The following is a 54,789-nucleotide window of genomic DNA, read 5'->3' on the forward strand; positions in this document are numbered from 1 at the left end:
GTTCATGTTCTCACCGATCTTGGCGATCAGGTTGGTGATGGTCAGCTCGACGGATTCGCCGTTACCGAAGTCAGCGGCTTTCAGCGCGTCAACGTCAGCAATTTTCTGGGTCGCAGCGATGTCAGCGATCTTCTGGCCCATTGCCATGAAGCTGGCATCTTTGGCGACGAAGTCGGTTTCGCTGTTCAGCTCGATCATGACGGCAACGTTGCCTTCGGTGCGAGCAAAGATAACGCCTTCAGCGGCGATACGGCCAGCTTTCTTGGCGGCTTTGGCCTGACCGGATTTGCGCATGTTCTCAATTGCCAGCTCGATATCACCAGCAGCTTCTTCCAGTGCTTTTTTGCAATCCATCATGCCAGCGGCAGTGCGCTCGCGCAGTTCTTTTACCAGGGCGGCAGTAACGTTAGCCATGTCCAGTATCCTCGGTCTTGAATTGACAAGAAACAGGGGCCACAAGGGCCCCTGCTAACCAATTACATCAGCTTGGTTAATAAGGGCTTTACAGTCCTTATCAATTACTCAGCTTCAACGAAGCCATCTTGTTCGGCTTGAACAACGATGTCCTGAGCGCGAGCTTCCAGTACGGTGTCAGCAGCAGCATTCAGGTACAGCTGTACGGCACGGATAGCGTCGTCGTTACCCGGGATGACATAGTCAACGCCGTCCGGGTTGGAGTTGGTATCAACGATGGAAACTACCGGGATACCCAGGTTATTGGCTTCTTTGATAGCGATATGCTCGTGGTCGGCATCGACAACGAACAGAACGTCAGGCAGGCCGCCCATGTTCTTGATACCACCCAGGCTCTTCTCCAGCTTTTCCATTTCGCGAGTACGCATCAGCGCCTCTTTCTTGGTCAGCTTGTCGAAGGTACCGTCCTGGCTCTGGGTTTCCAGATCTTTCAGGCGCTTGATAGACTGACGAACGGTTTTCCAGTTGGTCAGCATACCGCCCAGCCAGCGGTGGTTTACATAGAACTGGTCGCAACGCTCAGCGGCTTCTTTTACGGCTTCAGACGCGGCACGCTTGGTACCAACGAACAGTACCTTGCCTTTCTTGGCAGCTACGGAGCTGATGAAGTTCATGGCATCGTCAAACATCGGAACGGTTTTTTCCAGGTTGATGATGTGAACTTTGCTGCGGGCACCGAAGATGTAGGATTTCATTTTCGGGTTCCAGTAACGAGTCTGGTGACCGAAGTGAACGCCGGCTTGCAGCATGTCGCGCATAGAAACTTTAGCCATTTTATACCTCTGTATTGGGGTTAGGCCTCCACACATCCCATATAACCGACCCGTTAAGGCACCCCGGCATATGTGTCGATGTGTGTGTGTTGTTTAAGTAAGGGTGATGAAATCGGGACGCAAGTTCCCCATTCCGGCGCGCTTTATACCATAACTTTGTTCAGGACACCACCGGCCGACACCCTAAACAGGTGTAAATATGGATCCCGCCAGAGGATGCTGCGACGCCGATTTGACGTTGTGATGACAATCACACTGGAAGTACGCGGGGGTTGCGGATAAAATTTTGCCCTGATTGCAAACGCATCTATTTTTCATTACCTGTCCTGTCTGCCCTCGCAGGCCCAGCGGCAGGCCGCAAGAGAGATCCCATGTCCATTAAAATCAAGGCACCGGAAGAGATTGAAAAGATGCGCGTTGCCGGCCAATTGGCCGCCGATGTGCTGGTCATGATTGCGCCCCATGTCAAAGCTGGCGTCACCACTGACGAACTGAACACCCTCTGCCACGACTATATTGTCGACGTACAACAGGCGGTTCCAGCTCCGCTCAATTACCATGGCTTCCCCAAATCCATCTGCACCTCGGTGAACGATGTGATCTGCCACGGTATCCCGAATCACAAGAAGCTGCGCGATGGCGACATCATCAACCTGGATATCACCGTTATCAAGGATGGCTACCACGGCGATACCTCGGCCATGTTTATCGTGGGTGAAACCACCCCGCTGCGCCGCCAGCTCTGCAAGGTTGCGCAAGAGAGCCTCTACGCCGCCATCAAGAAGGTGCGTCCGGGTGCCTGCATCACCGAGATTGGCGCTGTCATCCAGCCCATCGTCGAGAAGGCCGGTTTCTCCGTGGTGCGTGACTACTGCGGTCACGGCATCGGTGCCGAGTTCCACGAAGAGCCGCAGATCCTCCACTACCGCAACAGCGGCAAGCTGGAGCTGAAAGCGGGCATGTGCTTCACCATCGAGCCGATGGTCAACAGCAAGAAGTATCACTGCAAGGTCAATCCGAAGGATGGCTGGACCGTGACCACCAAGGATGGCGGCGACTCCGCCCAGTGGGAACACACCCTGCTGGTGACCGAGGATGGCTGCGAGGTGCTCACCTTGCGCCCCGATGACACTATCGACCGCTTCATCAAACACAGCTAACATCGAACCCCGGCCCTGAACTTCCAAAGCGCCGGGGTTTTTACTTCTGTTTCAGCCGTTTGCCTGCCACTGTGTGTGAGATGCCATGGACGCCAGCCTGCTTTCCCCCCATTTGTTACCCGATGACCAGCTCACTCGCGACAACTGCAAAGAGTACCTGAGCCGCTTTCTCGGCTGGCTGCACGCCCGTTTTGATGCCGGCGACAACATCATCGAGCTGGTCGCCACCCGCTCCGAATACATGGATCAGCTGCTCTGCCGATTGTGGCAGAAGTTCGGCTTCGACAAGAGCGACCTCACCCTCATCGCGGTAGGCGGTTATGGCCGTGGCGAGCTGCACCCCCACTCCGACATCGACCTGCTGATCCTCTATGACGGCGACGAACTGGACGAGGTGTTGGGACTGCGGATCGGCGAGTTCATCACCTTGCTGTGGGATCTCAAGCTGGAGGTGGGTCAGGCGGTGCGCAACGTGGCGGAGTGTCTCGAGCAGGGGCGTGCCGATATTACGGTCGCCACCAACCTCATTGAGGCCCGCTACATCACAGGTCGCCAGGAGGGCTTCCGGCAACTGAAAGAGGCCACCGGCCCCCAGCACTTCTGGCCAAGCGAAGCCTTCTTTCGCGCCAAGCGCCAGGAGCAGGCGGAGCGTCATCAACAGTTTCTCGGCACCGCCTACAAGCTGGAGCCCGATCTCAAGAGCAATCCGGGCGGTCTGCGGGATATTCAGACCCTTGCCTGGGTCGCCCGCCGCCACTTTGGCGCCACTACCTTGTTCGAGATGACCAGCCACGGCTTTCTCAACCGCGCCGAGTATCGCGAACTGCTCGACTGCCAGAATTTTCTCTGGAAGGTGCGCTTTGCCCTGCACATGGCGATCAACAAGGGAGATAACCGCCTGCTGTTCGATCGCCAGCGCACCGTAGCCCAGATGCTGGGATTCGAGGGGGAAGGCAACACTCCGGTCGAGCAGATGATGAAGCGCTTCTACCAGACGGTGCGGCGGGTCTCCGAGCTCAACGAGATGCTGCTGCAGCTGTTTGACGAAGCGATCCTCGGCAACACCGCCATGGATGTGCGCCGCCTCTCCGACGAGTTCCAGCTCCGTGGCCGCCTCATCGATGCAGTGGATGCGGAGCTGTTTAGCCGTGAACCGGCCGCCATCTTGCGCCTCTTCTATCAGATGGCCCAGCATCCCGAGATTGCCGGCATCCACTCGGCAACCCTGCGCCAACTGCGCGAGGCACGCCGCAAACTCAACTGCTGGCTGCAGGACTTGCCTGACTGCCGTCGCCTCTTTATGGCGCTGCTGCGCCACCCCAACGGCATCGGCCTGCCGCTCACACTGATGCACAAGTACGGCATCCTCGCCGCCTATCTGCCTCAATGGAACCTGATCGTCGGCCAGATGCAGTTCGACATGTTCCACGCCTACACGGTGGATGAGCACACCCACCGGCTGCTCAAGAACATTCACCAGTTCCCTAATCCGGCCAGTCGCCAGAGCCACCCGCTCTGCCACGAGGTCTTCACCCGGCTGCGCAAACCGGAGCTGCTCAGCATCGCCGCCCTGTTCCACGACATCGCCAAAGGGCGGCGCGGCGATCACTCGGAGCTCGGCGCCGTCGATGCGCTGGAGTTCTGCCAGCTGCACGGTCTGGATCGCTACGAGAGCCGACTGGTCGCCTGGCTGGTGCGCCACCATCTGCTGATGTCGGTTACCGCCCAGCGCCGCGATATCTACGATCCCGACGTGGTCACCGACTTTGCCCAGAAGGTGCGCGACGAGCAGCATCTCGACCTGCTCTACTGCCTCACCGTGGCCGATATCTGCGCCACCAACGATACCCTGTGGAACGACTGGAAGGGCACCCTGCTGCGGGAGCTCTACTTCGCGACCCAGAAGGCGCTGCGCCAGGGGCTGGAGAACCCGCCCGACATGCGGCTGCGCATTCGCGAAAACCAGCGTCAGGCCAAGCAGCTGCTTGCGCAACGGGATGTATCGGAAGAAGCGATCAACCAGCTCTGGGCCGATTTCAAGGCCGACTACTTCCTGCGTCACAGCCCGGAGCAGATCGCCTGGCACTGCCGCCACATCATCGAGCATGGCGACAATCCGGCACCGCTGGTGATCATCGGCAAACATCCGACCCGCGGCGGCAGCGAGGTATTTATCTACTGCCGCGATACCCCGAATCTGTTTGCCACCGTCGCCTCGGCGCTGGATCAGAAGAACCTTAACATCCACGACGCCCAGATCATGAACTCGCGCAGCAACTATGTGCTCGATACCTTCGTGGTACTGGAGCCAAGCGGCGAGCCCATCAGCCCTAACCGCACTGCCACCATCAAGAAGGCGCTGGAGAAGGCGCTGCAGGAGCCGGGCAAGCTGGTGCTGCGCAACAAGCCGTTGTCACGGCGCCACCGCCAGTTCAGCGTGCCGACCCGGGTGGTCTTCCTGCCACATAAAGGGGAGAGCCGTCACACCCTGATGGAGCTGACTGCCCTCGATACCCCCGGCCTGCTGGCCCGGATCGGTGCCGTTTTCCAGCAGTGCGGGCTGTCGCTGCACGCCGCCAAAATTGCCACTTTCGGTGAGAGGGTCGAGGACTTTTTCAGCCTGACCAGCCTCGATGGCGAACCATTGACCGCCGAGCAGCAAAAACAGCTGGAAGAGCGACTGGTACACCAACTCAACCCCCAGCAGTCGGTGCTGGATTAAGCGAAGAGTGATTCGAAAGAGGCTGGTTGTCGGGCGTTTTTTGCCATGCCAAACAACTGGTTGGCAAACACCGGATGAAGAAATGGCAGCTGGCCGGAAGAATTCCGGTCAACCCCTTAAAAACAGTCGGAAAAGTGTGATACAACAAACAGAATTTTTTAAAGGAAACCTGTCATGACCGAGTTGCAACAGATCATTGAAGCGGCCTTCGAGCGCCGCGACACCATTACTCCGGGCTCCGTGGATAGCACCACCAAGTCCGCCATCCTGCAAGCCATCGACCTGCTGGACTCTGGCAAGGCGCGGGTTGCCGAGAAGATCGCCGGTGAGTGGGTTGTCCATCAGTGGTTGAAGAAAGCGGTACTGCTCTACTTCCGCATCAACGACAACGGCATCATCAAGGGCGACGATGCCCAGTACTACGACAAGGTTCCCCTCAAGTTCTCCAACTACACTGCCGAACAGTTCAAGGAAGCAGGTGTGCGCGTGGTGCCGCCGGCAACAGCCCGCAAAGGCTCCTTTATCGCCCCCAATACCGTGCTGATGCCCTCCTATGTCAACATCGGCGCCTTCGTTGACGAAGGTACCATGGTTGATACCTGGGCCACTGTCGGCTCTTGCGCCCAGATCGGTAAGAACGTTCACCTCTCCGGCGGCGTCGGCATCGGCGGCGTACTGGAACCGCTGCAGGCCAACCCGACCATCATCGAAGACAACTGCTTTATCGGTGCCCGCTCCGAAGTGGTTGAAGGGGTCATCGTCGAGGAAGGTTCCGTCATCTCCATGGGCGTCTTCATCGGCCAGTCCACCCGCATCTATGACCGCGAAACCGGCGAGATCCACTACGGCCGCGTACCGGCTGGCTCCGTGGTCGTCTCCGGCTCCCTGCCCTCCAAGTGCGGCAAGTACAGCCTCTACGCGGCGGTGATCGTCAAGAAGGTGGATGCCAAGACTCGCGCCAAAGTCGGCATCAACGCTCTGCTGCGCTCCATCGACGAGTAATCAGCATTGCTGTGATGAAAAGGGCGCCTGATGGCGCCCTTTTGATTTTGGCGCCCCTGTCACAGGCAAGCCATGAGGCATCGGTTAAGATGGATGAGACAGGATCGTTTCAAACCGAGGAAGCCTGATGTACGAGAATCTGAAGAGCCTGGGGATCCAGGATCCCGCCTCCGTCGACAGCTACACCCTGCGCCAGGAGGCCAACCACGACATCCTCAAGATCTACTTCAAGAAGCAGAAGGGCGAGTTCTTCGCCAAGAGTGTCAAATTCAAGTATCCCCGCCAGCGCAAGACCATGCTGGTCGACTCCGGTACCCATGAGTACAAGGATGTCACCGAGATCAACGCCAACCTCAAATATGTGGTGGATGAGCTGGATAACCTGACCCAGGGCGTCCATCAGCAGGCCGACCCGGACATCAAGCAGAAGATCCTGCGCGACCTACGCCATCTGGAAAAAGTGGTACAGAACAAGATCAGCGAAATCGAGCGGGATCTGGAGAAACTCTAATCCCCTCGACTCGACAAAAGAGCGCCCAGGTGGCGCTCTTTTTATTGGCTGACTTTATATGGGTTTATCTGGTGATGACGTGCGATAAGGCGCCGCGAGGCACACCAGCAGTTGTGCCGACATAGGGCATCACGTTACACATCGCATCTTGGGCAAAGAGACTCCTGCCGAGATCGATCTACAGCGACTCGCACGCTCCATAACCACAAATAGCAAGAGGGAGGCTTTCGCCTCCCTCTTCAAACACGCTGATATTCAGGCAACAGAATTAGTTGCTCTTCATCCAGATGTCCATGTCGGTTTTCAGGTTGTCGGACTTGGTACCGAAGATGGCTTGAACGCCGGAACCAGCCACTACCACACCGGCAGCACCCAGCTTCTTCAGACCAGCCTGGTCAACCTTGGCAACATCTTTCACGCCAACACGCAGACGGGTGATGCAGGCATCCAGAGAAGCGATGTTCTCTTTACCACCGAAGGCGGCAACCAGAGCAGCAGACATCTCGTCTTTGCCTTGGCCAACGGTCTCTTCAGCAGTCTCGTCTTCACGACCCGGGGTTTTCAGGTTCATGGCACGGATAACGAAGCTAAATACCACGTAGTAGATGGCCGCGTAAACCAGACCCAGACCAACCAGCAGCAGCATGTTGTCGGCACGCGGTGATTGCACCACGAAGTCGATGAAGCCGTTGGAGAAGGTGTGACCGTGTACGATACCCAGAGAGTTGGTCAGCACATAAGCCAGACCAGCCAGTACAGCGTGGATTGCGTACAGAACCGGAGCGATGAACAGGAAGGAGAATTCAATCGGCTCGGTGATACCGGTCAGGAAAGAGGTCAGGGCAGCAGAGGCCATGATACCAACGATCTTGGCGCGGTTTTCCGGCTTGGCAGCGTGAGCGATGGCGAACGCAGCAGCAGGCAGACCGAACATTTTGAACAGGTAGCCACCAGCCAGCTGACCGAAGCCGTTACCGGCAGCGCGGGACGCGTCATCAGCAGTCAGGAAGCAGGTCATGATACCGTGAACAGTTTCACCGGCACCGTTGACGCAGGTACCAGCCTGATAGAAGAACGGTACGTTCCAGATGTGGTGCAGACCGAACGGGATCAGGGAGCGCTCAACCACGCCGTAGATACCGAAGGCCAGTACCGGGTTCTGGTTGGCAGCCCAGTCAGAGAAGGCACCGATGGCGCCACCCACTGGCGGCCAAATCACGGACAGGATCACACCCAGACCGATGGAGAGGAAACCGGTGATGATGGGTACGGCACGTTTGCCCGCGAAGAAGCCCAGGTACTCTGGCAGCTGGATCTTGTAGAAACGGTTGAACGCCCAGGCAGCGATACCACCGGCCAGGATACCACCCAGCACGCCGGTTTCGATGGTTTCAACACCCATCACAGGTGCCATGACCTTCAGGGTTGCGACCATGATGCCGTAGCCAACGATGGCTGACAGACCGGATACACCGTCGTTATTGGTAAAGCCCAGAGCAACACCCACTGCGAACAGCAGGGCCATCTGGCCAAATACAGAACCACCGGCTTGCTCCATCAATTGGGAGACAATTTCCGGCATCCAGCTGAAGTGGGCAGCACCCACCCCCAGCAGAATACCTGCGACTGGCAAGACTGATACTGGCAGCATCAGCGCCTTACCAACCTTTTGCAGATTAGAGAAAGCATTTTTGAACATTGTGTGCGCTCCTGAATGGATTGTCGTCCCTGAACGATCTATCTGGATGAAATAAGGACTGATTCATTCAGATATCTTCGAGTCGGGCTTGTTTATTTTGACCATCAGAATATAACCCAGCGGGTCATAAATTGCTGCTTTCGAAGGCGGGGGAATATTGAATTTGGAGGGAAGATCACAACTTGTTTAGCAGCTAAAAAACAACACTAATATAAGTTAATAATCCGCATTATCACTCTATTACAAAGACATATAAATAGCAGTTTCATTTTGTATTTCAATAATGCCATTTACATCAAACAGCAACTCATTGTAACTAAATGTAACTCGTGATTTTTATTTATTACAGTCTACCGATTAAAAAGGCCTCCAACAAGGGAGGCCTCAATAAATATATCTGACCAGTAAATGGTCGTATTACTCTATTTTTGCGAGCGCTTGACCGCATCAATAAACACGCTTTTTGCCTTGGTTGAACCGGCCCGCTCGGCCTCGTTCACCAGCTTCATCGCCTTGTCGATATCCCCCGCCTTGACCGCTTTTTCGATCTGGCTCTGATAGAAGGCTTCAGTTTCACTCAGCATGGCAGGAGCAGGTTTGGCTGCGACCGCAGCTGTTGCAGTTGTGGTAACGGCTGCGGTAGTCGCTATCGCGGCAGCCTGCTGACCCTGGCTCATGGCCACCTTGTCGGCATATTCGGGTTTGAATACCGCTTCAAGGCCACTCCCACGGGCCATATCTTTGACTTTGATCTGCACCAAACCCCACGGGGAGTGCGGGATCACCGGATCCTTGATATCAGGCTCAACGGTACCATTAGCGCGAGCAAATGCTTTTGATGGATGCAGGATTGTTGTGCTGCCTGAGAGCTTATCCGCGGGCGCATAAACGATCATGTATGTTTCGCTGGCCGGGTTGCCAGGCATGCTGCGGTCAACAAAAACACGTCCTTCGATACGGTCGTTATCGAGCAAGTGAGCAGGCTGATAGCTGAATACTGACTCACCCAGGACCCGAGTCACCTTGAACTCGGCATCCAGCATAATGACCTTGGGCACCATCACGGTTTTACTCACCTGTGATGCCAGGCTGATCGCCAGATTGCCGGTGTTGGTCGGCAAGCGATAAGCAGCAAAGTAACTCATCCCCTCATCAAACTGAAAAGTGGGTTGCTTGCCATCAATGGCCAGCAAGGTCTCACCTTCAGGCAAGGGGGCATAACTGAAATCTTTAAACGCCACACAGCAGCTTGAGGCTTTGGCCAACGCTTGCTTGGCTTGATCTGCATCGCTCAAGATCGAGCCATGTTCTTGCAGAGGAACAACCATGTTTCCGGCACAACCGGTTAATAGCGCAGTGATTACGGCTGCAATAGACATCTTTACCCGTTTCATTTTCCTTATCTCCATAATCCGGTGGCCGTGATCCGGCGAAACAAAACTGCCCCCATAAGGGGGCAGTCACTAACTTAGCTTAAACTTTTGCTTACCACCAAGCTTCTGCTTGCACACCAAACTGGTAGGTGTCTTTGGAGGTATTGCCTTCGAAGACTTTCTTGTCTTCGTCGTTAGCCAGGTAGGAGGCGAACACACGGATTTCCGGACGGGCCCAGAAGCTGGAACCAGCAGACCAGGCTTGAGCCAGGGTCAACTTGTAGCCGGCATCTTTGTCTTCGCTGCCATTGGTGGACTTGTTGTTGTCCTTGAAGTAACCGCCTTCAAAGATGGTCTTGTTGAAGTCATCCCACTTGTACATCGGGCGGATAACAGCGGACATGGTTTCGTACTTGTCGTTGCCATCCCACATTTCGTTGCCTACACCGTAGACCAACTGATGACCCATCTCCCAGGAGTTGCCCATCGGAACAACGCCCCAGTTGATGATACGGAAACCATCGGCACCGTCTTTGGCTTCAGCGCCGTACCAAGAACCATCACCGTAGAAAGCCATGGTCTTGGAGTAACCTTCGGTACCGTATTGCAGCACGGTTTTGTTGAAACCACCGAGGATGCCTGCGGTCAGTTCAGCAGTCAGCATGACGCCATCTTGCGGGTCTTTCTTCAGTGCTTTCTGATCATTGGTTTCATTTACCAGAGCGTAATCCACGCCCAGTTCCAGAGAGGCATCGGTCCACAGCGGGATGCCGGCATAACGCAGATCCAGAGTATTTACGTTCAGATCTTCGTTCTTCACGTAGTTTGGAGCTGCACTGGTTCCGGTATTGGTGTACTCGCCGAACACGTCTTTTGCGCTACGGTCGTTACGTACCCATGCGAAAGAGACTTTACCCGGACCAGCCTGGATGCCTTCGATACCAGCACCAGCACCGGAGATGTTCCAGTAGTAGAAGTCGGAGATGTGGATGTCATGGCGTTGATAGTAACGCTTACCAGCCCACAGGGTTGCTTCAGGAGCAAAGTTCAGCAAGCCTTTGGCTTGTACGTTGAACTGACGCAGAGCGAAGTCAGAATCACCATTGCACTGTTTGGCATCGAAGTTACAAACAGTACCGGTACCTTCCCAGTCGTTTGAACCGTTGGAAGCCATGGCAAACATGGAATCAACATAGAAAGTCTTGCCATCTTTGTTGAATACTTCCTGACCCAGTTGCACTTCACCGTAGGTATCATTTTCGTTACCCAGACGGCCAACTTTATTGACGTTGTATTTAACCATGTCGCCGTCGCCGGAAACACCGACGCCGGAACGGAAGTAACCGTGGAAATCTACGGCAAAGGCGGCTTGGGAAGCCAGGGCGGCAGTAACAGCTGCTGCAATCGGGAGCCACTTCATTTTCATTGTCATATTCCTTATTTCCCGCAGTGAGGAGTGTGATCCTGAATATTCAACTTCTTATCACCATGTAATCCTGTTGGTGATAACCGAGGTTGATTATAGGGAGCGTATTTCACGACAAATATGAAGCGACTCACAAAATGGCGACAAATCGCTCGGCAAACGATCGCCACAACACAAGCAGGCAAAAAATCGACCAACAAGGCAATGAATGGCCAACAAAACAACAAAACAAGCAATTAAAGCAAACATGAAAGCGTTACCAGCAATTAATTCGCGACTGAACCAAAGTCGTTATTTTACGATCGAATGACAAAAACATGACTGAGATCGCTTTCAAGATTGAACTTTTATTTGGAGAACGGGTCTGCGGTGCGCTTGAAACCATTACGCCGATGGAATGCCAAAAGGGGAAAATATCCCTCCGCCACTATCGACAATAAGAGTGGGAAATATGCTTGCTGAGTGAGATGACATTTGTGCAAATAACAATCCCCTGCCGGTTAAGGATCAGGGGATTGATATGGCTCTATTTCAGAGAATATTCAGGGCTGAATATCCCACTTTTTCAGCCAGCTGAGTGCCACCTGTTCGGGTTCATCGTGCACGGTAGCATCTAGCTCCAGCGGGGGAATCACTCGCGTGGCGCCCAGCTCTTGCAGCAATCCGTCCAGCCGACGGCCCGCGCCACAAAAATGGTCATAGCTGCTGTCGCCCATGGCAATCAGGGCATACCGCAGCCCCTTGAGCCAGGGCGCCTTGTCAGCCAGCTCGCTGGCAAAGGGCTGCAGATTGGGAGGAATGTCCCCCTGTCCTGTAGTGGCACTTACCAGCAATAAAAAACGGCCGGGGTCGATGTCCGCCAGCCGTGCTTCTTCGTGCAGAGAACAGTGATGCCCCTTGCGTTCCAGCTCATCTGCCAAGGTCTCGGCCACCAGCATGGCTGCGCCGTAGACAGTTCCTACCACGATATCGATCTGCGCCATTCTCCTCTCCCTGCTTGAGTCACTCTTTTGAGCAACTCTATCAGCAAGCTGGCGTCAGATGCCACCGGTTCAAGGCTGAGGATAAGGCGCTTAGTAGTCGCTCTCGCTGGCGGGCCAGCCCAGCTCGGCAAACAGGCGCAACACATCCTGACCGAGCGGCGCCTGGATCCGCATCGGCACCTTGAGCACCGGATGGGTAAAGCTCAGGGTGCGGGCCACCAGCAGCAGCCGTTCGCAGCCGAAGTGCTCGCGAAAGAAACGGTTGTGGCGCCCATCCCCGTGGGTGGTATCGCCCACAATAGGATGGAACAGATGATCCATATGGCGGCGCAACTGATGCTTGCGGCCGGTCTTCGGGAACAATCTGACCAGACTGTAGCGACTGGTGGGGTGCTTCTTGGAGACCGCGTGGGGCAGCTCGACCTTATGCAGGCGCCGGAAGGTGGTGACGGCATCCTGCGCCGGGCGATCCGGGTTGCTCATGGCATCGGCAATCTTGTCCAGCTGCTCCTTGAGGGGATAGTCGATCACCCCCTGCTCGGGCGCCCAGCCACGCACCAATGCCAGATACTCCTTGTGCACCTGACGTTGGGTAAAGGCTTCGGTCAGTGCGCGGGCAATCACCGGATCGAGCGCAAACAGCAGCACACCGGAGGTGGGTCGGTCGAGGCGATGCACCGGATAGACATGGCGACCACCGATGAGATCCCGGGTCATCTGCATGGCAAAACGGGTCTCGCCCTTGTCGAGCCAGCTGCGATGCACCAGCAGACCGGACGGCTTGTTGACCGCAACCAGCCACTCATCCTGATAGAGCAGAGTCAGCTTCAGGTCACTCTCTTCTCGAGTTTGCGCAGGCATCATTGTTCGATCACTTTGCCGGAGAGCAGCAGATCGAAGCGGGCGATCAGGCGCAGCAGCGCTTCTGCTTCGGCCAGATCTTCTTTGTAGACTTCGCTGGCCATGGGATAGAGGGAGACGCTGGTGGGCAACGGCGCCTGCAACATCACCAGTTGCTCCATGCGCGGGATCAGCACGAACTGCAGCCACTGATCAAAGCTCAGGGTATCGACACAAAAAGGCAGGGTGCTTGCCAGGGCTTCGTCACCGGGATGGTCAGCTTGCCAGCGCTCGAGGCGCTGCAACTCGGCGGTGAGTTCCCCCAACAGGCCAGCTACCAGCAAATATTGATTCATCTCGCTCTCTTCCTCATAACCACAAATTGATCCGCCGACCCGACAGGGCCAGCCAGGATGCCGGTACATTCGGTCGCGCAGCACCGGCGATTCAGCCAGCTCGTCGACATACACGGCAGCCAGCGCGGCCTGCCGCCGTTAAAAAAGGGCGATACTATACACCTCCCCCCGCATGGCTGCCATGTTGATATCTGCCGCAACGCGCGTCTGCTGCCACTGGCTATCCTCGGCAAGGGCCTTATAATCGGCCCGCATCACCATTAGCCGGATCTCACCATGTCTGTGACGCCTACTGCCATCAATACCTTGACCGAATTTCTGACTCAGGCTGGCACCCAGTTCCAGCTGTTTGACATGGGCCGCCAGGTGCGGCCACTGGCAAGCGATACCTTTGTCCGCATCGAACAGCAGCAGGAGCCCTATCCCTGGCCGCTGCAACAGCACGCTTGGCTGGGTGTGCACTTCTTCCAGCCGAGCGAGTCTCGCCACTACCTCTGGTTCCTCAAGTTCGCCCTCGATGAGCGCGGCCTGCTGATGTCAAATGGTCCCAAGCTGTTCATGGATCAGGTGGTGGAGACCCTGGGCTACAAGCTCACCGGCGATCTGGACGAGGAAAAAGCCCAGCGCTTGGCCGACAACCCCTACACCTTCCGCCCGGCGGAGGCAAAAATGGCCAGTCTGCACGCCAAGCTGGCGCGCCAGCTGGAGCAGGCCCCTTCTGCCTATTACGATGCCCTCTACCACTATCTGGCCGCCCCCAACGACACCGGTTGGCAGACGCTGGGACTACAGGGCTTTGCCGATCTGGCCGAGCGACTGCATGATGAACGCAATCTGGCGCTGATCTGCAAGGCGCTGCCCAAACTGCCGCAAGAGCCGCTCTACGCCCTCTGCCAGAGCCTTGAAAACGCCCCGCTGCCGCCGGCAGTACAAGGCGCTCTGCTCGAGCGGATCGGCAAGGAGCAGGAGTGCGCCGCCCCCAACCCTGAGACCCTGGCCTACCTCTGCCGCGCCATGGCCTCCTGCCCCGGCAGCACTTTGCGCACCAACAAGCTGCTGACCCTGCTGCAAACCCAGCCAAGCCCGGCGCTGCTGCTCGCCATTGCGGGCCGGCTCTGGCCCGATCTGAAAGATGCCAATCTGCTCAGCCACTATCTGGAACAGCTGGCACTGCAACCGACCCAGTTCTTCAATCAGATTTTTGCCGAGTTGGTCACTTTACCGGCCCTGCGCAATGATATGCTGGCCAGACTGCGTGACCCCGACCGCAGCGATGCGCTGGGCAAGGCCATCGGCCGTCTGTTTGCCTCGGCCTGATCCCTCGCCTCCCCCTCACGCCACGAGGCAACACGGCGGGAAATAGAAAAGGAGATCGGGAGTGCCGAGCAGGACTCCCGGTTATCGACATCACGATAAGGAAGCCCGCCTATGGGAGAGATGCTCGGAATTTTGTTGCTGATTGCCGTAGCCGGCCTGTTCTGGCTGCAACGCCAACAGGCAGAAGTGGCCTGGCAATACATGCGCCGCTACTGCCAGCACCATGATCTGCAACTGCTGTCACTGGCTCGCCATCGGCGGGAGCTGGCACATAATCCCCTGCGGCTGCTGACCCACTATCAGTTTGAATTCTCCAGCGATGGCGAGAGCCACTATCAGGGCACCCTCAAGATGCAGGGGCTGCACGTCGTGGGTGTTGATCTGCCCCCCCATCGAATTCCCTCTGCCTGATCCCCAATCTCGTCTCTGCGCCCGATAGCTGTGCCTGTCTATAATCTCAGGGATTAAACAAAGGGAGAGACGAGATGGAACCCCTTGTCCACGATCTGCCAGCCCTGTTTGCCCAGCTCGGGATGGCCAACGACGAGCTGAGCCTGCACCGCTTTGTGCACGACCATCACCTCGACAATGAAACCCTGCTGCCGGAGGCGACCTTCTGGAACGCCGCCCAGGCCAGCTTTCTGCGCGACGCCCTGTGGAACGACTCCGACTGGTGCGAGGCGATCGACCAGCTAGATGTGATGCTGCGCCAGCCCCGCTAGCCGCCCACCCCTTTCCTCCCCTGCCGGCTTTGGTTAAGATCCCGCCCCGATATCGATCCCTCCTTCTCACCCAGAGCATGCTTATGTCCGCCCACGAGATCATCCGAATTGCCAACGAGCTGGCCGCCAAGGGCCTGACTCCCACCACAGCCATGATCAAGGCCCGCCTCACCCAGCCCGTGCCGATGGCCGAGCTGCTGAAAGTGCTGAGCCAGTGGAAGCAGCAGCCCGTCGCGACCGCCGAGAGTGAGCTCCTGCCAGAGGCCGTGCCCCAGCCAGCGCCGGAGCTCACCCTGCAGCAACTCGCCGAACAGCTCGCACGCATCGAACAGAAGGTGGATCGCCTGACCGACCTGCTCCTCCAGCAGGGGCAAGGCTGAACCATGTATATCGTCGAACTCTGCTTTGAGTGTTACTGCGATACCTCCCTTGGCGACGCCGAGCGGGCCATCGTCAACTACCTCGACATGCTGCGTTATCAGGGCCAGATCCTCGGGCGGGAGTTCCCCACCAGCATGCATGAGGGCTATTTCGTCAGTCGGGTGGTCTGCCCGGAGCAGGATAGCCTGCACCCCGACAACCAGAGCGAGCAGGTCAAACTGGCCGAGCAGCAGCTCAATCAGGCGGGGTTGCTGGCGCCCAAACTCCAGCTGCAGGGGGCGGATCTGCTCTCCGACAGCACAGATCCTTGCGGCCAGCAGGGCGAGCGGCCGAGCTGGATGATGCTCTACACCAGCTTTTTGCATACCTGCTCGCCGCTGCGCTGTGGCGACCACTTCGCCCCCATTCCGCTCTACCAGCTGCCCGCGGTCGCCAACGGCGATCAGAAGCAGATCATCAAGTGGCAGGAGGATTGGGAGGCGTGCGATCAGTTGCAGATGAACGGCTCCATCGCCGAACATGCGGCGCTGCACGAAATCGGCGAAGTGGGCAGCCGCCTCTACCGGCGCGGCAGCGATCTGGCCAAACGGTTGGAAGTGCTGAGCGGCATCCCCACCTACTACTACCTCTACCGGGTGGGCGGGTTGAGCGCTGCCGAAGAGAAGGCGCGCCCCTGCCCCAGCTGTGGCGGTGAGTGGGCGCTGGCAGAGCCGCTGCACGAGATCTTCGACTTCAAGTGCGACAGCTGCCGTCTGGTCTCCAACCTCTCCTGGGATTTCAAGGATTAAGCGCGTTCCCTGTACACGATGCCATAAAAAAGAGCCTTGCCGCATGGCAAGGCTCTTTTCGTTCCGATGGGTAACCTTGGCTCGAGCAGGTGCTATTGCGGCAACGTCTCCAGCCGTTCCAAAAACGCTGGCAAGGAGGACGCCAGCGTCAGACGGCGACCAGAATCGAGCCACTCCAGCCACACCTGACCACTCTCGTTATCCAGCGAGATGAGCGTCATCTCGTTGCGGGTGGTGGCAATGAAGATGGAGGGGGTTCGTTTTAGCTTGCGCAACATCAGCAGATGGCCGATGAGGTTCTCCTTGAGCAGATCGAGATCCGCGTCGTTCCACGGCAGGATAAGTTCAAGGCGCAGCCCCTTGAAGAGGCAGGGGATAGGGCGGCTGAACCAGTGCCCGAACAGGGCAATGGCGCTGGGATGAATTGTCAGCTCAAGGGCATCGGCCATGGCCGTAAAATCGGCGGGCTCGGAGCGATAGTGAGGACGCCAGGCCACCCGACCATCGGCGGGCTCACCAAGCTGGCAGGGGGAACGCCAGTCCGCCTCCCACTCGCACAGGGGCAGGCCTCGTCTGGCCTCGCCATCCCGTTGCCAGCGGGCAAAAAAGTGCTCCAGGGCAGACAAAACTTGATCCGACATCGAAAATCCCCACAATTGCTGGCAAAGTCCGCTATTGCACCACCAAACCCGGTAACAGACAAGGTTGCCAGCCGACCTTGCGACCTTGGGAAACAGACCCCGGGATACCGAGAGGCCGACGCCCAAGCCAAACGGCTGCAACCATCCGGCCCGGCAATGGCCCATTTCATTCCACTCATCATGAGCACATTACGTGAGCAACCCTGTGAGCAAACAAGATAGATACGCCGGGGCCAGCGCCCTGACCGGCCTGAGTCTGGGCCAGCAATCCGATTACATTAGCCAGTACACCCCCTCCCTGCTGCAGCCGGTTCCACGTAGCCTGAACCGGAATGATCTCCAGCTGGGCGATGACCTGCCCTTTAGCGGTTGCGATGTCTGGACCCTCTATGAGCTCTCCTGGCTCAACGCCAAGGGCAAGCCGATGGTAGCGGTGGGTGAAGTGGCCATTCCGGCCACCAGTGCGAACCTGATCGAATCCAAATCCTTCAAGCTCTACCTCAACTCCTTCAACCAGACCCGTTGCGACTCTATCGAGGCAGTCGCCGCCATGCTGACCAAGGATCTGAGCGCCTGTGCCGGCGAGACCGTCAAGGTGACCCTGTTCCCCCTCGACAAGGCGCCGCACCAGATTGCCCAGCTGCCCGGCGAGTGCATCGACGAGCAGGATATCGAGGTAGACAATTACGAGTTTGATGCGTCCCTGCTGCAAGGGGCAGCCGGTAGCGAACAGGTAGAAGAGACCCTGCACAGCCACCTGCTCAAATCCAACTGTCTGGTCACCAGCCAGCCAGACTGGGGCTCTGTAGTGATCCGCTACAAGGGGCCGAAACTCGATCGGGAGAAGCTGCTGCGCTATCTCATCTCGTTTCGCCAGCACAACGAGTTCCACGAGCAGTGCATCGAGCGGATCTTTATCGACCTCAGACACTATTGCCAGCCTGAGCAGTTGACCGTCTATGCCCGCTATACCCGCCGCGGCGGCCTCGACATCAACCCGTTCCGCTCCGATTTCGAAGCCGTGCCCGCCAACCTGCGTCTGATCCGCCAATAAAGTCGAGCTGCGACAGAGAGGGCAGGTACGCTGCCCTCCATGACTTGCAAAAAGGTTTCAATCGATGCTTTGCGCAGCTGGGATAAGGGGGCTGGATAATAAAATCCAGACGAAACCCACTTGCCGGCCACCAGCAAACCACAGTAAACGCTGGACTCGCAGGGGGGGGCTTGGATAACATGCCAACACCTCTGCGCCGTCCTTAATCCAATGAATCAACTGTTTTTTCTGGCCATGATGATGTCCTCCCTGTCAGCTCCGAATCTGGATCTGGACAAGGAGCAACTCTCAATCGATCTGCAACAAGCGCAATCGATGGTACTGACCGATCCTGCCAGATGCGTCCAGATCACCACCGCCTTCCTGACGCGCGCAGCCAATAATCCCCAGCAAATCATCAGCAATCGCCAGGAGTTCGGTTATCGCGAGCCCATCCTGAGCTACAGCACGGCGGCCCAGACCATAGGCGCCCACTTGCTCAAAGGGGAGTGTCTGCTGCAACTGGGCCAATATCAGGCCACCCAGCAAGCGCTCGACAAGGCGATGGCGCTGGCAGACAAAGAGCGGCAACCGGAACTCAAGGCCCACGGTCTCTATCTCAAGATCCGCAGTCAGGCCCTCAAACCGGATAACCAGAGCACCAGCCGCGCCCTGATGGATCAACTGGACGAACAGTTGGCCGTCCCCACGCTCAAGCAGAGCCAGCTCCAGATCTATGCCCGCCTGCAACGCACCAGCTACGACATCGAGAACCAGCACTTCGATGATGCCAAGGCCCATCTGGCAGACGCGCGGATCTGGGCCGCCAAGACCCCCAATCCCCTCGCCAGTGCCTGGGTCAGCGCCATCAGCGGCGATCTTTATCGCGCGCTGCAGCAGCCACAGCTGGCACTGGGGGAATATATCGATGCCCAGCAACAGGCCAAAAGCCTCAATGACCCGCTCTTTCTCGGCCTGCTGTCGAACCAGATAGTGAAACTCTACCAGCAGGAGCAGGAGCCCCAGAAAGCGCTGCAGTATGCCAATGAGGCGGCCAACTACTTCCACTCCATCGGCAACCCTTCCCTGCTGTGCGACTCCCTGATGGTGCTGGCGCGACTCAACCGCGAGCAGGGCGACCTCAATATGGCGCTGGTCTACTTCTTCAATGCGCTGGATCTGCTCGATGAGGGGAGCAACCGACCGCAAGCATCCCTGCTCAAATACGAAATCGGCAAAACCTACCTGCAAAGCGGCAACCTCTCGCTGGCCAGCAACTACCTCAATGCGGCCCGCCAGTCCCACGAGCTGAGCGATGCCAAAGAGCCGCTGATCGATACCCTGCTGCTGCTCGGCGAGCTCTATCTGAAGAAACAGGAGGCCGCCATCGCCATCCTGCAGTTGGAGAACGCCCGCGCGCTGGCCAATCAGCTCGGCGATACTCGCCGTCAGTACGAGGTATTCCGCCTGTTGTCGCTGGCCTATGAGCAGAAGGGGTATCTGCGTCAGGCTCTCGACAGCTACAAGCGCTTCCACCGTCTTGGCGAGGAGGTGCGCCAGCAGGAGCAGGCCATGGAGCAGGCGGCGATCCGTGACAACTATGTTCAGGTCGAGCGGGTGCAACATATCAAGGAGCTGGAGCAGCGGCTTAACAACAGCCAACATCAGCAGGAGCGCTATCTCTGGTCGAGTATCACCACCAGCCTGCTGCTGGCGCTCTTTATCTACCTCTTCTTCACCCTCTGGCTCAAGCTGCGTACTGCCCGCCTGCAACTGAAACGGACCAATGAAGCCCTGCTGATCGAGCCACGCTCGGGGCTGGCCAACTGGCAGCGGCTGATGAACCGCTGGCCGCGGGAGATGGCAAAGCGCCAGCTGAAATCGGATCGCTGGTACCTCAGCGAACAACCCTCCAGCGAGTTCGATGACAAGCTGCACTATCTGCTGTTCCGTGTGCCTTTCCTGGTCAACACGCTGGAGCGCCACGGCTATCAGGCCAGCAGAGAAATCGAGCAGGCCTTCGGTGCCTATATGGACACCCTGACCCCGCAAGATGGCCGTATCTATGACTTGCGTGAAGGACACATGCTCTATGTGGTGCCACAGCGCCACGTCACCAACCTGCATCAACTGGTGGGAGACCTGCTGACGGCCATCGCTGCCTTCCCTTGCAACTATCCGCTGGATCGCCGGATCAGCCTCGGGATTGTCAGTCACCCCTTCCTGCCGAAGGCTGCGACCGCGCTCGATCACAATGGCCTGTTTGACCTCTGCTATCTCGCCCTGTCGGGAGCCATTCAGCTCAGTGAAAAATGCCAGCAAAACGCCTGGTTGGAGCTCGCGGCAATCGATTGCCAACAAGCGGCATTTTTTAATGGAGATGTGTGGCAATGCGGCCTGATGGCAATTGACAAGGGACTGGTAAAAGTCAATTCTTCTCATGAAAAGCAATGGGTTAATTGGCCCAGCCTTGCAAGGAAGCCGGCAGCCGATAACCACCAGGAAATAATGTAGATAACAGGCGAGGATCGAAACCAGGTTCGACCACTGTTGCTATCCAACACCAAAAACAATAATGACAACAGGGCGACCTGATAATGAATGACATCGCTGCCGTAGCAGGACAATTGGCAAGACTCAGGGAATCCCTTCAGCAGAAACAGCTGGAACTCGACGGCGTCCTGTCGTTTTCCGATGCAGAGCGTGCTCGCGGCATCCAGTTTATCAACAAGTTGATGCTCTCCTGCCGTGGTTTCGACCGCGAGCTGGACAATCGCTTCGCCAAGCTCAAGCAGAAACTGGATAACAATCCCGCATTTACCTCGCTGGACGCCGACCTGCTGGCCATTGAAAAACTGCTGCAGCAGCACAGCAATGCGCTGGAAGAGTCGATCACCCTGACCCAGACCGCCATCGAACTTGGTTCCAAACAGCTGAAAAACATCAAGGGCTTCCCGGAAGAGACCCGCAAGTCCCTCAAGGAATTTCTGGCAAGTCCCGCCGGTTACAGCATTGCCGATCACCAGAAAAAGGTGATCAAGCTGCTGGAGTTTTACCAGCAGGCGATCAAGATCCAGCTGCTGCCAAGCCAGCCCCTGTTGGCACCGTCAGGTGCAACTCAACAAGCAAGCGATACTGCCAGCAACGATGGCCAACCCGATGTCGACCCGTTTGATCTCAAGGATCACGCCCGCATCGCCGATGAGCTGCAGCGGCTTATCACCGAACTCGACTTTGCCGGCGCCATCGGCGAGAGCCTGAGCGACATTCGCCGCCAACTGCTGATCGGGATCAACCCTGCCCTGCTGGCGGAAACCTGCCTGCAGGTGATCGAGCTCATCATCGAAGGCACCCGTGAGGAGCGTAAAGCCTCCCGCGCCTTCCTCAGCTCCCTCAACGAGAGCCTCTCCGCAGTACATGTCGGGTTTACCGAATCCCTCGATGAGGGGCGTGCGCTGCAAAACGAAACCCGAGAGACCCGTGAGGCGCTGGTCAACGAGTTGCAGGCGATCGATCACTCCCTGGCCAGCCATAACTCCATCGATGCGCTCAAGCGCGCCATCTCCGGCCATATGGGCGCCATCAACCTGCTGCTGCAAGAGCGTGACAGCACAGCGGCGCGGGAGCGTCACCTGCTTACCCGCCTCTCCACCATGGAGTCCAAGCTGCGCTTGATGAAGGAGGAGACCGCCGAGTACAAGAAGCGGCTGACCATTCAAAAACACAAGCTGTTCCTCGACAGCCTGACCCAGGTACACAACCGGGCCGCCCTCGATGAACGGCTGGAGCAGGAGTACAAACGTTGGCTTCGTTACCGCACTCCGCTCTGCATGGCGATCATCGACATCGATCACTTCAAGAACATCAATGACAACTACGGCCATATGGCGGGTGACAAGGCGTTGAAAGTGGTCGCCAAAGCGCTGCAGAGCGCGCTGCGTGACACCGACTTCATCGCCCGTTTTGGTGGAGAAGAGTTCGTGGTGTTGTTGCCCAACATCAACCCGGACAAGTTCCAGAAGCCGCTGGAGACCCTGCGCCAGACCATCAAGAGCATCCCGTTCCGTTTTCGCGATGCCAAGGTGGAGATCACCATCTCCATCGGTGCAACCCTGTTCAAGGATGGGGACAACCCATCAGATGTGTTCGAGCGGGCGGACAAGGCGCTCTACCACTCCAAGCACACCGGTCGGGATCAAGTGACACTGGCCTGACAAGCGGCTAAAAAAACAGCGAACAGTCGTCGCCCTATTTCCCTCCACCCTCTGTTACCACTACTATCGATCTCAGGGGATGCAACATAGCGTCCCCTTTTCTCCCCAGGGAAAAACACAACGATAACAAGTGAGTAAAGGGGAACCTATGATTACGCACATCAATCCCGTCGGCAGCATGGATTTGCTGTCACAGCTTGAGGTGGATCGCCTCAAGCAGACTGCCTCCAGCGATATCTATCAACTGTTTCGCAACTGCTCGCTGGCAGTGCTCAATTCCGGTAGCCATACCGACAGCTCCAAGGAGATCCTGGAGCGCTTCAAATCGTTCGATATTCATGTGATCCGGCGCGAGCGCGGGGTCAAGCTGGAACTGTTCAATGCCCCCGAGCACGCCTTTGTCGATGGCGAGATCATTCGCGGCATTCAGGAGCACCTCTTCTCTGTGCTGCGCGACATACTCTATGTCTCCAATCAGCTCGAGTCCAACCGCCAGGTCAATCTGACCAACTCCACTCATATCTCCAACGTGGTGTTCGCCATTCTGCGCAACGCCAAGGTGATCCTGCCCGGCGCCGATCCCAACCTGATCGTCTGCTGGGGTGGCCACTCCATCAACGAGATCGAATACCAGTACACCCGCGCCGTGGGCAGCGAACTGGGCTTGCGTGAGCTGAACATCTGTACCGGCTGTGGCCCGGGTGCCATGGAGGGCCCGATGAAGGGTGCCGCCGTCGGCCATGCCAAACAGCGGGTACGCAACGGCCGCTACATCGGCCTCACGGAGCCTTCCATCATTGCGGCCGAACCGCCCAACCCCATCGTCAACGAGCTGGTGATCCTGCCGGATATCGAGAAACGGCTGGAAGCCTTCGTGCGCCTCGGCCACGGCATCATCATCTTCCCGGGCGGAGTCGGCACCGCCGAAGAGCTGCTCTATCTGCTCGGCATCATGATGCATCCGGCCAACGAGCGGCAACCGATGCCCATCATCCTGACCGGCCCGAAAGAGAGTGCCGACTACTTCCGTGCTATCGACGACTTCATCAAGGCGACCCTCGGTGAACCGGCGACCAAGCTCTACCGGATCATTGTCGGCGATGCACCGGAAGTGGCCCGGGTGATGAAAGAGGCGATGCCGAAAATCCGCGAATACCGCAAATCGGTCGGCGATGCCTACTCCTTCAACTGGTCCCTCAAGATTGAGCCGGAGTTCCAACTCCCCTTCGAGCCGGATCACGCCAGCATGGCCAGTCTGGATCTGCACCGCAACCAGCCGCCCCAGTTGCTGGCCGCCAACCTGCGTCGTGCCTTCTCCGGCATCGTCGCCGGCAACGTCAAGGAAGGGGGCATTCGCGCCATCGAGAAGAAGGGCCCCTTCAAGCTGCACGGCGACAAGGAGCTGATGCACCTGATGGACAAGCTGCTGGAGAGCTTCGTCAAGCAGCAGCGGATGAAGCTGCCGGGCAGCCAGTATGTACCCTGCTACGAAATCGTCCGCTAGGGTACAGATAGATCATCGACAGAGGGGCGCATCGGCGCCCCTCTTTATTGGCGCTATGCCTTCCCGACTGCCATCAATCCCCCATAAGGCGAGCGGTTTGTTACAATGGGGCGTCCCGACCGCCAAGAGTGCCCCATGTCAACTATCCGGCCACACCTGCTCATCATCGATGCCCTCAACCTCATTCGCCGTCTGCACGCGGTACAGGCCCAGCAGGCACTGACCCCTGCCCAGGCGCTGGTTGCAACCCGCGCCAACCTTATAAATACCTGCCGCAAGCTGCTGGCCAATAGCGAGCCGACCCATGTCATTGCCGTGTTTGATGGCGAGGTGCATAGCTGGCGCAAAGAGGTCTATCCGGCCTACAAGGAGGGGCGAACCCCCATGCCCCCCGAACTGCGTGAAGGGCTGGCGACCCTGCAGGATGCCTTCTGGGAGTGCGGTGTCGATGCCCTGCTCTCCGAGACCGATGAAGCGGATGACCTGATCGCCACCCTGGCCAGCGGCATCGCCAGCCATGGCCATCAGGCGACCATCATCTCCACCGACAAGGGCTTCTGCCAACTGATCTGCCAGCAGATCCGGGTGCGCGACTACTTCAACAAGCGCTGGCTGGATGCGGCCTTCGTCCAGCAGCAATATGGGGTAGCACCTAATCAGCTGGTCGACTTCTGGGCCCTGACAGGTATCAGCGGTTCCAATATCAAGGGGGTTCCGGGGATTGGCCCCAAGACCGCCACCCAGTTGTTGCAGCAATATTGCAATCTTGCAGCCATGCTCGAGGCCTGCCAGCAAGAGGATGCAGCCAAGCCACTGATCAAGCTGCGCCAACATCAGGATGAGGCCCTGCTGGCCCAGCGGCTGGTGCGCTTGCAGCGGGATATTCCGCTGGGATTCAACCTGCGGGACATCCGCTACCCGCCCCAGCCGGACTAAAGTGCCGAACAAAAATGCAGGCAAGGGCGTGAACCATGACGAGACTCACCCTCGCTGTTGATAAAAGTGAGTAGAATGTAAAGGAATGTGGTTGGTTTGCTGAGTAAATGCTATAAAGCAGCCCCATCCTCCCCTATACCCTGGAAGTGGAACCCTCTCATGTCCAAAAGAAAAATTACCGTGATCCCCGGCGACGGCATCGGCCCCAGCATCATTGAATCAGCCATCCAGATCCTGACCCATGCGGGCTGTGACTTTGAGTACGAATACGCTGATGCGGGTCTGGTTGCCCTCGAGAAGCATGGCGAGCTGCTGCCCCAGGCTACCCTGGATCTGATTGAGAAGAACAAGGTGAGCCTGAAAGGGCCATTGACCACCCCGGTCGGCGGCGGTTTTACCTCCATCAACGTCTCCCTGCGCAAGAAATTCAACCTCTACGCCAACGTGCGTCCGGTCATCTCCTTCAAGGGCACCAGAAGCCGTTACGACAACATCGACATCATCACAGTGCGTGAAAACACCGAAGGGATGTACTCGGGTGCAGGTCAGAAGCGCAGCGATGACAACAAGAGTGCCGAGGCGATGAGCATCATCACTCGTGAAGGGGCCGAGCGCATCGTCAAGTTCGCCTTCGAGCTGGCTCGTCAGGAAGGGCGCAAGAAGGTCACCATCATCCACAAGGCTAACATCCTCAAGTCGACCTCCGGCCTGTTCCTCGAAGTAGCCCGTGAAATCGCCAGCCACTACCCAGATATCCAGAGCGAAGAGATGATCGTCGATGCCGCCTGCATGAACCTGGTGATGTACCCGGAGCGTTTCGATGTCATGGTCACCACCAACCTGTTCGGCGATATCCTTTCGGATCTTTGCGCCGGTCTGGTTGGCGGCCTTGGTATGGCGCCCGGCGCCAACATCGGCGATGGCGCCGCCATCTTCGAAGCGGTGCACGGCTCGGCACCGGATATCGCAGGCAAGAATATCGCCAACCCGACCTCGGTGATCCTAGCCTCTATTCAGATGCTGGAGTACCTCGGCATGCAGGATAAAGCAGAGCGGATCCGCGAAGCGGTACGAGCTACCATCGAATCCGGTGATCGGGTCACCCGCGATCTGGGTGGCACGGCTTCCACCAGCGAATTCACCCAAGCCATCATCGATCGCCTGTAAGCTAACCAATTGATTTTAAAAGGGAGCCTAGGCTCCCTTTTTTATATTTCCGAATCCTTTGCCACTCCCCGAACAGCAACTATGTTCAATAGAGAAGAAGAACAGGGAGTGTTTTTCATGAAGGGATACGGGTGCTATCTGGTTTCGGGTTTGATGCTGGTTTGTGGTGCTGCAAGTGCCTTCGAACAGGCTCAATCAACCCAAACCGCCAAACTGCCGCAGCAGGAAAAACGGACTGCCACCGAGGTATGGCGTTCAAGCCTGGATACCAACGACCTGCTCAAGGCCCCCAAACCCCTGTCGTTTGGTATTGAAGTCTCCACCGACAACTTTGGTAATCAAAAGATCACCTCCTACCCGCAGCTTAATCTGACCCCGGAAAAGAGCATCAGTCTGTCGGTCGAACGCTTCAGACCCAAGGTCAAGTTTAAGGCTGGCGGAATGAACACCGCCCTCAGGCTGAGAGGAGACGGGATAAAGATGCAATTCAATCCGGTCGACAAAACCATCCCGCTGCAGATAGAGATCAAGGTGACCGACGACGAATCTTCCCTGCGCCTCGATTACCGTTTCTGATTTTTCGAGCCCTGAATAGCAAAAGACCGGCAGGGTTCCCTGTCGGTCTTGGTTTTTATCGTACGGGCTGAACGGCTACATCACGCCTTGGACTCGAGTTTGGAGACCCAGTACTTGTTGTAAACATGCACGGTGATCTCTTCTCGATCGTGATAGAGCTGCTTGGCCTGGATCACGAACGCGTTGTCGATCTCCTTGAGCATCTCGCGCAACACCTCGATATTGTGTACCGACTCGGCATAACGCTTCTTCATCGGCAGCTTGAGGTTGAACATCGCCTCCTGGCAGTCACCCTCACGGAACCAGTCCGCAATCATGTGAACAACCCGCGCCGGTTTATCGACCATGTCGCACACCAGCCAGTAGGTGTTCTTCTTGCTCGGACGCCAGACGAAACCGTCATCCCGGATGTGCTTGACCTGACCGGTATCCATCAGGGATTGGGCCATCATGCCGTTGTCGACCGCCGTCACCATCATGCCACGGCGCACCAGCTGATAGGTCCAGCCACCCGGGCAGGCCCCCAGATCCACTGCCTTCATGCCTGAGCAGAGACGCACATCCCACTCTTCCCGCGGCACGAACACGTAAAACGCCTCCTCCAGCTTGAGGCTGGAGCGGCTCGGTGCATCGGCCGGGAAGCGCAGGCGCGGGATCCCCATGTGGAATCCGGAGTTGTTGAACGAATAGGAGTAGCCCAGCAACACGTGATCATTGGCCATGAAGAAGGCGTGGAACACCGGACGGTTCGGCGTCTCCTTCTTGGTCAGGATCTCGTTGCTGCGCAGCGCCTGACGAAGCGGCACGGTGAACTTGCGGCAGAAGGCCGACAGCTCTTTCGCTTCGTTGGTATCCGCGGTTTCGACCCGCAGATCGCCGCAAATGGTGTAGTCACTCACCGCCTCAAGGATCGGGGAGATCCTGTCCGCGACATCCAGCCCCTTCAGCTCATGGGTGACCACCAGCATCTGGCGGATGAAGATGAGCTCCCGGAACGGCAGCTTGCGAGCCAGCAGGTCCGCCTGCTCCTCGTCATACAGTTCGAAGATCACATAACCGCTGTCGTCCTTGACCCGGGCGAAACCGTAGCACTGCATGTTACCGGCACGCTCGGTGATCTCTGCAGCCGCCTCTTTCTCAAAACCGGGGCGGCAATAAAGCAGCAGATTATTCATTTTTTCCTCCAAGACGACAGCCGGCCCAAATCAAAGCCGCCCATCCCAACATAAAACAGAGGCCACCGGCCGGGGTAATCAACCCCAGCCCCTTGCTGCCAAGCAGCACCATGGCGTAAATACTGCCGGAGAATCCGATGCTCCCCAGCACAAAAGCGGTGCCAGCCAGGTGGATCACCTTGCTGCGCACACCACACCAGCCCAGAACCAGCAGGGCCAATGCGTGAAAAAACTGATATTGCACGGCGGTATTGAATGCCGCCAGACGCTCGGGCGTAATGCCGGTCGCCGCCAATCCATGGGCGCCATAAGCCCCCAGCATGGTGGCCGTCAACCCGAAGAGACCGGCCAGTATCAGCCAATGTCGATGGATCTGCATCCTCACTCTCCCTCTCTCATCACGGCTGGCAATCAAACCAACCCTCTCGTGCTATCCGTGCCGGGTCACAAAATGGCTGATGGCCGCCGCTGCATGCTGCATATTCTCCTGCTCACTCACGCCACTGGCTTTACGCGGTTTGAAACCATGATCACCATCGGTCAACCAATGGACCGATACGGCGGGTGAGAAGGGGAAATCGGCCAGTTCGGCGCGACTACCGAAGGTATCGCGCTCCCCCTGCAACAGCAGGGTTGGTACTGCAATATGCTTGAGTACCTCGCCTCGCCAGCTGTCGGGCTTGGCCGGAGGGTGGAAAGGATACCCGAGAATGAGCAATCCTGCAGCATTCATCTCACCCTCGCCTTCACGATACAGTTCCGCCGCCATCCGCCCGCCCATCGACTTGCCCGCCAGAAACAGCCGTGGATGGGCAAACTCGCGGATCATGTCGCGCCAATGGGCGAGCAGCACAGGCGCCCTGTCCGGCGGGCGGCGTTTGCCATCCTGTGCACGCTTTGTCATGTAGGGAAAGTTGAAGCGCACCACTTCGATGTCGGGGCCAGCCAGCAGACGTGACAACTCGGCAAGAAAGGCATGATCCATCCCCGCGCCTGCCCCGTGGGCCAGCAAAATGCGAACGGGGGCATCAATTGCCCCCTCGCGGATCACCTCAGGCATCGGCGAGCCTTGCCCTGCGACGCGCCTCTTCCTGCTCCACCAGCTCCAGCATCCAGTCGCGGAAGGCAACGATCTTGCCCTGATCCGACTGTTGCTCCTGGCACACCAGATAGAAAGCATTTTTGCTCACCAGCACCTGCTCGAACGGGCAGATAAGGCGACCGGCCTCAATCTCGGGTTGTGCCAGCACGCTGTGGCCAAGCGCCACCCCCTGGCCGTGGATCGCCGCCTGGATCACCATGGTGGAGTGGCTGAAGATGGGCCCCTGATTGACGTTGGGGGCATCGATATCGAGCTGGCGGAACCAGGCCTTCCAGTCGCGGCGGGAGGTATCGTGCAGCAGGGTATGAAGAGTCAAATCTTGCGGCGTACGCAGCGGTTTGGGCCCGGTCAGCAGCAAGGGGGAACAGACCGGGATCAGGTATTCCGTATGCAGCTTGTCCGAGCGCAGACCCGGCCAGTTGCCGCGCCCGTAGTAGATGGCCACATCCACATCGTCGGTGAGCGACCCTTCGTCGAGATCGACCGCCTTGATCCGCACATCGATATCGGGGTGACGCTCGCTGAACTTGACCAACCGCGGCACCAGCCACTGGATGGCGAAACTCGGCTGCAGACTGACAGTCAACGCCCCCTTGGCACTGCGGGCCAGCAGCTTGTCGGTCGCCTCAGAAATGGAGGCAAAGATGTCCTTGATATCCAGAAAATAGCCCTGCCCCTCTTCGGTCAGCAACAAGGAGCGGTTTTTGCGGCGGAACAGCTTGATGCCAAGATACTCCTCCAGCGCCTTGATCTGGTGACTGATGGCAGCCTGAGTCACAAACAACTCTTCTGCTGCGCGGGTAAAGCTTAAGTGACGAGCCGCAGCTTCAAACGCCTTGAGAGCATTGAGCGGGGGTAAACGACGAGACATGACACCAGCCGACGATGAGTTTTTCTAATGGGGCGCATTATAATTTGTCGGTTGCGGGTCGACCAGTGAATAAACATAATTCGCCCAGCAATCAGTCGTCATATGGCTCACATTTTCTACTACGTGTTGGTTTACATGTGTTTTTAGTGAGTCTTTCGACTGCGATTGTGGTGTTGTGTTTCTTCCTCTGCGGGAAGAGGGGCTCAAATCTCACCGGTTTGACCCAGTCTGTCATCTGAATGTGTTTGGCGCCTCCAGCTGGATGGCGCCTTTTTTCATCCCTTCTATACCTTGAACTGCCCCACCAGCTGCTGCTGTTTATCCGCCAGCGCAGAGAGCTCGCGACCATTTTCGGCGGAGGTCGCAGCCTCGGCCCGAATGGTGTGGCTCACATCACGAATGTTGCTGACGTTGCGGTTTATCTCGTCCGCCACCCGGCTCTGCTCCTGCGCCGCCCGGGCAATCTGCTCGTTCATCTGATGGATGGTGGAGACCGACTGGATAATCTGCTCCAGCACCTGCACCGAGAGATCCACCTTGGCGAGCGTCTCGTCAGCCTGACCATGACCATCGCGGATCGCCTTGACCACGGCGCCGGTACCGGATTGCAGTTGGCTGATCAGAGTCTGGATTTCGACGATGGCATTCTGGGTGCGACCGGCCAGATTGCGCACCTCATCAGCCACCACGGCAAAGCCACGGCCCTGCTCACCGGCACGCGCCGCTTCAATAGCCGCATTCAGCGCCAGCAAGTTGGTCTGCTCGGCAATCCCCTGGATCACGATGAGGATGTCATTGATGTTGTCGCTGTTGGCGGAGAGTCGCTCCACCACCGGCTGGGCATCGTTGATGATGGTCATCAGCTTGCGCATCGCCTCCTGGGTGTCGGCAACGACATATTTGCCCTCTTGCGCCGCGGCATCAGTGGTGTTGGCAGCCGCCACCGCCGAGCCGGCATTCCCGGAGACCTGCAACGCGGTGGCGCTCAGCTCTTCAAATGCCGTCGCCACCAGATCGATCTCCTGATACTGGGCCTGCATGCCGCTGCTGGTGCGCTCGGCCACCTGCGCGGCTCGCTCGGCACTGTTACGCGTACCGGAGACGGTATCAATCACCTGACTGATGGTGGATTGCAACTTGTTGAGGAAGCTGTTGAACCACTTGGCCAGCTCGCCGATCTCGTCTTGCCGCTGGATCTCGATGCGCTGGGTCAAATCCCCCTCACCACTGGCGATATCCTTGAGGCGGGCAACTACAGCGCGGATGGGTGCCACAATCTGGCGCGCCATCAACCAGATAAAACTCAGGGCAACCAGCGAGATCAGCACCCCGATTGACAACTGCGAGACTACGCTGCGATTGGCTTCACTGGCCAGCTCATCTTGCAGTTGCTGGGCCGAAGCCAGTACTACTGCCCGTGGCAATTCAATGTAGATGCCCCATTTACGGTCGGTGCCACGCATGGATACCGGGACAAAGGTCTGCAACAGGGTGCCATCGCTGCTCCAGCGAGTCAGCTCCTGACCCTGACTGAGCCAGCCTTTCAGCTCGCTGGCCAGCCCCTGAGACTTCTGATCCAGCCCGCGTCCCATGGTCACATCGAACTCATCAGCTCCCGCCACGCGCCCCTCGTGACTGACCAGCAAGATTCTGCCCTTGCCCTCATAGAGCTCCTTGTCCATGGTACTGACCAGACTCTGCAAAGTGGCCAGCGAGATATCGACCCCGACCATCCCCAGCAAGGTCTCCTGCTCCAGGAGCGGGACCGTCACCGAGGTCATCAATATCTGTTTATCGCCCACATCGTCCAGATAGGGCTCCAGCAGGCAGAGGGCACGGGTGCGAATACTGCAGCGATACCACTCGTTTTCGATTCCACCAGCCTCGGTCGGGCTCTCATCGGCCAGTACATCCTCACTCTGCACTTCCGGCTCTATCTTGCCGTTGTCATAGGCCCAGTAACTGGAAAAACGCCCCTTGTCGTTGGAACCCAGCGCCGTTGAGCCCTGATAGTTGCTGTCTTCCCCATCCAGCTGATCAGGCTCGAACACCGCGTAGACACCAAGCAGATTGGTCGATGAGGCAACGGCATCGTGCAGTTGCTGATTGACGGCGCTGCGCAGCGCCTCCGAATGGACAAAGTTCTCGGCCGCATTCTTGCGCTGGAACAACACGCTCTCCGCCAGCAAACTGGCGCGGAAATAGGCCTCATCGAGATAGCTGGTCACCTTGGCCGCCTGCTCCGAGCCCATCGCCTTCATCCAGTTCTCGGCCGACTGCTGCGCCTCATGCATGGTGGCTTGCCGCACCTGCTGTTGCATCTTGTTCGCGTTGTAAATCGAAGAGGCAACCAGAGCGGCGGCTGTCACCAACAGACAGCAACCGGCGATCAGGGTAATCCGACCCTGGACAGAAAGAGCGCTCATGCCAATATTCCTACGTCATACAGATATGGATAGATTATCGACTTTATAAACAAAAACTTAACTATCTCACAGCAAATCCAGCGAGAGTTGATTAACTTCACCCTCTTTTGGCAAACCCACCACCAAGCCCAGCAGACGAACCGAACGCCCTTGCGCCCGCTGTAGCCCCTCTTTGAGTAGGGGAACGAACAAGGCTGGCTGATAGCCACCCTGACTGCGATAGACGGTGGTCTGGTGGAAGTCGGCAAACTTGAGTTTAATCCCCTGCCCCATCACCTGCTCGGCAGGGCACGCCAGCTGAAATCGCCGCTCCAGCTCCGGCAACAGTTGCTGCAATACCGTCAGGCAGGCGGCTTCGTCACAAACATCGCTCGCCAAGGTGGTCTCCACCCCGATGGTTTTGCGGATCCGGTGTGCCTGCACCGGCTGTTCATCCAGCCCCCAGATCCGGGTCGTCAGCATCTCTCCCAGCTTGCCAAAACGGCTGCACAGCTCTTGTGCCGACAAGGCCCGCGCATCCTCACAAGTGTAAAGCCCCTGCGCCTCCAGCCGCTCGGCAGTCTTGCTCCCCACCCCGGGCAGTTTGCCGAGGGGCAACTGGCAGACAAATTCAGCCACTTCGTCGGGACGAATGACAAACAGACCATCAGGCTTGCGCTGCTCCGAGGCGAGCTTGGCGAGAAACTTGTTGGGGGCCACTCCGGCCGAGGCGGTCAATCCCAGTTCGGAGACGATGGCTTGCCGGATCTCTTGCGCCATGAGGGTGGCGCTGCCGCCAAAACAGCGACTGTGGGTCACGTCGAGGTAAGCCTCATCCAGCGACAGCGGTTCAACCTGATCGGTATAGCGCAGGAAAATGGCCCTGAGCTGACGGGAGATATCCTTGTACACCGCCATTCGCCCAGGGATGAGTACCAGCGGCGGGCAGAGTTTTTTCGCCAGCGCGCTCGGCATGGCGGAGCGCACCCCGAACCGGCGCGCCACATAGTTGCAGGTCGAGATGACGCCGCGCCGCTCGGAGGACCCACCGATGGCAAGCGGCACCTCCCGCAACGCCGGATTGTCCCGCATCTCCACCGCGGCAAAAAAGCAGTCCATGTCGATATGGATGATCTTGCGCATACCACTGTATAAATAAACAGACATGGCATCATCTTACCCCAAGGATAACCGCAGCTCTATCTCTCTTGTTGTGGCTAAAATAGTAGACTCCAAGGAGACCTTTACTACCACAATGACAAGGAGCGTTCGGGATGAAATATCTTTGGCTGGGACTCTGTTTGCTGCCGTTGACCGGCATCGGCAAGAACAACCCGACGGCAGAGTGCCGCTGGCTGTACGACCGGATTGAGATACTGGAACAGGCCATCAAGAAAGGGGACACACTCGGCACAGAGCAAGAGTTGTCTCGCTGGCGTGAAGAGTTTCGCAAGAAGAAGTGCAAACAGTACGACTACTGAGCCGGACAAGATGGCGTGACCGACAACGGCAAATAACAAGCGGGCCCCGATCAAGATGATCGGGGCCCGTTTTTCAAAGCGTGACCAGCTGGATTCTGCAGCAGAGTGCGCTCAAGGCAGCACCATAGGGCCAGCGACAGTAGCCGCCACCTCATCCCCGCGCAGCACCCGAACCAGTTCGAGCGCAAACTCGATGGCACTGCCCGGCCCCTGACTGGTGATAAGGCGATGAGCCTCATCCCTGACTACCCGCTCATGTGACAGCTGCGATGTCGGCAGTCGGGGCTGAAAGCCGGGATGACAGGTGACGATGGCATCATCCATTAGACCGTGATGCTGCAACACCACCACAGGGGCGGCGCAGATGGCTGCGCGCCAGCGACCAAGAGCTGCCTGCTCTTTGAGCAGATCGATGGCCAGCGGGGTATCTCGGATCACTTCGCTGCCGGGCAGCCCACCGGGTACCACGATGGCTTCAAAGTCCCGACAGGTCAGCTCGTCGATATGACAATCGGCCACCAGCTGTACCCCGCGCGACGCTTTTACCTGCTGGGATCCGGCAGGGCAGCAAGAGGCCAGCACCACCTCGATGCTGGCGCGCACCAGGGTATCGACAATCGCAACCGTCTCTATCTCTTCCGACCCGGGGGCCACCAGCACCAGTACACTCACGTTCGCCTCCTTGCAGCTTGCTCTGCCATATAAAAGATCAGACGGCCTGACTCTTCTCTTTAATCGCCTGATAGAGACCCTGATTGACCGGTACGGCAATGCCATGCCGGGCAGCCTTGGCCAACAGGAAGCCGGTGATGGCCTCAATCTCGGTCTCGCGTCCCAGCTCCATATCCTGATGCATGGAGGAGTAATTGTCAGCGGTCAGCTCCACCACTGTCATCACCCGGCGCTGCAACTCCTCTGCCGTGGTCGCAACTCCTTCGGCGCACATCACATCCGCCACTTCCACGCAGATCTGCTGCAGGGCATCGGCAAAACGGGGGCCAACCAGCTCGCCATTTTTCAGCTTGTAGAGGGCCGTCAGGGGATTGATGGCACAGTTGATGGCCAGCTTTTGCCACTGGCGCGTCAATACCTGCTCATCCCAGCCAGCCTGCCCCAGTGCCAACGCCAGCTCGTCTGCGAGCGCGGCATGGGCCTTGGCGGCATCGTTGATCGGGCCAAGCCAGGTTTCCCCCTTGCCAGTATGACGGAAGACAAAATGGCCGCACTGCATGGCGCCATGGCTGGTGACACCGGCAATCACCGGATTGTGCGGGAACATCTCGACCACCAGCTCGGCAATCCCCATCCCGTTATGCAGCAGCACGATCGGCACGCCGGCATCCAACTTACCCACCAGCGGCGTCAGTGCGGCAATCACCTGACTGGCCTTGGTCATCACCAGCAGACGCTGGATCTTGCCGGGTTTGCTGACAAATCCGCGCTCGATATTGAGCAGCTGGACATGCCCCTCCAGCGAGGTGAAATCGATCCCCGGATGGAGCGTGGACTTATGATGTTCGCGCAACAAGACACGGGTGGATTGACCACTCTGGGTCAGCAGGGAGGCAAAAACGCCGCCGAGGGCGCCACAACCCAACAGTGACCACTTCGGAGTAACGGGTGGAATAACGGGCTGTCGGGAATTTTTTAATCCGCTTGGCATGGTGTGACTCTGTCAGGGTAAGGGTTGCAATCCTCTCAACCTGTTACCGGGGATAAGTGAAGATGTCGCTGGTGGACACTAACGGGTCCACCCGTCCTGTGCGCAGGGGATTCTAGCAGAGCAACCCCATCAAAATCAGCAAATTTGCCCGTTTTCTGGTAGATTTGCCCCCCGATAACGCAACATGAGGAGCTCCGGCTATGCCGTCATTCGATATTGTCTCTGAAGTCAAAATGAACGAGGTGTTGAACGCAGTCGACAACGCCAATCGTGAACTGGCCACCCGTTTCGATTTTCGTGGGGTAGAAGCCAGCTTCGAGTTGAACAAGGAAGAGGTAAAGCTGGAAGCCGATGCTGATTTCCAGCTCAAGCAGATGGTCGAAATCCTGCGCGGTGCCCTGCTCAAGCGCAACATCGAAAACAGCTCCATGGAAGTGGGTGACTCAGTTCACTCCGGCAAACGCTTCCACCTGACCGTCAAGTTCAAGCAGGGGATCGAGAAAGAGATCGCCAAGAAGCTGGTCAAGCTGATCAAGGACTCCAAGATCAAGGTACAGGTCGCCATCCAGGGTGATGAAGTACGTGTCACCGGCAAGAAGCGTGACGATCTGCAAGAGACCATGGCACTGGTCCGTGGCGCCGAACTGGGTCAACCGATGCAGTTCCAGAACTTCCGCGACTGATTTATCCACTCAGCCGTGGCGCACTTGATGACTCGCGCCACGCTATCTAAATCGCGGCCATAAAAAAACCGGAGCAGATGCTCCGGTTTTTTGTACCCCAAGTTTTATTAGAACTTGTAGGTAACAGAGAAGTAGTGGCCGAAACCGGTAGACTTGAACGCGTCAGAGTTGTCGATACCGTAGATTTCGTTGAAGTACTTCAGACCGTAGCCAACGGCATAACGGTCGGAATGCCAGTAGATACCGTGGAAGGTTCCCAGACCATCAGAATGACTGGTTTCTTTCATGCCCCAGGTGTAATCCAGATAACCTTGGTAAGAGACGAAGCTGCCATTGGAGAAGGTATAGAAAGGTTTGAACCAGTTCATGGAGAACTGTTGGCCGTTCCAGCCTTCGCCTTGACCACTGAAGGTTTCGTTAGCATGACGCTTGTACAGGTTCATACCAACTTTGCCAAACCACGGCACCATAACGTCAGCACCCAGACCTACAAATGCATCATTCAGGCCTTGTACACCACCGATGTTAAACAGGGTGGCAACGTAAACTTCTTGCACCGGACCAAAAGAGAGGTCTTGGCCAGTCAATGCATCCAGAGATACACGCGGAGCAAACTTCATGAAGAGGTTTTCTTGCTTGTGCTTGTCGCTGTGCTTGGAGTCAAAAATATCGAAGTAATCGACGTAACCATACAGGTCAAAAATGCCTGAACGACCACCAAACTCCATCTCGAAATAAGTATCGTTGTAACCATCCGGACCATGGGGCTTCTGATCGATGGTGTGCATGATATTGAACTGCATCCACTTGTAGTCATTCTTGTGGATATCACCGCTGTAGTCAGCAGCGAAGGCCGGGGTAGCGGCGGCAGCCAGCAGACCGGCAGCGATCAGAGTCTTGGTAAATTTGGCCATTTTATTGGTCTCTTGTGCGTTAGTTGAGGTTTTCCGTAGCCTGCCCACAAGGAGCGAGAGGGATTCTAATCAAATAAAATTGGGGGTGAAACAACTTCTCGGGAACTTTATCCGGAAGTGTGAATCTAATCACCCCCGATTCTACGCAAACGCTTGCTATTTGTCAGCCGTTGAGAGCAACTCACTCCCTTTTCTGGCGACAAGCACAATCAACAACAACACGGGCAAGCCCAATAAACTGGTTCCGACAAAGAAAGCACTGTAGCCAATCTGCTCCACAACCTGCCCGGAAAAACCGGCCAGCAACTTGGGTAGCAGCAACATTACCGAGCTGAACAGGGCGTACTGAGTGGCCGAAAATGCCACATTGGTCAGGCTGGAAAGATAGGTCACAAAGGCCGCGGTCGCGATACCGGCACTGAGGTTATCCAGCGAGATAATCAGGGTCAGCAGTTCCAGGTTGTGACCGACCTGATTGAGCAGGGCAAACAGCAGGTTGGTGCTGGCGGTGAGCAGCGCCCCCAAGAACAGGATGCGCAGCGTGCCGAAGCGCATCACTAGCACGCCCCCCAGCGCCGCCCCCACTAGCGTCATGATGACGCCAAACACCTTGGTAATGGTGGCAACCTCGGTCTTGCTGAACTGCATATCCACATAGAAGCTGTTGGACATCACCCCCATCACCACATCGGCAACCCGATAGCAGGCGATCAGAGCCAGGATCAGCAGCGCCGAGCTGCCATAGCGACGAAAGAAGTCGGCAAACGGACACCAGACGGCCTCATAGCCCCAGGCCCCCGCACTCGCCAGCAGCGCAGGCCACCCTTTTTCCAGGAGCTGCGCCTTGCGTTCGGCCTGTTGTTTGCCCTGCTCGGCCAGATCGATATCCGGCTCGTGGCAAAACAGCGTAGTGATGACCCCGAGTGACATCAGACCCGCCATCACCAGATAGGTAATCTGCCAGCCACGATAGTCATAGCCACTATTGCTACCAAACCATGCTGCCAGCGCCAGCGCACCGGCGCCCGCCATGATCATCGCCAGTCGGTAACCGGTCATGTAGGAGGCCGCCATCGCCGCCTGTAGCCGCTCGGGAGCAGATTCGATGCGATAAGCGTCGATAACGATATCCTGAGTCGCCGAGGCAAAGGCCACCAGCAGGGCAAACATCGCCAGCTGGGCCAGCTCGGTCTTGGGATCGCAGAACGCCATGCCGACCAACGCGGCGGCAATCAGCAGCTGGGAGAAGAACATCCAGCTGCGGCGACGCCCCAGCAGCGTGGAGAGCAACGGCAGCGGCATGCGATCCACCAGCGGCGACCACAGCCATTTAAAGCCATAGGCGAGCGCCACCCAGCTCATATAGCCGATATCGGTCAGGCTGACATCGGCCTCACGCAACCAGAATGAGAGAGTACCGAACACCAGCAGCAGCGGCAGACCCGATGAAAAACCCATGGCAAAGAGAATAAACACCCGAAATTCGAGATAGACGGCGAGGGACTCTCTCCAGCTTGGTTTGCGGATCATGTTCAACTACCTGACGACTTTGGAAAAGTGCGTCATTTTGGCAGGTTGATGGCAGATAGCCAAGGCGAGCAAAGAGATAGGTCAAAGAAGCCCGGATAGAGAAAAGGCCCATCCCGAACGGGATGAGCCTTGTATTGTGACCTGACGAGGCGAGGTGACGAACCGAGTCCGGCGAGAGTTACTTGCCCGCTTTCTTGTCGACTTTCTTGTCTGCCGGAGTTTCTGCCAGCAAGACCACCTTCTTCAGAATGATGGGACTGGTCGGCACATCGTTGGCACGCAAAATGGGGCTGTAACCGGTCTGTACCTGAGCCAGCTTGTCCAGCACCTCCATCCCCTGCACCACCTGACCGAACACGGTATAACCCGCGGCGCCACCGGCGTTGAGGTTATTGTTGTCGACCAGATTGAAGTAGAACTGGCGAGTAGCGCTGTCGACCGCCTGGGTGCGGGCCATGGCGATGGAGCCACGCTTGTTGGGCAGACCGCCGCGCGACTCGTTGACCACAGGCTCATAGGTTGGCAGTTGCTGGAACTGCTGGTTGTAGCCCCCACCCTGCACCACGAAATCCTGGATCACCCGGTGGAAGATGCTGCCGTCATAGCTGCCATCAGCCACGTAACGCAGGAAGTTCTTCACCGTCTGGGGCGCCTGCTTGGACGCCAGCTCCACCACGATATTGCCGTGGTTGGTCTCCATTCTGACTTTCGGGCCAGCGAACGCCAGCGGGGCGATCAGCATGGCCAGCAACCAGAGTTTTTTCATCATCAGACCCCTGCACCGTTCGGTTGACCTTTCAGGTAACCGCGCAGCGCATCATCCGCCATGATCTGCTGCAGCACGCTACCCAGTTGCAGGTTCAGTGTAGACTCCAGGTCGGCCATGCTTGGCTCGCTCGGGCTCTCCTTGCTGGAAGACATGTTGAACTGCTTGGTCAGACGGTTACCCTGGAAATCAGCGATCACCTGCAGGCTGACGCGGGACTTGGTGACATAGGTAAAGGTCTTCTCTTCCACATTGACTGCGGCGTTAGAGATGACCAGGGTCAGGTTGGTGGTGCCACTGTTGCCCACTTCCAGACCCTGGCTGCGCAGCCCTTCGGCCAGCCGCTCGGCCATCAGCAGGTTGAGCGGACGCTCGCTGTTGACCAGCACGGGGGCTTTCTCTTTATGTTTGATGGAGAATACGTAGGCAGCCTCACGCTTGTCTACCCCTTCCATGGTGATGCGATTGCCAGAGTAGTATTGCTGGTTGGCAGGGATCACCTGCGGATTGAGCAGCGCCGTCTCCGGCCAATGAGTGGCACACCCGCCCAGCATCAGGGCGGCCAGCAGCAAGAGTGACTTTTTCATCATGGTTTCCTTTGGCTTTAGCGTTTGATGGCTTTCAAAATAACGAATTTGCTGTTCGACGCAACGACTTGTGCGTTGGCAAACAAGCGCTTGAGTTTGTTGTGATAGTCCAGATGACGGTTGCCTACTATCCAGAGTTCACCCCCTTGAGGCAACACCCGGTGCGCATCGCTGAACATCTGCCAGGCGATATGATCGGTGATCGCCTGCAGCTGATGGAAAGGAGGGTTGCAGAGGATCCGATCCGCAGAGCCGACCGCCACCCCGTCGAGACAGTTATTGACCATAAAACGGGCGCGCGGCAGTGCATCGGGCTGATTATGCTCGACGTTGAGCTGTGCCGAGGCAACCGCCATATAGGATTCATCGATAAAGGTCACCTCCACCTCGCTGTCTTTGGCAAGCAGCGACAGACCCAGCACCCCGTTGCCACAGCCCAGATCGATCACCTTGCGGGCACTGTGGATGGGCAGGTTGTCCAGCATAAAACGGGCACCAATATCGAGACTGGTGCGCGAGAAGACGTTGGCATGGTTGTGGATGAGCATGCCACTCCCCTCCAGCGGCCAGACAGTCGGGAAGGGGTTGGCCAGCGCGGGTTGCCCGGCCTGCGGCTCGCAGTGAATGAGACGCGCCTTTTTCCAGGCCAGCGAGGTACGGGTAGGCCCCAGATACTTCTCGAACAACTTGAGGGTGGAGGTATGAATATCCTTCGCCTTGCCGGCAGCGATAACGCGGGTTGCCGGTGTTACCACCTCCCGCAACGCCAGCAGTTGCTGCTCCAATAGAGCCTGATATTTGGAGACCTTGATCACTACCAGCGCAGGGGCATCGGGCAGCGGCGCCAGCGCATCCTGCAAGCGGATCCCGCCTGCATCCAGTCCGTTTTCGGCCAGATTGGCCAGGGTCGCCCGCTCACTGATGTAAGAGTCGGTGACGCAGCAGGGGGAGTGCGGATGCAGATAGGCGGCCAGCGCGCCAAAGCCATCATTCATGATGATGACGGGGCCCGTCTGCTCGAGGGGAGACTCCGCCAGGGTGTTGATCAGGTATTCGTCAGCCGCATCCCAGGCTTGCAGGGTCTCCTGACTCTGGCGCGGATAGCGGTAGAGCGTGAGCTGGCAATGGGGAGTGTCGAGAAGGGTTTGCATAGGAAGAGTCCAACCTCGGCTTGATTCGTGTATACAGGCGCCAGGGGCGACGCAAAGTGGCGCTATTCTAGCGAGGAGCAGGAATTTCACCAGTTCGATGCGCATCAAGGGGGCAACTGACGGGTGATTTCCCTCTTACGGGGGCTTATTCCATCCCGCGACTGCCGATAGAATGGCCCGACATTCACTCTGGAAGCCGATCCGATGACCATCCAACAACTGATTGAAGCCAAGCTGACCGTAGCCCTCTCCCCCTCCGTGCTGGAGGTGATCAACGAGAGCCACATGCACCGTGTGGAACCGGGATCTGAGAGCCACTTCAAGGTGGTGATCGTCAGCGAGCAATTTGCAGGGCAGCGGCTGCTGGCCCGTCATCGTCAGGTCAATGCGGTGCTGGCCGACGAGCTGGCCGGTGCCGTTCATGCACTGGCACTGCATACCTACACCGAGACCGAGTGGCAGGAAAAAGGCCATGCCCCACGCACCCCGAGCTGCGTTGGCAAACCGTCGCTGTCCTGAAACCGGTTGTACCACAGGATTTCCCTCGAGAACCTGCCAACAAAAATTAAACATATTTCCCCCATTGGCCCCGAAAAGGCTACATCCAAGGGGGTATATTTCGGCATCAAGGCTTTTTGTTGATAGTGGAGACAAAGGCAAATACCCCTATCGAGGTATCGAAATAAAAAAACCTTTAAAACCACTACTTACAAGGTGTCGGGGGCTTATTCATTGCAGGTTAATTTTGTGATGGCACGGGGATTTTGCCCATTTGGCATGGCAGAAAATGCACCTTAAGTGGTAAACTCAAGCGCTTTTGAGTGAGCCTGCATGTTGAATAATTGTTGAGCCTGCCCACCTGGCGCAACCACAACACCGACTCATTCAACCACCCGTCGTGATGTATTTCTCGGCGCTAACCAACCTCTCCCGTAACGGTAGTGCAAGTAAGTATGATTACAATCAAAAGAGGACTGGACATCCCCGTGCTGGGTGCGCCAGAGCAAGTAATCTACGATGGCCCCGCCATCACCCGTGTTGCGACACTGGGCGAGGAGTTTGTGGGGATGCGACCTACTATGTTCGTCAAAGTAGGTGATCGCGTCATCAAAGGTCAGGATCTTTTTGAAGACAAGAAGAATCCGGGCGTTAAATTCACAGCTCCTGCCACCGGTGTGGTTTCAGAGATCAACCGTGGTGCCAAACGTGTTCTCCAGTCTGTGGTCATCGACCTCGACGGTTCCGATGAACAGGTGACGTTTGAGCATTTTGCCTCTGCCGAGCTGGCCAAGCTCGAGCGCAGCAAGGTGCAAGAGATCCTGGTCGCATCAGGTCAGTGGACTGCGTTGCGTACCCGTCCGTTCAGCAAAGTCCCCGCGGTAGCGTCTGCCCCGCGCGCCATCTTTGTGACTGCAATGGACACCAACCCGCTGGCAGCCGATGCCGAGCTGATTATCAAGGAACAGCCGCAGGCCTTCCTCGATGGTCTGGCCGTACTGACCCGCCTGACCGACGGCGCCGTCTACGTCTGTAAAGGCGAAGGCAGTCTGCCCCACTCTCCGCTGGCTCAGGTCAAGGAAGAGATCTTCGTTGGTCCGCACCCTGCCGGTCTGCCTGGTACCCATATCCACTTCCTGGATCCGGTCAGCAGCACCAAGGTGCAGTGGCACATCAACTATCAGGATGTGATCGCATTCGGCAAGCTGTTCACCACCGGTCAGATCTTCACTGACAAGGTGATCGCGCTGGCTGGCCCGAACGTGCTCAAGCCGCGTCTGCTGCGTACCCGTCTGGGCGCCTGCATCAGCCAGCTCACCAACAATGAGCTGCGTGCCGACGAAAACCGTATCATCTCCGGTTCTATCCTGAGTGGTGCCAAAGCCGAAGGTGTTCACGACTACCTGGGCCGCTACCACAATCAGGTTTGCGTGCTGGGTGAAGGTCGCGAGAAAGAGTTCCTGGGCTGGATCAACCCCAGCGCCAACAAGTTCTCTATCACCCGTACCACCCTCTCTCATCTGATGAAGGGCAAGCTGATCAACTTCACCACCACTACCAACGGTAGTGACCGTTCCATGGTGCCTATCGGCAACTATGAGCGGGTGATGCCACTCGACATCCTGCCGACCCTGCTGCTGCGGGACATGGTCTCCGGCGATACCGACGGTGCGCAAGCACTGGGCTGCCTGGAGCTGGATGAGGAAGATTTGGCGCTCTGTACCTTTGTCTGCCCCGGCAAGACAGAGTACGGCCCGATCTTGCGTGAGTGCCTGACCAAGATTGAACTGGAAGGTTAAGCGATGAGTTTCAAGCAACTTCTTGAAAATATGGAACACCACTTCGAACCGGGTGGAAAGTACGCCAAGTACTATGCCCTGTTCGAAGCGGCGTACACCCTGTTCTACACCCCGGGTAGCGTTACCCGCAACGCCTCCCACGTTCGTGATGCGCTCGATCTGAAGCGCATGATGATCATGGTGTGGCTGGCCGTGTTCCCGGCCATGTTCTGGGGCATGTACAACGTTGGTAACCAGGCGATTGCCGCCATTGCCCACATGGGCTCGGCTGCTGGTGCCAGCAGCTGGCAATATGCCCTGGCTACCATGCTGGGCGCCTCCCTCGATCCGGCTGTTGCCGGTATCGGCAGCAAGATGCTGATCGGCGCCACCCACTTCTTCCCGATCTACATCACAGTCTTCTTTGTCGGTGGTTTCTGGGAAGTGCTGTTCGCCATGGTGCGCAAACACGAGATCAACGAAGGCTTCTTCGTAACCTCCATCCTGTTTGCCCTGATCGTGCCGCCCGAGCTGCCCCTGTGGCAAGCTGCGCTGGGTATCACCTTCGGTGTGGTGATGGCCAAAGAGGTGTTCGGTGGTACCGGCAAGAACTTCCTGAACCCGGCGCTGGCTGGTCGTGCGTTCCTGTTCTTCGCCTACCCGGGCCAGATCTCCGGTGACGCCGTGTGGGTTGCCGTTGACGGCTTCTCCGGCGCGACTGCCCTGAGCCAGTGGGCCCAAGGCGGCCAGATGGCGCTGATCAACGGTGCAACCGGCCAGGCTATCAGCTGGATGGACGCTTTCCTGGGTAACCTGCCGGGTTCCATCGGTGAAGTCTCTACCCTGATGATCCTGCTGGGTGCCGCCATGATCGTCTACATGCGCATCGCCTCCTGGCGTATCATCGCCGGCGTGATGATCGGTATGATCGCCACCTCCCTGCTGTTCAACGTCATCGGTTCCGATACCAACCACATGTTCAACATGCCGTGGCACTGGCATCTGGTACTGGGTGGCTTCGCCTTCGGTATGGCCTTCATGGCGACCGACCCTGTCTCCGCAGCCTTTACCAACAAAGGCAAGTGGTGGTATGGCGCCCTGATCGGCGTAATGGTCGTGCTGGTTCGCGTGGTCAACCCTGCGTTCCCGGAAGGCATGATGCTGGCCATTCTGTTTGCGAACCTGTTTGCTCCCCTGTTTGACCACTTCGTCGCTCAGGCAAACATCAAGCGGAGGATTGCTCGTGGCGTTTAATAAAGATTCAACCCTCGGCACCGTCAGCGTGGTCACCGGCCTCTGTCTGGCCTGTTCCATCGTGGTATCCGTTGCCGCTGTGGGCCTGCGTTCTACCCAGCAGGAAAACAAGGCGCTGGACAAGCAGAGCAACATTCTCGCCGTAGCCGGTGTGGATGTAAGCGAAGTGGCCAAGCGCGACCTGGCCAAACTGTATGGCGAGAAGATCGAAGCGCGTCTGGTGGATCTGGCAACCGGTGACTTTGTTGACGGCGATGCCGACAACTTCGACACCAAGCAGGCAGCCAAAGATCCGGCCCGCAGCATCCGTCTTGCCGCCGCTGACGACAAGGCCAGCCTGCGTCAGATCTCCAAGCAGATCCCGGTATTCTTCGCCAAGGATGCCGAAGGCAAGATCGACAGCATCATCCTGCCCATCTACGGTCAGGGTCTGTGGTCGACCATGTATGCCTTCGTCGCCGTTGCCGCTGATGGCCAGACCATCAAGGGCATCACCTACTATGACCACGGTGAAACACCGGGTCTGGGTGGCGAGATCGAAAACCCGGCCTGGCAGGCGCTGTTCAAGGACAAGAAACTGTTCGACCAGAATGGCATGCCGGCGCTGCGCGTCATCAAGGGCCATGCTCCGGCGGGCTCCGAGCACGAGATCGATGGTCTCTCCGGTGCCACTCTGACCGGTAACGGCGTACAGCATACCTTCGACTTCTGGATGGGTCCCAAGGGCTTCGGTCCTTTCCTGGCCAAGGTTCGTGCAGGAGAAATCAACAATGGCTGACAAGAGCGAAATGAAGAAGTTGCTGTTGACGCCTGTGCTGGGCAACAACCCCATCGCCTTGCAGGTGCTGGGTGTCTGTTCTGCACTGGCGGTTACCAGCCAGATGAAAACTGCGTTTGTAATGACCCTCGCGGTCATGGCGGTCACCGCCTTCTCAAACCTGTTCATCTCCCTGATCCGCAACCAGATCCCGAACAGCGTCCGGATCATCGTGCAGATGGCGATCATCGCCTCACTGGTTATCGTGGTTGACCAGGTGCTCAAGGCGTACGCCTATGACATCTCCAAGCAACTGTCGGTCTTCGTGGGTCTGATCATCACCAACTGTATCGTAATGGGCCGCGCCGAAGCGTATGCCATGAAGAGTGCCCCGCTGCCCTCCTTCCTGGATGGTATCGGCAACGGTCTGGGCTATGGCGCCATTCTGCTGAGCGTCGCGACCGTGCGTGAACTGCTGGGCTCCGGCACCTGGTTCGGCATCGAGCTGCTGCCACTGGTGAACAACGGTGGCTGGTATGTGCCCAACGGCCTGCTGCTGCTGCCGCCGAGTGCATTCTTCATCATTGGTCTGATCATTTGGGGCGTACGCACCAAGGATCCCAAGCAGGTGGAGGCGAAGGATTAAGGTATGGAACACTATCTGAGTCTGTTGATTAAATCGATCTTCATCGAAAACCTGGCACTCTCCTTCTTCCTGGGGATGTGTACCTTCCTGGCGGTGTCCAAGAAGGTAAAGACCTCTATGGGTCTTGGTATTGCCGTTATTGTGGTGCAGACCATCGCGGTTCCTGCCAACAACCTGATCTACAACTACGTGCTTAAAGATGGCGCTCTGGTATCCGGTCTGGATCTGAGCTTCCTGAGCTTCATCACCTTCATCGGTGTGATTGCAGCACTGGTACAGATCCTGGAGATGGCGCTGGACAAGTACTTCCCGGCACTCTACAACGCGCTGGGTATCTTCCTGCCGCTCATCACCGTGAACTGCGCCATCTTCGGTGGCGTCTCCTTCATGGTGCAGCGTGACTACAACTTCATGGAGTCTGTGGTCTACGGTGTGGGTTCAGGGGCAGGCTGGATGCTGGCGATCGTTGCGCTGGCAGGTATCCGCGAGAAGATGAAGTATTCCGATGTTCCGGAAGGCCTGCGCGGTCTGGGCATCACCTTCATCACCGCCGGTCTGATGGCGCTGGGCTTCATGTCCTTCTCTGGTATCTCCCTGTAATCGGCTTTCCTGCAATCAGAAAGGAACGATAGATGGAAATTATTTTGGGTGTGGTCATGTTTACCGTGATCCTGCTGGCACTGGTGGCAGTCATTCTGTTCGCCAAGTCCAAGCTGGTGACCGCGGGCGACGTGACAATCAGCATCAATGGTGACCCGGCCAAGGCTGTGACCAGCCCGGCCGGTGGCAAGCTGCTCGGCGTGCTGGCTGGCAGCGGTATCTTCGTCTCCTCCGCCTGTGGCGGCGGTGGCTCCTGCGGCCAGTGCAAGGTACGGGTGAAATCCGGTGGCGGCGACATTCTGCCGACCGAACTGGATCACATCAGCAAGGGCGAAGCCCGTCATGGCGAGCGTCTGGCCTGTCAGGTTACCGTGCGCTCCGACATGGATATCGAACTGCCGGAAGAGATCTTCGGGGTGAAGAAGTGGGAATGTACTGTTATCTCCAACGATAACAAAGCCACCTTCATCAAGGAGCTCAAGCTGCAGATCCCCGACGGCGAGAGCGTACCGTTCCGCGCCGGTGGTTATATCCAGATTGAAGCCCCGGCTCACCACGTGCACTACAAGAACTTCGATATTCCCGAGGAGTATCGCGGTGACTGGGATCGCTTCAAGATTTTTGAGCTGGAGTCCAAGGTCGATGAGCCGATCATCCGTGCCTACTCCATGGCCAACTATCCGGAAGAGTTCGGCATCATCATGCTGAACGTGCGTATCGCGACCCCGCCGCCCAGCAACTGGACTGCCCCTCCGGGACAGATGTCCTCCTACATCTTCAGCCTGAAGGCTGGCGACAAGGTGACCATCTCCGGTCCGTTCGGTGAGTTCTTCGCCAAGGACACCGATGCCGAAATGGTATTCATCGGTGGTGGTGCAGGTATGGCGCCGATGCGTTCCCATATCTTCGACCAGCTGCGTCGCCTGAAGTCCAAGCGCAAGATGAGCTTCTGGTACGGTGCCCGTTCCAAGCGCGAAATGTTCTATGTCGAAGACTTCGACATGCTCGCCGCCGAGAACGAGAACTTCACTTGGAACGTCGCGCTGTCTGACCCGCAACCGGAAGACAACTGGGACGGCTACACCGGCTTCATCCACAACGTGCTCTACGAGAACTACCTCAAGAACCACGAAGCACCGGAAGATTGCGAGTTCTACATGTGTGGACCTCCGGTGATGAACGCTGCCGTCATCAACATGCTCAAAGACTTGGGCGTTGAAGACGAAAACATCCTGTTGGATGACTTTGGTGGTTAATCCATGCACAGTGTTGTAAAGACCTGGCTAGCCTTCGGGCTAGCCTTTTTCTTGACTGGGTGCGGTCAGGAGACGGTCCAATCCAAGCCGGAGATCCACATCACCGGTAGCACCATGGGCACTTACTACTCCATCAAGGTGGCGGACAGCGCCATCACCGATCCAGCCAAATTGCAGGCCGAGGTCGATGTCTTGCTGGAGCGGGTCAACGATCAGATGTCGACCTATCGCCCCGATTCCGAACTGTCGCGCTTCAACCAGAGCCGTGACAACAAACCGGTTGTGGTCTCCCGCGATACCGCACGGGTCGTCACAGAGGCCATTCACATTGGCCGTGAGAGCCAGGGGGCGCTGGACGTCACCGTTGGCCCCTTGGTCAATCTGTGGGGCTTTGGCCCGGACAAGAAGCCGACCAAGGTCCCTTCCGACGAGCTGATCACCCAGACTCGCCAGAAGACCGGTCTGGGCAACCTGCACGTCATCACCTCGGTGGATGCCGACACCCTGCAAAAAGACATTCCGGATCTCTACGTCGATCTCTCCGCCATCGCCAAGGGCTTTGGTGTGGACAAGGTAGCCGAGTATCTGGAGTCACTGGGTGCGCGCAACTATCTGGTGGAGATTGGCGGCGAGCTGCGGATCAATGGCGTCAACGGCAAGGGTCACCCCTGGCGCGTGGCCATCGAGAAGCCCACCGCAGGCACCGGCACGGTGCAAGAGGTGATCGTGCCCGGTGACAACGGGGTGGCCACCTCCGGCGATTACCGCAACTACTATGAACTGGATGGTCAGCGCTTCTCCCACACCATAGATCCGCGCAGCGGCAAGCCGATCCAGCACCGTCTGGTATCGGTCACCGTGATCCACCCCTCCTGCATGACCGCAGACGGGTTGGCCACCGTGTTTATGGTGATGGGGACCGAGAAAAGCCTGGCCTATGCCAACGAGCGCGGCCTGGCGATCTTCGTGATCACCAAGACGGACAACGGCTTTGAAGAGGCTTACTCCGATGCCTTCAAGCCCTATCTGGTCAAGAAGTAAGAGGTAGAGATGCAGATTTTTCTGATCACCTTCGGGGTATTCATGCTGGTGATAGCCGCCATGGCTATCGGTTATATCTTCCAGAAGAAGACCATCTCCGGCTCCTGTGGCGGTCTGGGTAGCGTCGGCATCGAGAAAGAGTGCGATTGCCCGGAACCCTGCGACAACCGCAAGAAGAAGATGGCCAAGGAAGAGGCCCGTCGCAAGATGCTGGAAGAGAACCGCATCATCTGATGACTCTGGTTTTTCGGTAAACAAAAGCGCGCCATCGGCGCGCTTTTTACTGGCCGTTATCTTGCGTTAACGGTCAGGGCTGACGTTCGATATAGAGGATCACTTCGCCAAGATGGATACCGAACTTGCTGATCTCGGCACGATTGATCAGACGCTCTTCGTCCAGCAGGTACATCCAGTCATCGAAGCTCACCCGCACTACCTCGCCATCCGGCAGCGCCAGATCAAGCTGATAACGCCAGTTGAGGGCAAACCCTTGGCTTTTACCCATCGCCTCGCCCACCACATCGGAAGCAGTACCGCGCCAATGACCATCATCGCCCTTGCTCAGATACCAGGTACGGGTCTGCTGGCGGCCATCATCAAAGTAGAACTGCTCGAACAGCTCTCCCTTGCCGTCCTTCCAACGACCCACCATCTCGACCCGAAAGCGACTGGTCACTTCGCCGCTGCGGTCGGTCACCAGGCCGTGAGCCACCAATTTGCCGTTGAAGAAACGGGCGAGATCCCAGTTTGGCCCCTGCCCCCGATAGTCATCGAGACTGGCACCACAGCCACTCAGCAGCAAAAAGGGGAGCAACAGCAACCAGCGGTATGCACGATAGAAAGACATCAGAGACTCCATGTTCAGGGTTGGCCACGCAGGCGGCGTGTCAGGGCAGGATCGCGGCTATTGTCAGCCAGCCAGATGGCGAGAAATGCGGCCGAGAATTGCGGATCGGCCAGGGTGCCGAGGGGTTTTTCCTGCCACCAGAAGTGGCCTGACCCGCCCTTGTCGACATAGAAGGTGAGCTTGTCGCCTGCCTGCACATCGGGCCAGAGTACAGCGAGCTGGCCGAGCCAGCGCTGACGCTCGGCGTCGGAGCCAAGACCGAGTCGCTGCCACTCGGCGGCAGTGGCGCTCAGCAGATCTTCCCGCTCGATGGCTCTGGCATAGGTGAGGGTCAGTGCCTGTGGATAGTGACCGGGCTGATAGTGCCCGCTCGCACTGTAGAGGGTGGCATCGTAGAGCTTGAACCAGATCCAGTTCATCTCCCCCTGCCCGACCGGGCGCAGCTGCTGCCAGGGGGCAGCAGAAGCCTGCACCGCGGTTGCAGCCAAGAGCGTAAACGCCAACAGTAGCGAGTTAATTCCACCCCATATGCCAGTGGTTGGGGTCTTCCAGTTCATGCCAGTCCATCTCCTGTTCCTGCAGGGTATTGATATCCTGCATCACCACCTGCACCAGCTGCCCCTGCGCATCCCGCTGGCAGGCAACCACCAGATAGAAGCGATCAGTCAGCTCATGCTGGCTCTCTTTGGTCCATTTGGAAAAAAGCAACGAGTCGGTCGAAAAGGTGTTTGTCATGACTCACCCTCCAGCTTGACCATTACCCACAGGAGTACGGGTAACCACCACATCCAGATCACTGCCAGCAACGCCGTGCTGATCCAGATGCCCCAGGGTAAGTTTACTGCCCCCATGGCGGCCCCCGCCACATAGGAGGAAGCACCGCCAAATACGCCAAACAGCGCCTGCTGCCAGCGAGGCAAGCGCAGCAGCCAGCGCATACCATGGGCCAGCGTCAGGGCAAAACCAAGCCAGAGCAGCACCAGCCAGAGGGGAAAACCGGACGGGAACCGGAACAGGCCGAGCTGCCAGAGCAGCACATCCAGCAGACAGCCGGCAACCGCGATGGGAAGCAGCCGCCAGTCACGCTGGCGGCTGGGTGAGAAGAGAAAGTGCAGCAGCAACATTGCCAGCAGCGGGCCCGGCTGCTGCCACTTCACCGCCAGCAACCAGTAGAGGTTGAACCCCAGCAGGTGAGCCCACTGCCACATGGTCAGTGACCGCTTACTGGCACATCACCCGACCAGCCAGCGGGCCCCGGCTTGGCGGCCTCCAGCTGCACCAGACTGATGGTGCGCTCCCAGAATCCCCCCTCGCAATAGGCAAAGTAGAAGTGCCACAACCGGATGAAATCCTGGCTGTAACCGAGCTTGGGCAGCTCGGGCGCCAACGCCAGAAACCGCTCGCACCAGTGAGCCAGGGTGCGGGCATAGTGATGGCCGTGATCGTGCAACCGCACCAGCTGCATGTCGGTCTCCCGCGCCAGCAACCCCGCCATCTGGGAGACGCTCGGCAAGCAGCCACCGGGGAAGATGTAGCGCTGGATGAAATCGACTCCGCGCAGATATTGGGCGTGGCGCTGATCGGCGATGGTGATGGCCTGAATGAGCAGGCGGCCACCGGGCTTGAGCAGCCGTGACAACTGGCGGAAATAGTCGGGCAGGAAGGCGTGCCCCACCGCCTCGATCATTTCGATGGAGACCAGCTTGTCATAGGTGCCTTCCAGCTTGCGGTAATCCTCCAGCAGCAAGGTGATGCGATCCCCCAGCCCCTCCCGCGCAATCCACTCCTTGGCATAGTCATGCTGGGCCCGGGAGATAGTCGTGGTGGTCACCCGGCAGCCATAGTGGCGGGCGGCATAGACGGCGAGGCCACCCCAGCCGGTGCCGATCTCCAGCAGATGATCGTCAGGCCCCAGCTCCAGCCGCTCGCAGATGGTGTGCAACTTGGCTTGCTGACCCTCTTCCAAAGTGGCCTCGGCGCTCGGGTAGATGGCGCTCGAGTACTGCATATGGCTGTCGAGAAAGCCCTGATAGAGGGTATTGCCGAGATCGTAGTGGGCGGCGATGTTGGAGCGCGAACCGGTCAGGGTATTGCGGTTGAGCCAGTGGCGCACCTTGTTGAAGGGGAAGCTGAGCCAGCCGAGGCGCCGTTCGAGGGAGTCGAGCAGGGTCAGATTGCGGGCCAGCAGCCGCACCAGCGCCACCGGATCCGGGCTGGTCCAGAGTACCTCCACCCAGGTTTCTCCGGCGGCAATGCTGCCCCCCAACAACAGGCGACGATAGAAGGCAGGATCCAGCACCACCAGTTCGGCATGCAGATCGGTACCCGCGACGCCAAAGCTGTGGCGCTCACCGCCATCCCGCAGCAGCAGCTGGCCATGTTCGAGGCGACCCAGCAGATTGAGCAGCAGTTGCCTTGCCCCCTTGTCGATGAAAGAGGCAGAGAGGGTTGATTGAGCAAGTTCCATTAGCGGCTCTCCGGATGGGTAAATATCGGGGTTCGTTTGATAAATAGACGCAGGGCCTGCCAGTAGATCCCGAGCAGCACCTTCATGGTCATCCAGGGCCAGCGGGCCAGCAGGGCCACCAGCCCCTTGCGCGACAAGGGTTCGCGAGTGAGCGCCAGGGTTGCGTCAAACAGTTTGGCTTCACCGGATACGGGATGACTCTCGATGTGGATCAGTGTCTCCTGTGCGGGCGGCCTGATCCGCCAGTGATAACGCATCGCCAGCCCCATAAAGGGGGAGACGTGAAAATCCTTGTCATGGGGTGCCAGCGCCGCCAAATCCAGCAGGTAGTAGTGACGCTCGTTCCAGGGGGTGTTCGACACCTCTGCCAGCAGATAGCGCGCCTCGCCCTGCCGGTAGCAGAAGTAGAAGTTGACCGGGCTGAAGTAGAACCCCAGACAGCGCACATTGCCGAGAAGCAGTACCCGCCCCTCGGGCTCGGCATCTCCACCCAGTTCGCCCACCTTCTGCCACACCGCCTGCTTGAGGCTCCCCTCACTCCCCTTGAGATAGTCATGGCTGTGAAACGAGAGCAGCCCCGAACGCTCAACTCCGAACCAGCGCCCCTGATCGAGCTGCGGCAGCTCGTCGAGATCCAGTCCCAGCATAAAAAGGCTGTAGGAGAAGGCGTGAGCCCGCGGTGCGAAACGGCGGTGGCGTACCGAGCCCTGCCAGATGGCGCTGGTGACGCCAGCCAGTTCGTCGGCACCCTCATGTTCCGTGGCCACGGTGGCGCCGTTCATAGCTCGGCTCCGAAGCGCCTGGCGACATCCAGCGCGCTGCGCACCCCATCCTCATGGAAGCCGTTGTACCAGTAGGCGCCGCAGAAGTGGGTGTGCTGCTGGCCGCAGATCTCCGCACGCCGCTGCTGGGCGGCGATGGAGGCCTGATTGAACACTGGATGGTGGTAGACGAAGCGGCGCAGTACCTTGCTCTCATCCACCTTGCCCTTGGGGTTGAGGCTGACGCAGAAGGGCTCCGGCGAGTTCACCCCCTGCAGGATGTTCATGTTGTAGCTCACCAGCGGCCGCGCCTCGTCATTACCATCGAGCTGATAGTTCCAGCTGGCCCATGCCTTGCGGCGGGTGGGCAGGCAGCGCGCATCGGTATGGAGCCAGACATCATTGGCCTGATAGGGCATGTCGCCGAGAATAGCCTGCTCCCGCTCGCCGGGGTCCGCCAGCAGCGCCAACGCCTGATCGCTGTGGCAGGCGAAGATCACCTCGTCAAACCGCTCCTCGCCGTAACTGCTCTGGATCACCACGCCATCCGCGTCACGCCGTACGCTCTGCACCGGACAGGCGAGGCGGATCTGCGACAGCCAACCCGCGGTAAGGGGGCCGATATATTCCCGCGAGCCACCCGGGATCACATACCACTGGGGGCGATTGGCCACATCCAGCAGGCCGTGGTTGGCAAAAAAGCGCAGGAAGAAGCCAAGGGGGAAGGCGCGCATATCGGCCAGGGTCGATGACCAGATTGCCGCCCCCATCGGCAAGATGTAGTGGCGAGCGAAGTAGTCGCTAAACTCCCCCGCCAACAAAAAATCCCCCAGAGTCAGCTCGGGACCAGCCCCCTGATGCTGACCATCCGCCAGCCAGGCCCGCGCCTCCCGGTTGAATCGCAAGATCTCGGCGACGAAGCCGTAGAAACGGGGGCTCAACAGATTGCTGCGCTGGGCAAACAGGGTGTCGAGATTGTGACCGTTATACTCCAGCCCCTCTGGACTTTTCACCGAGAAGCTCATCTCGGCCGGTTGCCGTGCCATGCCGATCCGTGCCAGCAACTTCAAGAAGTTGGGGTAGGTGCGATCGTTGAAGACGATAAAACCGGTGTCGATGGCATAGCTGCGGCCAGCCTGATTCACATCGACAGTGGCGGTGTGACCGCCCAGGGTCGGCGCCGCCTCAAACAGGGTAATGTCATGGAGTTTGTGGAGCAGAAAACCGGCGGTGAGCCCCGAGATCCCTGAACCGACGATGGCGATCTTTTTCTTCATGAATGGCTTCCTTTCGATACGAGTGCGCGGCCAAGGCGCAGCCAGAGCCCCACCGGCAGCGCACCAAGCAGGCGCAGCAACCAGATGAAACGGCGGGGAAAGTGGATCTGGTGACGACCAGCGGTCAGCCCGTCCATGATGGCGCGGGAGGCCTGCTCCACCGTCACCAGACAGGGCATGGGAAAATCATTTTTGGCGGTCAGCGGCGTCTGGACAAAGCCGGGGCGGATCAGGGTCACCCCAATCCCTTTGCTGGCCAAATCGAGGCGCAAGGTATCCGCCAGATAGTCGAGGGCCGCCTTGGAGGCGCCATAGGCCTCGGCTCGCGGCAGCGGCAGCCAGCTCACCGACGAGCTGACGATGGCTAGCCGTGACCCAGCCCCGAGCAACGGCAAGAAGGCGGCCAAAGCATGGCCGGTAGCGGTCAGATTGGTCTCAATCACTCGGGCAAACAGCTCGCTGTCAAACCCCTCCGCCACATCCATGTATTCGCAGTTGCCTGCGTTGAGGATCAGCAGATCGAGGGATGGCAGCATGGCGGCCACCCCGCTCATTGCGGCCAGATCCCGGGCATCGAACTGCAGCGGTGTGACGCCATCCAGCCCCAGCGCCTGCAGCCGTTCGCCATCGCGGCCACAACCCCACACCTGCCAGCCTGCCCGCCGGTAATCCAGCGCCAAC

Annotated in this window: 57 protein-coding genes (2 of these 57 only partly in view); 27 read left to right on the forward strand and 30 right to left on the reverse strand. The window is 57.9% G+C overall.

The genetic code is table 11. The annotated features are described in order from the left end of the window. Positions 1-414, reverse strand: partial view of a translation elongation factor Ts gene (tsf, locus tag AB5Y71_RS19075; protein ID WP_005338578.1) — the start only. Its footprint begins 468 nt before the window's first position; 414 of the gene's 882 nt are visible here — the first part of the coding sequence; it begins with the start codon at positions 412-414; its stop codon lies off the left edge, out of view. A gap of 104 nt (positions 415-518) precedes the next feature. Then, positions 519-1,247 carry a 30S ribosomal protein S2 gene (gene rpsB, locus AB5Y71_RS19080; protein WP_005303470.1) on the reverse strand — a complete coding sequence of 243 codons (729 nt, stop codon included), beginning with the start codon at positions 1,245-1,247 and terminating at the stop codon, positions 519-521. 371 nt (positions 1,248-1,618) lie between these two features. Here rpsB and map point away from each other — a divergent pair, with 371 nt between their 5' ends. The 4 genes from map (at position 1,619) to AB5Y71_RS19100 (ending at position 6,642) form a co-directional block, all read left to right on the forward strand. Beyond that, a complete protein-coding gene (gene map / locus AB5Y71_RS19085; protein ID WP_064337101.1) occupies positions 1,619-2,407 on the forward strand; it encodes a type I methionyl aminopeptidase in 789 nt (262 codons plus the stop codon). Positions 2,408-2,492: 85 nt separating this feature from the next. Continuing rightward, the gene (glnD, locus tag AB5Y71_RS19090) at positions 2,493-5,129 is read left to right on the forward strand and encodes a bifunctional uridylyltransferase/uridylyl-removing protein GlnD (protein WP_100654337.1); all 2,637 of its coding nucleotides are present in this window, start codon (positions 2,493-2,495) and stop codon (positions 5,127-5,129) included. Positions 5,130-5,303: 174 nt separating this feature from the next. Continuing rightward, the gene (gene dapD, locus AB5Y71_RS19095; RefSeq protein WP_042081110.1) at positions 5,304-6,131 is read left to right on the forward strand and encodes a 2,3,4,5-tetrahydropyridine-2,6-dicarboxylate N-succinyltransferase; all 828 of its coding nucleotides are present in this window, start codon (positions 5,304-5,306) and stop codon (positions 6,129-6,131) included. 127 nt (positions 6,132-6,258) lie between these two features. Beyond that, positions 6,259-6,642, forward strand: a complete 384-nt coding sequence (locus AB5Y71_RS19100; RefSeq protein ID WP_005338583.1) for a DUF3461 family protein — start codon at positions 6,259-6,261, stop codon at positions 6,640-6,642. A gap of 268 nt (positions 6,643-6,910) precedes the next feature. Here the strand turns inward: AB5Y71_RS19100 and ptsG are convergent, their stop codons facing one another. From ptsG to AB5Y71_RS19130, 6 genes are all read right to left on the reverse strand, one after another. Next, positions 6,911-8,341, reverse strand: a complete 1,431-nt coding sequence (ptsG, locus tag AB5Y71_RS19105; protein ID WP_076492930.1) for a PTS glucose transporter subunit IIBC — start codon at positions 8,339-8,341, stop codon at positions 6,911-6,913. 422 nt (positions 8,342-8,763) lie between these two features. Further along, positions 8,764-9,735 carry a MalM family protein gene (locus AB5Y71_RS19110; RefSeq protein ID WP_227273169.1) on the reverse strand — a complete coding sequence of 324 codons (972 nt, stop codon included), beginning with the start codon at positions 9,733-9,735 and terminating at the stop codon, positions 8,764-8,766. Positions 9,736-9,826: 91 nt separating this feature from the next. Then, on the reverse strand, positions 9,827-11,140 hold the full coding sequence (locus tag AB5Y71_RS19115; RefSeq protein ID WP_005349751.1) for a maltoporin: 1,314 nt from the start codon (positions 11,138-11,140) through the stop codon (positions 9,827-9,829). A gap of 542 nt (positions 11,141-11,682) precedes the next feature. Beyond that, the gene (locus tag AB5Y71_RS19120) at positions 11,683-12,123 is read right to left on the reverse strand and encodes a flavodoxin (protein WP_042055099.1); all 441 of its coding nucleotides are present in this window, start codon (positions 12,121-12,123) and stop codon (positions 11,683-11,685) included. Between the two features lie 90 nt (positions 12,124-12,213). Beyond that, entirely contained in the window at positions 12,214-12,987 is a 774-nt protein-coding gene (truC, locus tag AB5Y71_RS19125) for a tRNA pseudouridine(65) synthase TruC (protein ID WP_076492940.1), read from the reverse strand. Beyond that, positions 12,984-13,319, reverse strand: coding sequence for a YqcC family protein (locus tag AB5Y71_RS19130; protein ID WP_005338596.1), 336 nt, complete (start codon positions 13,317-13,319; stop codon positions 12,984-12,986). The genes truC and AB5Y71_RS19130 overlap by 4 nt, the downstream gene beginning before the upstream one ends. 276 nt (positions 13,320-13,595) lie before the next feature. On the opposite strand from AB5Y71_RS19130, the gene AB5Y71_RS19135 reads away from it, so the two are divergent. The 5 genes from AB5Y71_RS19135 to AB5Y71_RS19155 all read left to right on the forward strand — a co-directional run bounded on the left by AB5Y71_RS19135 (position 13,596) and on the right by AB5Y71_RS19155 (position 16,527). After that, positions 13,596-14,636: a DUF3549 family protein gene (locus AB5Y71_RS19135; protein ID WP_368172233.1), complete on the forward strand. Its 1,041-nt coding sequence runs from the start codon at positions 13,596-13,598 to the stop codon at positions 14,634-14,636. A gap of 111 nt (positions 14,637-14,747) precedes the next feature. Next, a complete protein-coding gene (locus AB5Y71_RS19140) occupies positions 14,748-15,047 on the forward strand; it encodes a DUF3301 domain-containing protein (RefSeq protein WP_005338600.1) in 300 nt (99 codons plus the stop codon). A gap of 74 nt (positions 15,048-15,121) precedes the next feature. Continuing rightward, positions 15,122-15,358 carry a DUF2789 family protein gene (locus tag AB5Y71_RS19145; RefSeq protein WP_368172234.1) on the forward strand — a complete coding sequence of 79 codons (237 nt, stop codon included), beginning with the start codon at positions 15,122-15,124 and terminating at the stop codon, positions 15,356-15,358. Between the two features lie 83 nt (positions 15,359-15,441). Continuing rightward, on the forward strand, positions 15,442-15,738 hold the full coding sequence (locus AB5Y71_RS19150) for a DNA-binding protein (RefSeq protein ID WP_042081118.1): 297 nt from the start codon (positions 15,442-15,444) through the stop codon (positions 15,736-15,738). A gap of 3 nt (positions 15,739-15,741) precedes the next feature. Continuing rightward, positions 15,742-16,527, forward strand: coding sequence for a Zn-ribbon-containing protein (locus AB5Y71_RS19155; protein WP_139735707.1), 786 nt, complete (start codon positions 15,742-15,744; stop codon positions 16,525-16,527). A 92-nt stretch (positions 16,528-16,619) separates the two neighbouring features. On the opposite strand, the gene syd is transcribed toward AB5Y71_RS19155, so the two are convergent. After that, positions 16,620-17,168: a SecY-interacting protein gene (gene syd, locus AB5Y71_RS19160; protein ID WP_236271866.1), complete on the reverse strand. Its 549-nt coding sequence runs from the start codon at positions 17,166-17,168 to the stop codon at positions 16,620-16,622. 205 nt (positions 17,169-17,373) lie between these two features. Here syd and queF point away from each other — a divergent pair, with 205 nt between their 5' ends. The 7 genes from queF (at position 17,374) to AB5Y71_RS19195 (ending at position 26,598) form a co-directional block, all read left to right on the forward strand. Beyond that, positions 17,374-18,222, forward strand: a complete 849-nt coding sequence (gene queF / locus AB5Y71_RS19165; RefSeq protein WP_368172235.1) for an NADPH-dependent 7-cyano-7-deazaguanine reductase QueF — start codon at positions 17,374-17,376, stop codon at positions 18,220-18,222. A gap of 210 nt (positions 18,223-18,432) precedes the next feature. After that, positions 18,433-20,715, forward strand: coding sequence for a tetratricopeptide repeat protein (locus tag AB5Y71_RS19170; RefSeq protein ID WP_368172236.1), 2,283 nt, complete (start codon positions 18,433-18,435; stop codon positions 20,713-20,715). 83 nt (positions 20,716-20,798) lie between these two features. Continuing rightward, positions 20,799-22,415: a diguanylate cyclase gene (locus tag AB5Y71_RS19175; RefSeq protein WP_368172237.1), complete on the forward strand. Its 1,617-nt coding sequence runs from the start codon at positions 20,799-20,801 to the stop codon at positions 22,413-22,415. Positions 22,416-22,563: 148 nt separating this feature from the next. After that, on the forward strand, positions 22,564-23,919 hold the full coding sequence (gene ppnN, locus AB5Y71_RS19180) for a nucleotide 5'-monophosphate nucleosidase PpnN (protein ID WP_005338611.1): 1,356 nt from the start codon (positions 22,564-22,566) through the stop codon (positions 23,917-23,919). Positions 23,920-24,054: 135 nt separating this feature from the next. Continuing rightward, positions 24,055-24,855, forward strand: coding sequence for a flap endonuclease Xni (gene xni, locus AB5Y71_RS19185; protein WP_368172238.1), 801 nt, complete (start codon positions 24,055-24,057; stop codon positions 24,853-24,855). 159 nt (positions 24,856-25,014) lie between these two features. After that, complete coding sequence (locus AB5Y71_RS19190) at positions 25,015-26,022, forward strand: isocitrate dehydrogenase (RefSeq protein ID WP_005349723.1); 1,008 nt, start codon at positions 25,015-25,017, stop codon at positions 26,020-26,022. Positions 26,023-26,139: 117 nt separating this feature from the next. Continuing rightward, positions 26,140-26,598: a hypothetical protein gene (locus tag AB5Y71_RS19195; RefSeq protein WP_368172268.1), complete on the forward strand. Its 459-nt coding sequence runs from the start codon at positions 26,140-26,142 to the stop codon at positions 26,596-26,598. Between the two features lie 80 nt (positions 26,599-26,678). Here the strand turns inward: AB5Y71_RS19195 and rlmM are convergent, their stop codons facing one another. The 6 genes from rlmM to dinB all read right to left on the reverse strand — a co-directional run bounded on the left by rlmM (position 26,679) and on the right by dinB (position 33,294). Beyond that, complete coding sequence (gene rlmM, locus AB5Y71_RS19200) at positions 26,679-27,773, reverse strand: 23S rRNA (cytidine(2498)-2'-O)-methyltransferase RlmM (protein WP_368172239.1); 1,095 nt, start codon at positions 27,771-27,773, stop codon at positions 26,679-26,681. After that, complete coding sequence (locus tag AB5Y71_RS19205; RefSeq protein ID WP_368172240.1) at positions 27,766-28,152, reverse strand: DUF423 domain-containing protein; 387 nt, start codon at positions 28,150-28,152, stop codon at positions 27,766-27,768. The genes rlmM and AB5Y71_RS19205 overlap by 8 nt, the downstream gene beginning before the upstream one ends. A gap of 51 nt (positions 28,153-28,203) precedes the next feature. Beyond that, positions 28,204-28,833: an alpha/beta family hydrolase gene (locus AB5Y71_RS19210; RefSeq protein WP_368172241.1), complete on the reverse strand. Its 630-nt coding sequence runs from the start codon at positions 28,831-28,833 to the stop codon at positions 28,204-28,206. Continuing rightward, a complete protein-coding gene (locus tag AB5Y71_RS19215; RefSeq protein WP_005338622.1) occupies positions 28,826-29,746 on the reverse strand; it encodes a transcriptional regulator GcvA in 921 nt (306 codons plus the stop codon). Before AB5Y71_RS19215 ends, AB5Y71_RS19210 begins: the two co-directional genes overlap by 8 nt. A 284-nt stretch (positions 29,747-30,030) precedes the next feature. Continuing rightward, a complete protein-coding gene (locus AB5Y71_RS19220; protein WP_368172242.1) occupies positions 30,031-32,172 on the reverse strand; it encodes a methyl-accepting chemotaxis protein in 2,142 nt (713 codons plus the stop codon). A 66-nt stretch (positions 32,173-32,238) separates the two neighbouring features. Next, positions 32,239-33,294, reverse strand: a complete 1,056-nt coding sequence (gene dinB, locus AB5Y71_RS19225; protein ID WP_236302897.1) for a DNA polymerase IV — start codon at positions 33,292-33,294, stop codon at positions 32,239-32,241. A 131-nt stretch (positions 33,295-33,425) separates the two neighbouring features. Here dinB and AB5Y71_RS19230 point away from each other — a divergent pair, with 131 nt between their 5' ends. Beyond that, positions 33,426-33,632, forward strand: coding sequence for a hypothetical protein (locus AB5Y71_RS19230; protein WP_019445898.1), 207 nt, complete (start codon positions 33,426-33,428; stop codon positions 33,630-33,632). A 111-nt stretch (positions 33,633-33,743) separates the two neighbouring features. Here AB5Y71_RS19230 and AB5Y71_RS19235 read toward each other — a convergent pair whose 3' ends face one another. Then, positions 33,744-34,304, reverse strand: a complete 561-nt coding sequence (locus tag AB5Y71_RS19235; RefSeq protein WP_368172243.1) for a DJ-1 family glyoxalase III — start codon at positions 34,302-34,304, stop codon at positions 33,744-33,746. A gap of 37 nt (positions 34,305-34,341) precedes the next feature. After that, entirely contained in the window at positions 34,342-35,295 is a 954-nt protein-coding gene (locus AB5Y71_RS19240) for a ketopantoate reductase family protein (protein WP_368172244.1), read from the reverse strand. Positions 35,296-35,495: 200 nt separating this feature from the next. Between AB5Y71_RS19240 and AB5Y71_RS19245 the strand changes: the two genes are divergently transcribed. Then, positions 35,496-35,978, forward strand: coding sequence for a YajQ family cyclic di-GMP-binding protein (locus AB5Y71_RS19245; protein ID WP_005338634.1), 483 nt, complete (start codon positions 35,496-35,498; stop codon positions 35,976-35,978). A gap of 107 nt (positions 35,979-36,085) precedes the next feature. Here the strand turns inward: AB5Y71_RS19245 and AB5Y71_RS19250 are convergent, their stop codons facing one another. The 5 genes from AB5Y71_RS19250 to AB5Y71_RS19270 form a co-directional block, all read right to left on the reverse strand. Then, positions 36,086-36,892 (reverse strand): outer membrane protein OmpK, encoded by an 807-nt coding sequence (locus tag AB5Y71_RS19250; RefSeq protein ID WP_005349699.1) that lies wholly within the window; start codon positions 36,890-36,892, stop codon positions 36,086-36,088. 156 nt (positions 36,893-37,048) lie between these two features. Continuing rightward, positions 37,049-38,428: an MFS transporter gene (locus AB5Y71_RS19255; protein ID WP_041202292.1), complete on the reverse strand. Its 1,380-nt coding sequence runs from the start codon at positions 38,426-38,428 to the stop codon at positions 37,049-37,051. Between the two features lie 172 nt (positions 38,429-38,600). Then, entirely contained in the window at positions 38,601-39,188 is a 588-nt protein-coding gene (locus tag AB5Y71_RS19260; protein ID WP_050547831.1) for a peptidylprolyl isomerase, read from the reverse strand. Positions 39,189-39,190: 2 nt separating this feature from the next. Continuing rightward, complete coding sequence (locus AB5Y71_RS19265) at positions 39,191-39,775, reverse strand: YajG family lipoprotein (RefSeq protein WP_005349692.1); 585 nt, start codon at positions 39,773-39,775, stop codon at positions 39,191-39,193. A gap of 17 nt (positions 39,776-39,792) precedes the next feature. Next, positions 39,793-40,926, reverse strand: a complete 1,134-nt coding sequence (locus AB5Y71_RS19270; RefSeq protein WP_257696827.1) for a methyltransferase — start codon at positions 40,924-40,926, stop codon at positions 39,793-39,795. A gap of 204 nt (positions 40,927-41,130) precedes the next feature. On the opposite strand from AB5Y71_RS19270, the gene AB5Y71_RS19275 reads away from it, so the two are divergent. From AB5Y71_RS19275 to nqrM, 9 genes are all read left to right on the forward strand, one after another. Beyond that, positions 41,131-41,445, forward strand: a complete 315-nt coding sequence (locus AB5Y71_RS19275) for a BolA family transcriptional regulator (RefSeq protein WP_021230324.1) — start codon at positions 41,131-41,133, stop codon at positions 41,443-41,445. A gap of 434 nt (positions 41,446-41,879) precedes the next feature. Then, entirely contained in the window at positions 41,880-43,223 is a 1,344-nt protein-coding gene (locus AB5Y71_RS19280) for a Na(+)-translocating NADH-quinone reductase subunit A (protein WP_005349684.1), read from the forward strand. Positions 43,224-43,226: 3 nt separating this feature from the next. Continuing rightward, complete coding sequence (locus AB5Y71_RS19285; RefSeq protein ID WP_368172245.1) at positions 43,227-44,456, forward strand: NADH:ubiquinone reductase (Na(+)-transporting) subunit B; 1,230 nt, start codon at positions 43,227-43,229, stop codon at positions 44,454-44,456. Further along, a complete protein-coding gene (locus AB5Y71_RS19290) occupies positions 44,446-45,234 on the forward strand; it encodes a Na(+)-translocating NADH-quinone reductase subunit C (protein WP_005338643.1) in 789 nt (262 codons plus the stop codon). Before AB5Y71_RS19285 ends, AB5Y71_RS19290 begins: the two co-directional genes overlap by 11 nt. Then, positions 45,227-45,859 (forward strand): NADH:ubiquinone reductase (Na(+)-transporting) subunit D, encoded by a 633-nt coding sequence (locus tag AB5Y71_RS19295; protein WP_005338644.1) that lies wholly within the window; start codon positions 45,227-45,229, stop codon positions 45,857-45,859. The genes AB5Y71_RS19290 and AB5Y71_RS19295 overlap by 8 nt, the downstream gene beginning before the upstream one ends. Before the next feature lie 3 nt (positions 45,860-45,862). Further along, complete coding sequence (gene nqrE, locus AB5Y71_RS19300) at positions 45,863-46,459, forward strand: NADH:ubiquinone reductase (Na(+)-transporting) subunit E (protein ID WP_005338645.1); 597 nt, start codon at positions 45,863-45,865, stop codon at positions 46,457-46,459. A 32-nt stretch (positions 46,460-46,491) separates the two neighbouring features. Then, entirely contained in the window at positions 46,492-47,715 is a 1,224-nt protein-coding gene (gene nqrF, locus AB5Y71_RS19305; RefSeq protein WP_005338656.1) for an NADH:ubiquinone reductase (Na(+)-transporting) subunit F, read from the forward strand. A gap of 3 nt (positions 47,716-47,718) precedes the next feature. Continuing rightward, on the forward strand, positions 47,719-48,756 hold the full coding sequence (locus AB5Y71_RS19310; protein ID WP_005358608.1) for an FAD:protein FMN transferase ApbE: 1,038 nt from the start codon (positions 47,719-47,721) through the stop codon (positions 48,754-48,756). Between the two features lie 9 nt (positions 48,757-48,765). Continuing rightward, positions 48,766-48,990, forward strand: a complete 225-nt coding sequence (gene nqrM, locus AB5Y71_RS19315; RefSeq protein WP_005338668.1) for a (Na+)-NQR maturation NqrM — start codon at positions 48,766-48,768, stop codon at positions 48,988-48,990. 73 nt (positions 48,991-49,063) lie between these two features. On the opposite strand, the gene AB5Y71_RS19320 is transcribed toward nqrM, so the two are convergent. The 8 genes in view from AB5Y71_RS19320 to AB5Y71_RS19355 are tightly spaced (at most 14 nt apart) and all read right to left on the reverse strand, a layout consistent with a single transcriptional unit that may run on beyond the window. Then, complete coding sequence (locus tag AB5Y71_RS19320) at positions 49,064-49,603, reverse strand: DUF3833 domain-containing protein (RefSeq protein WP_127006375.1); 540 nt, start codon at positions 49,601-49,603, stop codon at positions 49,064-49,066. Between the two features lie 14 nt (positions 49,604-49,617). Beyond that, positions 49,618-50,160 carry a chalcone isomerase family protein gene (locus tag AB5Y71_RS19325; protein ID WP_368172246.1) on the reverse strand — a complete coding sequence of 181 codons (543 nt, stop codon included), beginning with the start codon at positions 50,158-50,160 and terminating at the stop codon, positions 49,618-49,620. Then, complete coding sequence (locus AB5Y71_RS19330; RefSeq protein WP_005338671.1) at positions 50,117-50,338, reverse strand: TIGR02450 family Trp-rich protein; 222 nt, start codon at positions 50,336-50,338, stop codon at positions 50,117-50,119. Before AB5Y71_RS19330 ends, AB5Y71_RS19325 begins: the two co-directional genes overlap by 44 nt. After that, the gene (locus AB5Y71_RS19335; protein WP_021230328.1) at positions 50,335-50,811 is read right to left on the reverse strand and encodes a DUF2878 domain-containing protein; all 477 of its coding nucleotides are present in this window, start codon (positions 50,809-50,811) and stop codon (positions 50,335-50,337) included. Before AB5Y71_RS19335 ends, AB5Y71_RS19330 begins: the two co-directional genes overlap by 4 nt. A 2-nt stretch (positions 50,812-50,813) precedes the next feature. Further along, positions 50,814-52,070 carry a cyclopropane-fatty-acyl-phospholipid synthase family protein gene (locus AB5Y71_RS19340; protein ID WP_236303373.1) on the reverse strand — a complete coding sequence of 419 codons (1,257 nt, stop codon included), beginning with the start codon at positions 52,068-52,070 and terminating at the stop codon, positions 50,814-50,816. Continuing rightward, the gene (locus tag AB5Y71_RS19345) at positions 52,070-52,852 is read right to left on the reverse strand and encodes a DUF1365 domain-containing protein (RefSeq protein ID WP_368172247.1); all 783 of its coding nucleotides are present in this window, start codon (positions 52,850-52,852) and stop codon (positions 52,070-52,072) included. Before AB5Y71_RS19345 ends, AB5Y71_RS19340 begins: the two co-directional genes overlap by 1 nt. Then, positions 52,849-54,108: an NAD(P)/FAD-dependent oxidoreductase gene (locus tag AB5Y71_RS19350; RefSeq protein ID WP_201932758.1), complete on the reverse strand. Its 1,260-nt coding sequence runs from the start codon at positions 54,106-54,108 to the stop codon at positions 52,849-52,851. Before AB5Y71_RS19350 ends, AB5Y71_RS19345 begins: the two co-directional genes overlap by 4 nt. Continuing rightward, positions 54,105-54,789, reverse strand: the 3' portion of a protein-coding gene (locus AB5Y71_RS19355) for an SDR family NAD(P)-dependent oxidoreductase (RefSeq protein WP_213386707.1). Its footprint extends 50 nt past the window's final position; 685 of the gene's 735 nt are visible here — the last part of the coding sequence; the start codon falls outside the window, past its right edge; its stop codon occupies positions 54,105-54,107. The genes AB5Y71_RS19350 and AB5Y71_RS19355 overlap by 4 nt, the downstream gene beginning before the upstream one ends.

Origin of the sequence: Aeromonas sp. R9-2 (assembly GCF_040908025.1) — a bacterium.
In the GTDB taxonomy this organism is placed as follows: Bacteria; Pseudomonadota; Gammaproteobacteria; order Enterobacterales; family Aeromonadaceae; genus Aeromonas; species Aeromonas veronii.

What these genes read in the sequence shown, in the direction of transcription:
- AB5Y71_RS19270 (WP_257696827.1), bottom strand. Translation starts at nt 40,926, where the DNA reads ATGCAAACCCTTCTCGACACTCCCCATTGCCAGCTCACGCTCTACCGC.
- AB5Y71_RS19230 (WP_019445898.1), top strand. Translation starts at nt 33,426, where the DNA reads ATGAAATATCTTTGGCTGGGACTCTGTTTGCTGCCGTTGACCGGCATC.
- AB5Y71_RS19280 (WP_005349684.1), top strand. Translation starts at nt 41,880, where the DNA reads ATGATTACAATCAAAAGAGGACTGGACATCCCCGTGCTGGGTGCGCCA.
- AB5Y71_RS19340 (WP_236303373.1), bottom strand. Translation starts at nt 52,070, where the DNA reads ATGGAACTTGCTCAATCAACCCTCTCTGCCTCTTTCATCGACAAGGGG.
- nqrM (WP_005338668.1), top strand. Translation starts at nt 48,766, where the DNA reads ATGCAGATTTTTCTGATCACCTTCGGGGTATTCATGCTGGTGATAGCC.
- nqrE (WP_005338645.1), top strand. Translation starts at nt 45,863, where the DNA reads ATGGAACACTATCTGAGTCTGTTGATTAAATCGATCTTCATCGAAAAC.
- AB5Y71_RS19135 (WP_368172233.1), top strand. Translation starts at nt 13,596, where the DNA reads ATGTCTGTGACGCCTACTGCCATCAATACCTTGACCGAATTTCTGACT.
- glnD (WP_100654337.1), top strand. Translation starts at nt 2,493, where the DNA reads ATGGACGCCAGCCTGCTTTCCCCCCATTTGTTACCCGATGACCAGCTC.
- AB5Y71_RS19130 (WP_005338596.1), bottom strand. Translation starts at nt 13,319, where the DNA reads ATGAATCAATATTTGCTGGTAGCTGGCCTGTTGGGGGAACTCACCGCC.
- AB5Y71_RS19285 (WP_368172245.1), top strand. Translation starts at nt 43,227, where the DNA reads ATGAGTTTCAAGCAACTTCTTGAAAATATGGAACACCACTTCGAACCG.
- AB5Y71_RS19150 (WP_042081118.1), top strand. Translation starts at nt 15,442, where the DNA reads ATGTCCGCCCACGAGATCATCCGAATTGCCAACGAGCTGGCCGCCAAG.
- AB5Y71_RS19250 (WP_005349699.1), bottom strand. Translation starts at nt 36,892, where the DNA reads ATGGCCAAATTTACCAAGACTCTGATCGCTGCCGGTCTGCTGGCTGCC.
- rlmM (WP_368172239.1), bottom strand. Translation starts at nt 27,773, where the DNA reads ATGAATAATCTGCTGCTTTATTGCCGCCCCGGTTTTGAGAAAGAGGCG.
- AB5Y71_RS19195 (WP_368172268.1), top strand. Translation starts at nt 26,140, where the DNA reads ATGAAGGGATACGGGTGCTATCTGGTTTCGGGTTTGATGCTGGTTTGT.
- AB5Y71_RS19330 (WP_005338671.1), bottom strand. Translation starts at nt 50,338, where the DNA reads ATGACAAACACCTTTTCGACCGACTCGTTGCTTTTTTCCAAATGGACC.
- AB5Y71_RS19220 (WP_368172242.1), bottom strand. Translation starts at nt 32,172, where the DNA reads ATGAGCGCTCTTTCTGTCCAGGGTCGGATTACCCTGATCGCCGGTTGC.
- ppnN (WP_005338611.1), top strand. Translation starts at nt 22,564, where the DNA reads ATGATTACGCACATCAATCCCGTCGGCAGCATGGATTTGCTGTCACAG.
- AB5Y71_RS19145 (WP_368172234.1), top strand. Translation starts at nt 15,122, where the DNA reads ATGGAACCCCTTGTCCACGATCTGCCAGCCCTGTTTGCCCAGCTCGGG.
- syd (WP_236271866.1), bottom strand. Translation starts at nt 17,168, where the DNA reads ATGTCGGATCAAGTTTTGTCTGCCCTGGAGCACTTTTTTGCCCGCTGG.
- AB5Y71_RS19175 (WP_368172237.1), top strand. Translation starts at nt 20,799, where the DNA reads ATGAATGACATCGCTGCCGTAGCAGGACAATTGGCAAGACTCAGGGAA.
- AB5Y71_RS19320 (WP_127006375.1), bottom strand. Translation starts at nt 49,603, where the DNA reads ATGTCTTTCTATCGTGCATACCGCTGGTTGCTGTTGCTCCCCTTTTTG.
- ptsG (WP_076492930.1), bottom strand. Translation starts at nt 8,341, where the DNA reads ATGTTCAAAAATGCTTTCTCTAATCTGCAAAAGGTTGGTAAGGCGCTG.
- AB5Y71_RS19325 (WP_368172246.1), bottom strand. Translation starts at nt 50,160, where the DNA reads ATGAACTGGAAGACCCCAACCACTGGCATATGGGGTGGAATTAACTCG.
- AB5Y71_RS19245 (WP_005338634.1), top strand. Translation starts at nt 35,496, where the DNA reads ATGCCGTCATTCGATATTGTCTCTGAAGTCAAAATGAACGAGGTGTTG.
- AB5Y71_RS19260 (WP_050547831.1), bottom strand. Translation starts at nt 39,188, where the DNA reads ATGAAAAAACTCTGGTTGCTGGCCATGCTGATCGCCCCGCTGGCGTTC.
- AB5Y71_RS19170 (WP_368172236.1), top strand. Translation starts at nt 18,433, where the DNA reads ATGAATCAACTGTTTTTTCTGGCCATGATGATGTCCTCCCTGTCAGCT.
- dapD (WP_042081110.1), top strand. Translation starts at nt 5,304, where the DNA reads ATGACCGAGTTGCAACAGATCATTGAAGCGGCCTTCGAGCGCCGCGAC.
- AB5Y71_RS19275 (WP_021230324.1), top strand. Translation starts at nt 41,131, where the DNA reads ATGACCATCCAACAACTGATTGAAGCCAAGCTGACCGTAGCCCTCTCC.
- truC (WP_076492940.1), bottom strand. Translation starts at nt 12,987, where the DNA reads ATGATGCCTGCGCAAACTCGAGAAGAGAGTGACCTGAAGCTGACTCTG.
- AB5Y71_RS19155 (WP_139735707.1), top strand. Translation starts at nt 15,742, where the DNA reads ATGTATATCGTCGAACTCTGCTTTGAGTGTTACTGCGATACCTCCCTT.
- AB5Y71_RS19205 (WP_368172240.1), bottom strand. Translation starts at nt 28,152, where the DNA reads ATGCAGATCCATCGACATTGGCTGATACTGGCCGGTCTCTTCGGGTTG.
- dinB (WP_236302897.1), bottom strand. Translation starts at nt 33,294, where the DNA reads ATGCGCAAGATCATCCATATCGACATGGACTGCTTTTTTGCCGCGGTG.
- nqrF (WP_005338656.1), top strand. Translation starts at nt 46,492, where the DNA reads ATGGAAATTATTTTGGGTGTGGTCATGTTTACCGTGATCCTGCTGGCA.
- xni (WP_368172238.1), top strand. Translation starts at nt 24,055, where the DNA reads ATGTCAACTATCCGGCCACACCTGCTCATCATCGATGCCCTCAACCTC.
- AB5Y71_RS19120 (WP_042055099.1), bottom strand. Translation starts at nt 12,123, where the DNA reads ATGGCGCAGATCGATATCGTGGTAGGAACTGTCTACGGCGCAGCCATG.
- rpsB (WP_005303470.1), bottom strand. Translation starts at nt 1,247, where the DNA reads ATGGCTAAAGTTTCTATGCGCGACATGCTGCAAGCCGGCGTTCACTTC.
- AB5Y71_RS19115 (WP_005349751.1), bottom strand. Translation starts at nt 11,140, where the DNA reads ATGAAAATGAAGTGGCTCCCGATTGCAGCAGCTGTTACTGCCGCCCTG.
- AB5Y71_RS19265 (WP_005349692.1), bottom strand. Translation starts at nt 39,775, where the DNA reads ATGAAAAAGTCACTCTTGCTGCTGGCCGCCCTGATGCTGGGCGGGTGT.
- AB5Y71_RS19295 (WP_005338644.1), top strand. Translation starts at nt 45,227, where the DNA reads ATGGCTGACAAGAGCGAAATGAAGAAGTTGCTGTTGACGCCTGTGCTG.
- AB5Y71_RS19100 (WP_005338583.1), top strand. Translation starts at nt 6,259, where the DNA reads ATGTACGAGAATCTGAAGAGCCTGGGGATCCAGGATCCCGCCTCCGTC.
- AB5Y71_RS19190 (WP_005349723.1), top strand. Translation starts at nt 25,015, where the DNA reads ATGTCCAAAAGAAAAATTACCGTGATCCCCGGCGACGGCATCGGCCCC.
- AB5Y71_RS19350 (WP_201932758.1), bottom strand. Translation starts at nt 54,108, where the DNA reads ATGAAGAAAAAGATCGCCATCGTCGGTTCAGGGATCTCGGGGCTCACC.
- AB5Y71_RS19210 (WP_368172241.1), bottom strand. Translation starts at nt 28,833, where the DNA reads ATGCCTGAGGTGATCCGCGAGGGGGCAATTGATGCCCCCGTTCGCATT.
- AB5Y71_RS19140 (WP_005338600.1), top strand. Translation starts at nt 14,748, where the DNA reads ATGGGAGAGATGCTCGGAATTTTGTTGCTGATTGCCGTAGCCGGCCTG.
- AB5Y71_RS19215 (WP_005338622.1), bottom strand. Translation starts at nt 29,746, where the DNA reads ATGTCTCGTCGTTTACCCCCGCTCAATGCTCTCAAGGCGTTTGAAGCT.
- map (WP_064337101.1), top strand. Translation starts at nt 1,619, where the DNA reads ATGTCCATTAAAATCAAGGCACCGGAAGAGATTGAAAAGATGCGCGTT.
- AB5Y71_RS19240 (WP_368172244.1), bottom strand. Translation starts at nt 35,295, where the DNA reads ATGCCAAGCGGATTAAAAAATTCCCGACAGCCCGTTATTCCACCCGTT.
- AB5Y71_RS19110 (WP_227273169.1), bottom strand. Translation starts at nt 9,735, where the DNA reads ATGAAACGGGTAAAGATGTCTATTGCAGCCGTAATCACTGCGCTATTA.
- AB5Y71_RS19345 (WP_368172247.1), bottom strand. Translation starts at nt 52,852, where the DNA reads ATGAACGGCGCCACCGTGGCCACGGAACATGAGGGTGCCGACGAACTG.
- AB5Y71_RS19310 (WP_005358608.1), top strand. Translation starts at nt 47,719, where the DNA reads ATGCACAGTGTTGTAAAGACCTGGCTAGCCTTCGGGCTAGCCTTTTTC.
- AB5Y71_RS19335 (WP_021230328.1), bottom strand. Translation starts at nt 50,811, where the DNA reads ATGTGGCAGTGGGCTCACCTGCTGGGGTTCAACCTCTACTGGTTGCTG.